This window comes from Prevotella marseillensis, from assembly GCF_900625065.1.
GTDB lineage: Bacteria > Bacteroidota > Bacteroidia > Bacteroidales > Bacteroidaceae > Prevotella > Prevotella rara.
Window position 1 is genome coordinate 2,107,744 of sequence record NZ_UYXY01000001.1, and the last position, 57,671, is coordinate 2,165,414.

The 57,671-nt window shown below is 46.5% G+C and carries 36 protein-coding genes and 1 tRNA gene (1 of these 37 running past the window's edge); 24 read left to right on the plus strand and 13 right to left on the minus strand.

Annotated elements, in window-relative coordinates; all coding sequences use genetic code 11:
- Positions 1 to 684 carry the 5' portion of a Ppx/GppA phosphatase family protein gene (locus EJL04_RS08560; protein ID WP_125104660.1) on the minus strand. Its footprint begins 258 nt before the window's first position, so 684 of the gene's 942 nt are visible here — the first part of the coding sequence; the start codon lies at positions 682 to 684; its stop codon lies beyond the left edge, outside the window.
- A 198-nt stretch (positions 685 to 882) separates the two neighbouring features.
- A complete protein-coding gene (locus EJL04_RS08565; RefSeq protein WP_125104661.1) occupies positions 883 to 2,964 on the minus strand; it encodes an RNA degradosome polyphosphate kinase in 2,082 nt (693 codons plus the stop codon).
- A 911-nt stretch (positions 2,965 to 3,875) separates the two neighbouring features.
- Here EJL04_RS08565 and EJL04_RS08570 point away from each other — a divergent pair.
- From EJL04_RS08570 to EJL04_RS08600, 7 genes are all read left to right on the plus strand, one after another.
- On the plus strand, positions 3,876 to 4,904 hold the full coding sequence (locus EJL04_RS08570; RefSeq protein ID WP_125104662.1) for a lysylphosphatidylglycerol synthase transmembrane domain-containing protein: 1,029 nt from the start codon (positions 3,876 to 3,878) through the stop codon (positions 4,902 to 4,904).
- 78 nt (positions 4,905 to 4,982) lie between these two features.
- Positions 4,983 to 6,440 (plus strand): aminoacyl-histidine dipeptidase, encoded by a 1,458-nt coding sequence (locus EJL04_RS08575; protein ID WP_053398978.1) that lies wholly within the window; start codon positions 4,983 to 4,985, stop codon positions 6,438 to 6,440.
- Positions 6,441 to 6,953: 513 nt separating this feature from the next.
- On the plus strand, positions 6,954 to 8,492 hold the full coding sequence (locus tag EJL04_RS08580) for a BACON domain-containing protein (protein ID WP_125104663.1): 1,539 nt from the start codon (positions 6,954 to 6,956) through the stop codon (positions 8,490 to 8,492).
- Positions 8,493 to 9,038: 546 nt separating this feature from the next.
- Complete coding sequence (locus tag EJL04_RS08585; RefSeq protein ID WP_021855035.1) at positions 9,039 to 9,965, plus strand: magnesium transporter CorA family protein; 927 nt, start codon at positions 9,039 to 9,041, stop codon at positions 9,963 to 9,965.
- A gap of 160 nt (positions 9,966 to 10,125) precedes the next feature.
- Complete coding sequence (locus EJL04_RS08590; protein ID WP_420899306.1) at positions 10,126 to 11,970, plus strand: DUF349 domain-containing protein; 1,845 nt, start codon at positions 10,126 to 10,128, stop codon at positions 11,968 to 11,970.
- Positions 11,971 to 12,012: 42 nt separating this feature from the next.
- Positions 12,013 to 12,687: a tetratricopeptide repeat protein gene (locus EJL04_RS08595; protein ID WP_125104665.1), complete on the plus strand. Its 675-nt coding sequence runs from the start codon at positions 12,013 to 12,015 to the stop codon at positions 12,685 to 12,687.
- Positions 12,688 to 12,705: 18 nt separating this feature from the next.
- Positions 12,706 to 13,785 carry a nucleotidyltransferase domain-containing protein gene (locus EJL04_RS08600; RefSeq protein ID WP_125104666.1) on the plus strand — a complete coding sequence of 360 codons (1,080 nt, stop codon included), beginning with the start codon at positions 12,706 to 12,708 and terminating at the stop codon, positions 13,783 to 13,785.
- A gap of 963 nt (positions 13,786 to 14,748) precedes the next feature.
- On the opposite strand, the gene EJL04_RS08605 is transcribed toward EJL04_RS08600, so the two are convergent.
- Positions 14,749 to 14,819 (minus strand) — tRNA-Gln (locus EJL04_RS08605).
- A gap of 249 nt (positions 14,820 to 15,068) precedes the next feature.
- Between EJL04_RS08605 and rsfS the strand changes: the two genes are divergently transcribed.
- The 3 genes from rsfS (at position 15,069) to EJL04_RS08620 (ending at position 18,434) form a co-directional block, all read left to right on the plus strand.
- On the plus strand, positions 15,069 to 15,428 hold the full coding sequence (rsfS, locus tag EJL04_RS08610; protein ID WP_021853618.1) for a ribosome silencing factor: 360 nt from the start codon (positions 15,069 to 15,071) through the stop codon (positions 15,426 to 15,428).
- 71 nt (positions 15,429 to 15,499) lie between these two features.
- Positions 15,500 to 17,563, plus strand: coding sequence for an ATP-dependent zinc metalloprotease FtsH (gene ftsH, locus EJL04_RS08615; RefSeq protein ID WP_241209968.1), 2,064 nt, complete (start codon positions 15,500 to 15,502; stop codon positions 17,561 to 17,563).
- A gap of 7 nt (positions 17,564 to 17,570) precedes the next feature.
- A complete protein-coding gene (locus EJL04_RS08620) occupies positions 17,571 to 18,434 on the plus strand; it encodes a phosphatidate cytidylyltransferase (RefSeq protein WP_021853620.1) in 864 nt (287 codons plus the stop codon).
- A gap of 365 nt (positions 18,435 to 18,799) precedes the next feature.
- On the opposite strand, the gene EJL04_RS08625 is transcribed toward EJL04_RS08620, so the two are convergent.
- The 7 genes from EJL04_RS08625 to EJL04_RS08650 all read right to left on the minus strand — a co-directional run bounded on the left by EJL04_RS08625 (position 18,800) and on the right by EJL04_RS08650 (position 30,191).
- Complete coding sequence (locus EJL04_RS08625; RefSeq protein ID WP_125104667.1) at positions 18,800 to 20,944, minus strand: outer membrane beta-barrel protein; 2,145 nt, start codon at positions 20,942 to 20,944, stop codon at positions 18,800 to 18,802.
- Between the two features lie 31 nt (positions 20,945 to 20,975).
- The gene (locus tag EJL04_RS16365; protein WP_164511739.1) at positions 20,976 to 21,140 is read right to left on the minus strand and encodes a hypothetical protein; all 165 of its coding nucleotides are present in this window, start codon (positions 21,138 to 21,140) and stop codon (positions 20,976 to 20,978) included.
- A 138-nt stretch (positions 21,141 to 21,278) separates the two neighbouring features.
- Positions 21,279 to 23,036: a tetratricopeptide repeat protein gene (locus tag EJL04_RS08630; RefSeq protein WP_125104668.1), complete on the minus strand. Its 1,758-nt coding sequence runs from the start codon at positions 23,034 to 23,036 to the stop codon at positions 21,279 to 21,281.
- A gap of 183 nt (positions 23,037 to 23,219) precedes the next feature.
- The gene (locus tag EJL04_RS08635; protein WP_164511740.1) at positions 23,220 to 25,772 is read right to left on the minus strand and encodes a carboxypeptidase-like regulatory domain-containing protein; all 2,553 of its coding nucleotides are present in this window, start codon (positions 25,770 to 25,772) and stop codon (positions 23,220 to 23,222) included.
- Positions 25,765 to 26,598, minus strand: coding sequence for a GLPGLI family protein (locus EJL04_RS08640; RefSeq protein WP_164511741.1), 834 nt, complete (start codon positions 26,596 to 26,598; stop codon positions 25,765 to 25,767). The genes EJL04_RS08635 and EJL04_RS08640 overlap by 8 nt, the downstream gene beginning before the upstream one ends.
- A 694-nt stretch (positions 26,599 to 27,292) precedes the next feature.
- A complete protein-coding gene (locus tag EJL04_RS08645) occupies positions 27,293 to 28,795 on the minus strand; it encodes a tetratricopeptide repeat protein (protein ID WP_164511742.1) in 1,503 nt (500 codons plus the stop codon).
- 139 nt (positions 28,796 to 28,934) lie between these two features.
- Positions 28,935 to 30,191 (minus strand): transposase, encoded by a 1,257-nt coding sequence (locus tag EJL04_RS08650; RefSeq protein ID WP_071149385.1) that lies wholly within the window; start codon positions 30,189 to 30,191, stop codon positions 28,935 to 28,937.
- A gap of 455 nt (positions 30,192 to 30,646) precedes the next feature.
- Here EJL04_RS08650 and EJL04_RS08655 point away from each other — a divergent pair, with 455 nt between their 5' ends.
- Positions 30,647 to 33,796 (plus strand): fibronectin type III domain-containing protein, encoded by a 3,150-nt coding sequence (locus EJL04_RS08655; protein ID WP_164511743.1) that lies wholly within the window; start codon positions 30,647 to 30,649, stop codon positions 33,794 to 33,796.
- Between the two features lie 79 nt (positions 33,797 to 33,875).
- Positions 33,876 to 35,537: a S8 family peptidase gene (locus tag EJL04_RS08660; RefSeq protein ID WP_164511744.1), complete on the plus strand. Its 1,662-nt coding sequence runs from the start codon at positions 33,876 to 33,878 to the stop codon at positions 35,535 to 35,537.
- Between the two features lie 298 nt (positions 35,538 to 35,835).
- Here EJL04_RS08660 and lpxB read toward each other — a convergent pair whose 3' ends face one another.
- Positions 35,836 to 36,990: a lipid-A-disaccharide synthase gene (lpxB, locus tag EJL04_RS08665; protein WP_125104674.1), complete on the minus strand. Its 1,155-nt coding sequence runs from the start codon at positions 36,988 to 36,990 to the stop codon at positions 35,836 to 35,838.
- Between the two features lie 83 nt (positions 36,991 to 37,073).
- On the minus strand, positions 37,074 to 37,850 hold the full coding sequence (gene surE, locus EJL04_RS08670; RefSeq protein ID WP_125104675.1) for a 5'/3'-nucleotidase SurE: 777 nt from the start codon (positions 37,848 to 37,850) through the stop codon (positions 37,074 to 37,076).
- Positions 37,851 to 38,004: 154 nt separating this feature from the next.
- Between surE and EJL04_RS08675 the strand changes: the two genes are divergently transcribed.
- The 10 genes from EJL04_RS08675 (at position 38,005) to EJL04_RS08720 (ending at position 53,125) form a co-directional block, all read left to right on the plus strand.
- Positions 38,005 to 38,769 carry a ParA family protein gene (locus EJL04_RS08675; RefSeq protein ID WP_021853630.1) on the plus strand — a complete coding sequence of 255 codons (765 nt, stop codon included), beginning with the start codon at positions 38,005 to 38,007 and terminating at the stop codon, positions 38,767 to 38,769.
- A 7-nt stretch (positions 38,770 to 38,776) separates the two neighbouring features.
- Positions 38,777 to 39,673, plus strand: a complete 897-nt coding sequence (locus tag EJL04_RS08680; RefSeq protein ID WP_021853631.1) for a ParB/RepB/Spo0J family partition protein — start codon at positions 38,777 to 38,779, stop codon at positions 39,671 to 39,673.
- A 78-nt stretch (positions 39,674 to 39,751) separates the two neighbouring features.
- The gene (locus EJL04_RS08685) at positions 39,752 to 40,459 is read left to right on the plus strand and encodes a DUF5683 domain-containing protein (RefSeq protein ID WP_053399006.1); all 708 of its coding nucleotides are present in this window, start codon (positions 39,752 to 39,754) and stop codon (positions 40,457 to 40,459) included.
- A 40-nt stretch (positions 40,460 to 40,499) separates the two neighbouring features.
- On the plus strand, positions 40,500 to 41,834 hold the full coding sequence (locus EJL04_RS08690; RefSeq protein WP_053398996.1) for a lytic transglycosylase domain-containing protein: 1,335 nt from the start codon (positions 40,500 to 40,502) through the stop codon (positions 41,832 to 41,834).
- Between the two features lie 50 nt (positions 41,835 to 41,884).
- Complete coding sequence (locus EJL04_RS08695) at positions 41,885 to 44,155, plus strand: RelA/SpoT family protein (RefSeq protein WP_021853634.1); 2,271 nt, start codon at positions 41,885 to 41,887, stop codon at positions 44,153 to 44,155.
- Between the two features lie 88 nt (positions 44,156 to 44,243).
- A complete protein-coding gene (locus EJL04_RS08700; protein ID WP_125104676.1) occupies positions 44,244 to 45,221 on the plus strand; it encodes a pectinesterase family protein in 978 nt (325 codons plus the stop codon).
- 1,132 nt (positions 45,222 to 46,353) lie between these two features.
- Positions 46,354 to 49,719, plus strand: coding sequence for a SusC/RagA family TonB-linked outer membrane protein (locus EJL04_RS08705; RefSeq protein ID WP_021853638.1), 3,366 nt, complete (start codon positions 46,354 to 46,356; stop codon positions 49,717 to 49,719).
- A gap of 18 nt (positions 49,720 to 49,737) precedes the next feature.
- Entirely contained in the window at positions 49,738 to 51,570 is a 1,833-nt protein-coding gene (locus EJL04_RS08710) for a RagB/SusD family nutrient uptake outer membrane protein (protein WP_125104677.1), read from the plus strand.
- A 34-nt stretch (positions 51,571 to 51,604) separates the two neighbouring features.
- Positions 51,605 to 52,078: a hypothetical protein gene (locus EJL04_RS08715; RefSeq protein ID WP_021853640.1), complete on the plus strand. Its 474-nt coding sequence runs from the start codon at positions 51,605 to 51,607 to the stop codon at positions 52,076 to 52,078.
- Between the two features lie 105 nt (positions 52,079 to 52,183).
- Entirely contained in the window at positions 52,184 to 53,125 is a 942-nt protein-coding gene (locus EJL04_RS08720; protein ID WP_021853641.1) for a hypothetical protein, read from the plus strand.
- A gap of 481 nt (positions 53,126 to 53,606) precedes the next feature.
- On the opposite strand, the gene EJL04_RS08725 is transcribed toward EJL04_RS08720, so the two are convergent.
- On the minus strand, positions 53,607 to 53,954 hold the full coding sequence (locus EJL04_RS08725; RefSeq protein WP_125104678.1) for a MerR family transcriptional regulator: 348 nt from the start codon (positions 53,952 to 53,954) through the stop codon (positions 53,607 to 53,609).
- A 284-nt stretch (positions 53,955 to 54,238) separates the two neighbouring features.
- Between EJL04_RS08725 and alaS the strand changes: the two genes are divergently transcribed.
- Positions 54,239 to 56,860 (plus strand): alanine--tRNA ligase, encoded by a 2,622-nt coding sequence (alaS, locus tag EJL04_RS08730; RefSeq protein WP_053398990.1) that lies wholly within the window; start codon positions 54,239 to 54,241, stop codon positions 56,858 to 56,860.
- Positions 56,861 to 57,206: 346 nt separating this feature from the next.
- Positions 57,207 to 57,446, plus strand: coding sequence for a helix-turn-helix domain-containing protein (locus EJL04_RS08735; RefSeq protein WP_053399048.1), 240 nt, complete (start codon positions 57,207 to 57,209; stop codon positions 57,444 to 57,446).
- The last annotated feature ends 225 nt before the right edge of the window (positions 57,447 to 57,671 follow it).

Genomic DNA, 57,671 nt, shown 5'->3' on the forward strand with positions numbered 1-57,671 from the left:
AAGGTCTTTTATCTCATCAACCGTAACATATCTGTTTTCGCGCTTTGCATGTGTAAGCTTGAACAGCTTGTTGATGTTTCCGCCCGAACCTATTATCCTTATGTCGGGCATGTCCTTGGCAAATCTTTTCAGGTCGGTCTTCATCTTCTCGACGGTCTCCTTTGACACCATGCCACCCAACATTCTCAGCGTACCGATGTTGTACGACTGGCTGTGAGTGAGCGCGCCGTCGTGAAGCAGAGAAATCTCGGTGCTGCCTCCGCCTACGTCGATATAGGCATAGTTGCCCTTTGCGCTGCCGATGTTCTCAACGATGTTGTTGCACAGCAGTCGCGCCTCTTCCCTGCCGTTGATAATCTCTATGTCTATGCCTGTTGACTTGCGGAGCTTGTTGAGCACCTTCTTGCCGTTCTCGGCGTCACGCATGGCCGATGTGGCGCATGCCCTGTAGTCGTCAACCTGGTTGAGTTTCATTATCTGCTTGAAAGCCTTGAGCATGTGCTTCATCATGAGCATACGCTCCTTAGAAATCTTGCCGAGCGTAAACACGTCTGAACCCAGGCGCAGGGGCACACGCATATACATCACGCGTGATATCTGCTGCGTGCCGTCTTCGGTTGTTCTGAAGTTCTTTATGAGCAGTCGCGCTCCGTTAGAACCTATATCAATAGCTGCTAATCTCATATCTGTTTTTAATTTTAAAACTGTTTATCAAATCATCATTTCACGCGGCAAGTCATGTATCGTGTAACACATTGATACACAAGTCGTTACAAACCACAATACAAAAGGCCATGTTTTAGGCTGCAAAAGGCCGTCTTTTACATGACGAAAGGGCACCTTTTACAGGCCAAAATGCCACCTTTTGGAAACTGACCGAAATCATTCGCCCTGACCGGCAGCCCTGGCTTCAGCCATATATGCGTTGTAAAGCTCCTCCTGCGAGCGGAACGGGCGGCCGTCTTCAACCTCCTGTATCACGTTGGCTCCGCTGCCGTCCACGATGCGTCCGTTGGTGGTGTCGCGCAGTCCGTAGTCAACCGTGCGCATAAGGTCTTTCTTCATGTCCTCGTCATAAACCGGAGCCATCACCTCGATGCGGTTGAGCAGGTTGCGCGGCATCCAGTCGGCACTGCCGATAAAGAACTTCGGATTGCCGGCATTACCGAATATCAGTATGCGCGAATGCTCCAGATAGCGGTCTATTATACCCACGGCATGTATGTTGCCGCAAAGTCCCTGACGGCTTGTTACGAGCGAGCAGTTGCCCCTGAGCACGATGTCTATCTTCACGCCGGCCTTCGAGGCGGCATAAAGTTTCTCTACAACGTCCGGCTCGGTTATATGGTTTATCTTCATCTTTATCCATGCCTCGCGGCCCGAGCGTGCATTCTTTATCTCCTTGTCGATAAGACTTATTATCCTTGTCTTCATCGAGTTTGGCGACACCATAAGCTCTCTGAACCTGAACTGCGAGAACGGACGGTCGATAAAGTCGAACACCTTCTTAACCTCAGCCACGATACTCTTGCGCGCCGTCATCATCAGATAGTCGGTGTACACCTTGGCGTTACCTTCATGGAAGTTGCCCGTACCGACACAGGCAATGCTGCCTTTGGTCGACTCTATATAGAGCAGCTTAGAGTGAACCTTAAGTCCCTCCACGCCATATATCACGTTTATGCCTTCCTCCTGCATGCGCTTGCTCCAGCGTATGTTGCTCTCCTCGTCGAAACGGGCAAGAAGCTCAACCACGGCCGTAACCTTCTTGCCGTTGCGTGCGGCGCATATCAGCGCCTTAACCACCTTTGAGTCTTTGGCCAGTCGGTACAATGTGGTCTTTATCGTCTTAACCTCCGGCTTCAGCGCAGCCTCACGCAGCAGGCGGATATACCCGTCGAACGAGTGATACGGCACATGGATGAAGAGGTCCTTGCGGCGTATCTGGTCAAGGATGCTCTCCTGAGCAAGGAATTCAGGCTTCATCACGTGAGCCCACTTCGGATATTTCAGTTCGTCGTGGCCGCAGTCGGGGAATCCCATCAAGTCCTTGTGGTTCTGATAACGGCTGCTGCCCAAAGACACATCGAGCTTGCTCACATTGAGTTTGCTCATCAGTTTCTTCTTCATCTCCTTGGGCATGCTCTTGTCGTAGATAAGTCTCACGGGCTCGCCGTGCCTGCGGCTGCTCACTCCCTTGGCAATTTTCTCAAGCACGCCGTAGTCGGAGTCGTTGTCCATCTCCATCTCGGCATCCTTTGTAAACTTAAACGAATATGACTCAAATACGGCCGGCTTGAAGCCGATGAATATCAGCGGAAGGCAGTATCTAACCACATCGTCGAGATACATTATATTGTCGAAGCCGTCCGACGACGGCAACTTGATAAAGCGTCCGTTCTCCCTGTCGGGCACCTTTATTATGGCCAGACTGCTCTTCGGGCGCGACGAACCGCTCGTTATGTCGGTCTTTCTGACAAGAAGATAAATACGGTTGTCCTCAAGCTGCCCTATCTCGCCTATCTCCGAATACCATATAGGGTTTGTGTAGCCGTTAAGGCGCTCGTGAAAGAAGTTTGTCAGAAATCTTTTCTGCTCATCGTTCAGCTGCGTTTCGTCAAGCATTCTTATGTTATGCTTCTCCAGGCAGTCGAACACATGGTCTATAGCCGAGGTGTACTCCTGGCTGTAGGCAGAGTTGAGCTTGTTTATCTTCGCCATGGTCTTGCGTATCGTGTCGTGCTGTCTGCGCACTTCCTTATTATCAGACTCAAGCAGACGGCTGAGCGAAGCCATGCGTACACGGAAAAACTCGTCGAGGTTGTTAGAATAAATACCCAAAAATGAGAGTCTTTCAAGCAATGGTATGTTTTCCTTCTGAGCCTCCTGAAGTATGCGATGGTTAAAATACATCCAGCTTACATCACGCTCAACATAACGTTTCTCCTTTTTGTTCTTGGCCATAACTCCTACTTCTTTGATTATTGTTTGTCCGTTTTCATGTCCCTGTTGCATGCATCATGGCCGGCACTGCGGCAAATACGGCATACGGCCGGCGCTGCAACAGCAATAACACTTATATTAATTTATTTTGCAAAAATATAACTATTATCCAACATTGCCGCTGTATTACATATTAAAATGATAATAAAATATCGTTACAAAGGCGTTTTCCTGCAACAATTTATCTGCATGTCTGCGATATGTCTGCCAAGTTTATGGCATGTACCGGGCAAAAGATATCATCACCAGACAAGACCAAACAAAACATAGAAACTTTCCGTCCATGCATTTTCCTCTTATCTTTACAAAAGGCATACATCTGCACACTCTCCACCATGAAGGCAATATGACAGCCACTGCAATACCGTTGCCACCGGGAACTGCACAAAATCATCAAGCAAAACAAACTCATGATACGGCAAGCTGCCATGCCGCTACAATAGCCTTAGCCGAATATGGATCTGCGCGGACAAGCATAACGACAGGACCATTGCGGCATATCTCAAGAAAAGATACGGAAACAGAAGGAGCCGGACGACAGACTTCGGCGACTGATTTGTGATGAACGACCATGTATTTCAACTGAACACCTGCACCCAAGACTAAGCCTCCGTTTCACATAAAAAAGTGTGCATCAGGGCAATAAACCATACACCTTACAGCAACAAGCGTACACACATACCGCACACAACGGCAAAAAAGCTCTAAAGAAAATATAATTCTTTAGTGTCAAGACGCGTATTTTGAAAAAAAAATTGTAAGTTTGCATAGACAATAATGCATGCGGCAGACCGAATGAGGCATGGGTCGACAGCAAGCCACAAGGCTTAAGCAAGGCTCTGCACGGTCTGGAAAGAAAACATTTGGCAAGCGTGAATACAAGAAAAACAGTAAACAACATACTCAAAATAGCATTTCCGCTGCTGTTCGGCGGGGCGATACTCTATTGGATGTACCGCGACTTCGACTTCAGAAGCATCGAGAACATACTCATCAACGAGATGAGCTGGACATGGATGCTGCTGTCGTTCCCGTTCGGCATACTTGCCCAGATGTTCCGCGGATGGAGATGGCGACAGACGCTTGAGCCTGTCGGCGAATATCCCAGAAGTTCAACGTCGGTCAACTCGATATTCCTTTCTTATGCAGCAAGCCTCGTAATACCCCGCATCGGAGAGTTCACGCGCTGCGGAGTGCTCAAGAGATACGACGGAGTGTCGTTTCCGAAAGCTCTCGGAACCGTTGTTACCGAAAGAGCCATCGACACGCTGCTCATGCTGTTTGTCACCATGCTGACACTGCTGATGCAGATGAGAGTGTTCACGACATTCTTCTCAAAGACCGGCACAAGCATGGATTCTATCATCAACCGGTTCTCAACCACAGGCTATATCGTAACCGCAGCATGCGCCATAGCCGCAATTTTCTTGATCCACATACTGCTAAAAAAGCTCTCAATATATAATAAGGTGAAAGCCACCATGGGCGGAATATGGCAGGGAGTGATATCGCTGAAAAGCGTAAAGAACGTTCCCCTGTTCATATTTTACACTCTTGGGATATGGGTAAGCTATTTTCTGCATTACTACCTGACGTTCTTCTGCTTCGACTTCACGTCGTCGCTGGGCATCCAGTGTGCCCTTGTAACGTTTGTGGTGGGCAGCATTGCAGTGATTGTCCCAACGCCTAACGGAGCCGGTCCGTGGCATTTTGCCGTGAAGACCATGCTCATCCTCTACGGCGTGAGCGACACTAACGCCCTCTACTTTGTGCTGATAGTACACACGGTGCAGACCATGCTGGTCATACTGCTCGGCATATACGGATGGGCAGCGCTGGCATTCACCAAGAAGAGACACGCCGCACATACGGCGGAAACACAGATTTCGGCAAACATATAACAATAAATATGGACATACCGAAGTGCCGGCATACGGCGCGGAGGGACTGACCTGATAACAATTTAATCTATAATGACTATGAGCGAAATTAAAAATCTCAAACCGGAGTGCATCTGGAGAAACTTTGATGCACTGACACAGGTTCCACGTCCGTCAGGACATCTGGAGAAAGTTCAGCAGTTCTTGCTCGACTTCGCAAAAAACACAGGCGTTGAAGCATTTAAAGACGAGGCTGGCAACATCGTTATGCGCAAGCCCGCCACACCCGGCATGGAAAACCGCAAGACGGTGATTCTGCAGGCACACATGGACATGGTTCCACAAAAAGAAAAGACAAGTACTCATAACTTTGAGACTGACCCGATACAAACTTACATCGACGGCGAATGGGTAAGGGCTAAAGGCACAACTCTCGGAGCCGACGACGGTCTGGGCGTGGCTGCCATCATGGCTGTCATGGAGGCTAAAGACCTGAAGCACGGACCTATCGAGGCACTGATAACAGCCGACGAGGAAACAGGCATGTACGGAGCAAACGGACTGCCCGGAGGCGAACTTGAGGGCGAGATTCTGCTCAACCTCGACACCGAACAGGAGGGCGAGCTCATCATAGGAAGCGCCGGCGGCGTTGACATTACAGCCACACTCGACTATCAGGAGGCTGAAAGCGACAAGACAGACGCAGCCGTTAAAATAACAATAAAGGGCCTGAAGGGAGGACACTCTGGTCTGGAAATATGCGAAGGCCGCGGCAATGCCAACAAGATGATGGTAAGAATCGTACGCGAGGCTATAGCAGAAGACGAGGCTTGCCTGGCAAGCTGGCACGGCGGAAACATGCGCAACGCCATTCCGCGCGAAGCTGAAGTAGTGCTCACTCTGCCGAAAGAGAACGTTGAAGACCTGAAGGCTATCGTTGCCGAATATAAGGAGACATTCAACAACGAATACAAAGGCATAGAGAGTGACATCGAGGTTGTAGCCGAGGACGTAGCACTGCCCGAAATGATCGTACCGCAGGAAATTCAGGACAACCTGGTTGACGCCATCTACGCAGCACACAACGGCGTATGGCGCTATATCCCCACAATGCCTGAAATTGTAGAGACATCATCTAACCTTGCAATAGTTGACATCGACGGCGGCAAGGCTGCCATCAAGATTCTTGCCCGCAGTTCAAGCGAGACAATGAAAGAGGATCTGTCAACATCGCTCGAGAGCTGCTTCAACATGGCCGGAATGAAGGTTGAGTTCAGCGGCGCTTACGGCGGATGGGACCCCAACACAGACAGCGAACTGATCAAGGTTATGCGCAACATCTACAAGAACCTGTTCAACGAGGAGCCGACAGTTCAGGTGGTTCATGCCGGACTGGAGTGCAGCATCATCCTGTCTAAATATCCGGGTCTCGACATCTGCTCGTTCGGTCCGACACTGCTGTCGCCCCACACTCCGACAGAGCGTGCTCACTGGCCGTCAACAACCAAGTTCTGGGATCTGCTCGTAAAGACTCTCGAAGAGATTCCAGCTAAATAATTTTAGCTGAAACGATAAAAATTACACAAACCTAATACATGCTGAAGGCGGAAGGCAAAGGGCAAAATGAGCCCCGAACCTTCCGCCTTTTCTGTTGCAGCACCTTGCATAAGAACGCCATAAACACGCCACACGACAAGAAGCTGAAAATCATGCCGGCACGACAAATTAATGACGATGCACACAGCCGATTTGCAAAAGGCCACAAAACGCACTGCAAAAGGGCAGCTTTCAGAGGCTAAAAGGTCGTCTTTCGGAATACAAAAGGGCATCTTTTGCAAGCGCAGCCATAACCGACTGATTTTCAAGACGATACACAACGTCTAAAATTTATACGGCATACATCAACCTGCAACAACGACAACACGCCATAAACTGATGCGCTACAAGATATAAAAAGAGCCACAACACCTATTGCACCTGTAAATAAAAAATCACGGAAAGCCGTGAAATGCAGAACACAAAGACTTTATATTTTCGCAACATGCAATCGTTAATAAAAAATATAAAGCAATGAAAAACTTTTATCAACTATCACTATGGTGCATCATGGCATGCACACTTCCACTGACATTATCATGCAGCAGCGACGAAGAACTGTCGCCCGGCCCTGACCCCGACCCAATTATTCCCGACAACAGCATTGTCAGCCTGTCGGCAGAAGGCCAACAGACCGACGTAACCATACCCACGGCACAGCCATGGGAGGCAGAATCGTCGGCCGACTGGCTGCAATTGTCGCAGATGGGAGGCAAAGGCGGCGAGAACGTAAAGATTATTGCTGCACGCAACATCACCCGACAAGAGCGCATAGGCTACATACGCCTGAGCAACGCGACCGAAACGCGCGCCGCGGCAGACTCAATGCAGATTGTGGTGAAACAGCCGGCAGCAGAGAGCGAGGCTACGGGAGTGGTGCTGACATCTGCCTGCTACCGCGACGGCAAAATGTATGTAAAGATATACAACGGACGCTCGTCTGAAAGCAGCATGCAGCAGCTGGGGATAGTGAGCGGCAGCAGCTTCAGCTTCACTGATCCCGACGCCACCTATCCCGAAAAGGAGCCTATCGTGTATATAAAGAAAGGTCAGGAATATGAGGCTTGCCCTTATGTCATCCTGAACGCCGACGGCGAGGCCAAAGGCAAGTTCTCTATTGCAGGCGAGGCCTCTGTAAACACGCTGCGCGTAAAGCAGAACATCGTCTACAAAGAACTTGGCGAGCTGGGCAACAGCGGCTCTGCCACCACTCACTTCACCGACGGCACCACTATATACATGGGCGGAGGCATAGTGGAAAAGACCAACCTGGGATATGAACAGACCGTGACGACCAACGAGCTGCGCTCATACGACATGGCGACAGGCGCCGAAAAAACATACGCCGACATGCCCGTCAGCGGTCAGGGCGCATGCTGGAACGGCATACCCGTAATCATAGGCGACGGCGGAATATATTATCTCGCATCAGGAAAATGGAACCTTGCCGCCACGCACAACGGAGAAGTAAAAGCCGCCAGCATTAACGACAACATTATCTATGCCGTAACCGACACTCACATCTGCGCGTACATACTTGACAAAGACAGCAACGGCAACATAACAGCAACGGCAGACGGCAAAACAGCACACGGCACGACATTCAGCGAAAGCACACGCGCCACATCTGACGGCAGGGGTAACACATGGCTGCTGGACGACAGCCGGCACACGGCATACATGATAGACGGCAACAAACTGACGGCGCAACGCTGTGCCCCAGCCGACTCGCTCGCCTCCGAATTTAGTTTCATTGGCGTTGCCGGCGGCTATATCTATGCCTTGAGCGACGGCTCAGTAGTACGCTACGAGGCAGGCAGCAGCAGCAACCCGCAACCGCTGAAGATGCTCGGCACATTCAGCTGGACAGGCGAAACAGAATGTGTAAACGGAGTGTTGTATAACTTTGGCGGACTGACCAACTTCCGCGGCACATACACCGCATCGAAGCTACTGAACCGCTTCTCGCCATCCGACTATGCGCCGATATCCGTCTCGATATTGCCCGAATAGACCGGCACTACACATACAGTCAACACAAAATGGCAGCTCAGCCCCAATTGGTCATCAGTATTCGGCAGAATCAATGTTATCTATTGAGCCTATTATAGTCTGAATTTTAGCTGAAATGACGGCCAAACAAACAAAACATCAGACGGCATGACGACAATATAAAAGAACAAGACAGAGAAAGCATCAGACTGCTAATAGGATTAAGACACATGCTGCGGAATGACCGATTGGGGCCTCAAGGCTCTATACGCCGACAAAAAGGCTATAGAGCCTTGCTTTAATTTACATAAGCACAACTAACACGACAAAAACCGAACAAAGAAACGCAACAAGCCATTGTAACACAATTTAAATACAAAATTAAAATTCATTTCATTCATTTTTATTTTGAGATTAGCCCAACTTGCAGTATCTTTGCACCGCAAAACAGAAATTTTAATTTATTCATGGACGATTATTACGCGGAAAATATGAACTTGTAGGCGCGGAGGTTTGCTCATTGATGCTGACCGCCGTGCAGTCATAACCGTTTCGGAGGATTAGCAAATGAGAACATATTGGAACACAACCAAAGGCCTTAGGCAGATTGGCGAGTGGGAGCCTAACTGCTGGATACAAGTGACATGCCCGACGGAAGAAGACCAGCGTCTTCTTGAAAATGAATTTAAGATTCCCGATTATTTCCTTTCTGACATCAGCGATAATGATGAGCGTGCCCGTTATGAATACGATGACGGCTGGATGCTCATAATCCTGCGTATACCTTTTGTAAAGGAAATAAGGTCGAGAACGCCCTACACCACCGTGCCGCTCGGCATAATACACAAGCGAGACGTAACCATCACGGTGTGCTTTCACGAAACAAACATGATGATAGACTTCGTGAGCTATCAGCAGAAGCGCGGCGAGGGCTTCACCGACTACGTCGACATGATTTTCCGCCTGTTCCTCTCTTCGGCCGTATGGTATCTGAAACGGCTGAAGCAGATAAACAGCCTGATTGAAAAATCAAAGCGCAACCTTGACAAGGAAGTGAACAACGAGTCGCTCATAGGCCTGTCAAGACTGCAAGACTCGCTGACCTACTTCATCACATCCATCCGCGGCAACGAGAACCTTCTGGCAAAGCTGAAGTTCAAGCTGCAGGTGGACGAACTCGACGCCGACCTGATTGAGGACGTAAACATCGAGATGAGCCAGGCGCGCGAAACCACAAACATATACTCTGACATTCTCGAATCTACCATGGACACATATTCGAGTATCATCAACAACAACATGAACACCGTGATACGTACGCTCACCTCTGTGTCGATTATCCTGATGTTCCCCACGCTCATAGCCAGCCTGCTCGGAATGAACCTCATAAACGGCATGGAACAATGGAAATACGGCTTCGTGATAGCCATAATAGTATCCGTGCTCATTTCAGGCATATCATGGTGGATTTTCCGCCACAAAAGGCTCATTTAACCCAAGAAAAACGTTTTTTTCCAAATTTATTAGGTATTTACAATATTTTTAATTAAGTTTGCACACCTAAGGTTTTACCTGAAAATCAATTCATGAACGAATAAAAAGTTATATGATGGACTCTCAAGAAAAGACACTCAGCCAAGAGAACACTGAGAAAATGAATGTTGAACTAACCGATAACAACATGCAAGAAAACTGCGCTGCCAATGAAAACAACGCAGAAGTGACAACCGACACCACCGAAACAGGAGAATTTGTCTCAGAAAGTTCTGAAGCTGCCGCACTGAAAAAAGTATATAAAAGCAAAAGCGAAATAATAGAAAGGGTGAAAGAAATCGCACACAGCGACGAGCATCCTCAGAAAGGCGAAATAGATTACCTCAAAACAATCTTTTACAAACTTCACTTTGCCGAAAGAGAAGCTGACATGAAAGCATATCTTGAGGGAGGCGGCGACCCGGCAAACTACAAAGTGCTTCCTGACGAAGACGAAGAGGTGTTTAAGGCTGAGATGGGCGTAATAAAGGAAAAACGCGCCAAACTGTTCCTTGAGCAGGAAAAAGAAAAGCAGGAAAACCTGAAGAAAAAGCTCGACATCATCGAGAAGATCAAAGCTATGGTTACTTCGCCCGAAGAAGCCAACAAATCATATCAGGACTTCAAGAAGCTGCAGCAGGAGTGGAAAGAGATCAAGCTCGTGCCGGCAGAAAAGGCGAACGAGCTGTGGCGCAACTATCAGCTCTACGTTGAGCAGTATTACGACCTGCTGAAACTAAACAGCGAGGCACGCGAATACGACTTCAAGAAAAATCTTGAAATAAAGACAAAGATATGCGAGGCTGCCGAAAAGCTCGGCACAGAGGAAGACGTGATAAGCGCATTCCACCAGCTGCAGAAGCTGCATCAGGAGTTCCGTGAGACAGGTCCTGTTGCAAAAGAACTGCGCGAGGAAGTGTGGGCACGCTTCAAGGCAGCATCTACTATAATTAACAAGCGCCATCAGCAGCACTTCGAATCGCTGCGCGCAAAAGAGGAAGACAACCTCACAAAGAAGACAGCGCTGTGCGAGAAAATTGAAGAAATAGCCAAGGAAGAAATAAAGACCGCAGGCGAATGGGAGAAGAAGACTAAGGACATCATTGCCATACAGGCTGAATGGAAGACCATAGGCTTCGCTCCGCAGAAGATGAACGTAAAGATCTTTGAGCGTTTCCGCGCTGCCTGCGACGACTTCTTCAGCAAGAAAGCTGAATTCTTCAAGAATATGAAGCAGCAGTTTGCTGAGAATGCCGACAAGAAGAGAGCACTCATCGAGCAGGCAAAGGCCCTGCAGGACAGCACCGAATGGAAGTCGACAAGCGACAAGCTGATAGCCCTGCAGAAGGAATGGAAGACCATAGGAATGGTGCCTAAGAAACTTGGCGACAAGCTGTGGAACGAGTTCCTCACTGCATGCAACCACTTCTTTGAGGCACGCAACAGCGCCAACGCCGGCACACGCAACGAGGAGCGCACCAACCTCGAGAAGAAACGCGGCATAATAGAACAGCTGAAAGCATTGGCTGAGAATGCCGAAGACAACATACAGGACAAAGTGCGCGAGCTTATCGACGAATACAACGCTGTAGGCCACGTTCCGTTTAAGGAAAAAGACAAGCTCTACAAAGAGTATCACGACATACTGGACAAGCTTTACAAAGAGCTTAACATATCAACAGCACGCCGCCGTCTCGACAAGTTCAAGAACAACCTGAAGAACGTTGCAGAGAAGGGCGCTGACGCTCTCGACAACGAACGCGCACGCCTGATGCGCCGCTATGAGGCAATCAAGCAGGAAGTTCAGACCTACGAGAACAACCTCGGATTCCTTAACGCTTCGAGCAAGAAGGGCAACAGCCTCATCGACGAAATGAACAGAAAGGTTCAGAAGCTTAAGGATGACATGAACCTTGTACGCGAAAAGATTAAGGCCATCGACGCCGAGAACAAAGACGAAGACTGATTTTCGGCAAGACGGTCAGAACAATAAACATAGATAAGTAAATTGAAAATTAAAATTATCTGCATACTCACGCTATTGCTTGGCGTCACCGCCCTAAAGGCGCAGACGCAAAAGCAATGGCGTGATTCTTTATCTGTAATAAACAGCCAGCTTTATCTTCATCCCGACTCTACGGAACTGTTGCTGCAGAAAGCTGCCGTCAACCTTCAGCTGCTTGAATGGGAAGACGCAGCCGAGACATGCAACGCTATTCTGAAAAAGGATACGGTGAACCTTTCGGCACTTTACTTCAGAGCTTACGCCAACAACAACATGCGCAGGCATGAACTGGCAAGAAACGACTATGAGGACTTTCTGAGAATGTCACCGCGCAACATGCAGGCACGACTCGGACTGGCATACACATACATACAGCTAAAGCGCAACGCACAGGCCATGGACGAGTTCAACAATCTTGTTGAAATGTTCCCTGACAGCAGCATCGTCTATGCGGCAAGAGCCGAACTCGAGAAAGAGATGCGCTCATACGAAACGGCACTGTATGACTACAACGAGGCGCTGAAACGCGAGCCCGACAACCAAGACTACATCATTTCAAAGGCAGAAGTGCTCATCAGTATGAACAGGAAGCGAGAGGCAAAAGCCCTGCTCGACCAGCTCGTAAGAAGCGGAGTTGCACGCGGAGCGCTGAAGGATCTGTACGCTAAATGCAAATAACCCGTTTATTGCAGCACAATGACATCAAAGTTTTTTCAGCTTCTGCGGTTTTCTATTGACGAATCACAGCCGGCTCCCGAAGGCATAACTGCCGCCGACTGGCCGATACTGTTCCGCATGGCCAAGGAACAAAACCTTCAGGGCGTAATCTTCCATGGCATTAACCGCCTGCCCAAAGAATGTCTGCCCGAAAAGGAGATGACCATGAGATGGTTTGCCCTAAGCCGCCAGATAGCCAAACTCAATACAAAGGTAAACGTCAACGCAGCTAAAGTTTCTGAAACATTCAGGCGCAAAGGACTCCGCACCTGCCTGCTTAAAGGACAGGGAAACGCCCTGCTCTACCCCGACCCGCACATGCGCACGCCGGGCGACATAGACATATGGGCAGAGGGAGGATACAGGAAGGTGATGAAGACCGTAGGCTATATGGCTCCTGGATGCAAGCGATGCTATCACCACACAGACTTTCCCGACTATGGCGGAACCACCGTTGAGCTGCACTACCGCCCTCAGTTTATGAACAATCTGATAAGCAACGCCAGACTGCAGGACTATTTCAGCAAGAACGCCGGCGAGCAGTTTGCAAACATTGTGCAGCTGCCCGACGGAGCCGGTAGCATAGCCGTGCCCACAGCAGCATTCAACCGCATATATCAGATGGCACACATCTCAAACCACTTTTTTCATGAGGGCATAGGTCTAAAGCAGCTCTTAGACTATTACTACGTGCTGCGCCAGGGATTCACGGCAGCCGAACAGCAGGCTGACACACGCACGCTGAAACGCTGCGGACTTTATAAGATGGCCACGGCGGTGATGTACGTGATGCAGAAGGTATTCTGTCTCGACGACAAATATCTCATAGTCAAGGCAGACGAGCGGCTCGGCAGATTTCTGCTCAACGAGATTATGCTCTCGGGCAACTTCGGCTTCTACGACAAGCGCATAGACAAATACCGCGGAAGTCAACTGAAAAAGAACATACAGAGACTTGTGCGCGACGCACGCTTCATGCTCATCTTCCCCGGCGAGAGCCTATGGGAGCCCGTCTTCAGGCTCTATCATTTCTTTTGGAGAATGGCTGCCAGATATTAGACAACGCCGCCACGGATATGCACCAACAGCTGCACGGCGTGCCAAGACGTTAAGAACAAATCTTCGAAGTAAATGTAACATGATGCAAAAGGCATCATTCTGCACGCCGAAAGGCCACATATTAAGATGCAAAAGACGGTCTTTTACGCTATAATATGCCGCCTTTTACAACACACACACAACTAAAAAATTTTTTACAGAAACTCATCACTCGTCACATCACGATGTAGAAAGCTGAATATCAGGCAATTACACTGTGACGAGTTGACTTTCCAACTCGTCACGCCCTCATGGTCTGTCCCCATACGTTATGAGTTCAGACTGCAACTCATCACGCGGTATTCTTCTGAAAATCAGCCACATACGCACGAATGTGATGAGTGATGAGTTTCTGTTATAACAATTTTACTGACACAAACCGCAAATAATTGGTTCTTCCGCAATTTAGTTGAAATAATCTCTTTGCGTTATATTATAAATGTTATCACCGATGACAATTTGAACAATGACAATTAGAAAGAATCAATTAGTCAAATACAATTAGTCTTGATATCAAGGCTGTACAAAATGCCGTATTATACGACATTTCTAATGGTATCCGTTGAAGAGTTCGTAAATAAGCTAAAAGTTGTAAAAATGATGATGTACGGGAAGGCCTCTCTAAACCTCCTAAGAAATAAGATGGCGTTTAGTGAACTTGGCTTCAACTAAATTGCGGAAGAACCAAATAATTTTGCATCTATATCCATATTGTTTAGCGAGTATGAACAGAAACTGAGACTGTAAATATTTAATGGGAATTTCAGGGTAAGGGATTATTTTACTGCCGGCAACTAATATAACTTTACAAATGTGACCCGAAAAAATTTTCAGTGCCAATATTATCCGGCCACAAACTCTCCTGACAAGACACCTTATAGTTGTTACATAAAAAAGATGCAACCCTTAGGCTGCATCTTTTTGTTGGGATACCCGGACTCGAACCAGGAATGACAGGACCAGAATCTGTAGTGTTACCATTACACCATATCCCAATTTTATGTCTGCAATCGTTTTGTTTCCTGATTGCGATTGCAAAGGTACGCATTTTTTTTTAACTGACAACATTTTTACCGACTTTTTTCTAAAAAATCTCAAAATAATACGTTTTTTTACCCGAATTACGATAAATCAGTGTACCTTTGCATAAAATAAAATACATTTTTAGGGGTAAAAACAGAATGAAAATTCTTTTTCCTCAGAGATAAAAAAATTCAGAAAATAAATAACACCTTATTTTATTAATGGAACAAACAAAAAATTTAGTTGAGACAATAACTAAAGGTATTCAAGAGAAGAAAGGGTCAAACATTAACATAATCGACCTGAGCGGCATTGAAGGCACAATTTGTCATTATTTTATAATATGTCAGGGCAATTCGCCTTCGCAGGTAGAGGCGATAACAGACTCTGTTGAAGAATTTGCCAGGGTTCACGCCGGAGAAAAGCCGGTTCACGTTGTAGGACTCAACAATGCACAGTGGGTGGCAATGGACTATACAGACGTAATGGTTCATATATTCCTGCCCGAAGTGCGCGAATATTACAATCTGGAAAATCTTTGGGAAGACGCAAAACAGACCCGGATACCTGATTTAGACTGATTGGATTTACCAAAGAAATTTTCAAAAAACATATTTAAGTTAGTTTAGACGAACAAATTAACAGAAACAACATGGAGCAAGATAAAAACAACAAGATGCCCAAATTCAGCATGAGCTGGATTTACATGCTTGTGATAATCGGCCTCATAAGCGTCTACCTCATGGGAGGCGACTCTATCGGCGGAAGCGCAAGCAAGAAGGTGTCTTACGATGAGTTCAGGGCATACGTCACAAAAGGCTATGCCTCGGAGATTGTGCTCAACAAGGACGAAAGCACCTTGAAGATGTATGTTAAGGCCGAGCACATACGCGACGTGTTTAAGGCAGGAACGAAAGAAGTGGGCAAGACTCCTTTTGTAACCAGCGAGTTCGGAAGCGCCGACAAGGTTGAAAGCTTTGTCGATGCGGAGCGTCAGGCCGGAAAGTTTAAGGGCAACCTTAACTACGAGAACAAGAAAGGGAGCGACCTGCTCACCATTCTTTTCAACATTGCACCTATTTTATTCTTTGTGTTCATCTGGCTGTTCTTCATGCGCCGCATGGGCGGAGGCGGAGGCAACGCCGGAGGCGTGTTCAACGTGGGCAAGAGCAAGGCAAAGATGTATGAAAAAGGAGCCGAGATTAACATCACATTTAAAGATGTTGCCGGACAGGCCGGTGCCAAGCAGGAGGTGCAGGAGATTGTTGAGTTTCTGAAGAATCCAAAGAAATATACCGACCTTGGAGGCAAGATTCCTAAGGGCGCACTGCTCGTAGGTCCTCCGGGAACCGGTAAGACTCTTTTGGCAAAGGCTGTTGCGGGCGAGGCCGGAGTTCCGTTCTTCTCTATGAGCGGTTCTGACTTCGTAGAAATGTTCGTGGGCGTCGGAGCAAGCCGCGTGCGCGACCTGTTCCGCCAGGCAAAGGAGAAATCGCCATGTATCATATTCATCGACGAAATTGATGCCGTGGGACGTGCAAGAAGCAAGAATCCGGCAATGGGAGGAAACGATGAGCGCGAGAACACGCTCAACGCCCTGCTGACAGAGATGGACGGATTCGGCACCAACAGCGGCGTAATCATCCTTGCAGCCACCAACCGGGCCGACATGCTCGACTCGGCACTGCTGCGTGCCGGACGTTTCGACCGTCAGATCAATGTAGACCTGCCTGACCTCAATGAGCGTAAGGAGATATTTAAGGTTCACCTAAGACCTGTAAAGACCGACCCGTCTGTAGAGATTGACATGCTTGCACGTCAAACTCCGGGATTCTCTGGTGCCGACATAGCCAACGTATGTAATGAGGCTGCGCTAATAGCAGCCCGCCACGACAAGAAGTTTGTCGGCAAGCAGGACTTCCTCGATGCCGTAGACCGTATTATCGGCGGTCTGGAGAAGAAGACCAAGGTTATGACCCAGGGCGAACGCCGCACCATCGCGCTGCACGAGGCTGGACATGCCACGATATCATGGTTCCTCGAGCACGCCAACCCGCTGGTAAAGGTATCTATCGTTCCGCGCGGAAGAGCACTCGGTGCAGCATGGTATATGCCTGAGGAAAGACAGATAACAACAAAGGAGGAGATGCTCGACGAGATGTGCGCCACACTGGGCGGACGTGCTGCCGAAGAGCTATTCACAGGACACATATCAACAGGAGCTATGAACGACCTTGAGCGCGTTACAAAGAGTGCTTACGGCATGATAGCTTACGCAGGTATGAGCGACAAGCTGCCCAACATCTGCTACTATAACAACAACGAGTATAACTTCCAGCGTCCTTACTCAGAGACAACCGCCAAGATAATGGACGACGAGGTGCTGAAGATGATCAACGAGCAATACGACCGCGCGAAGAAAATTCTTACAGAGCACAAGGATGGCCACAACAAGCTGGCCGAGATGCTGCTTGAACGCGAGGTGATATTTGCTGAAGACGTTGAGACAATATTCGGCAAGCGTCCGTGGGTTAGCCGTTCTGAAGAGATTATGGAGGAAGAGGGAAAAGACTCTAAGGCTGAAGGCGAAAGCGACAAGGCTCTGCCCGAAAGCAGCGAGACTGACAACAACGCCGTAAATCAGGAACCGGCATCTGAAAGCAATGCTGAAACCGGCATTTCTGACGGCAATGAAAATTCTCAAGAAACAAAATAGATGAGATATGAGTGACAAGATGAAGAACCTTATTGTAAGAAGCATCACGGGCGTGTTCTTTGTGGCAGCCATCGTGGTATGCTTCATGAGACCCATCGCCATGGAGTTTCTGTTTGCTCTCGTAACAGGACTGACGATATGGGAATACTGCGGACTGGTGAACGACGTAAAGGGCGTACAGGTAAACCGCTTTATAAGCACTGTTGCCGGTGTATATTTCTTTCTTGCCGTAGGAGGCTTCTGCAGCGGAATGATTCAGAGCGGTGCCGTGTTCATACCATATCTGCTTACAATAGTATATCTCTTCATCAGCGAGCTTTACATGAAGACGGAGAACGCGATAAACGATTGGGCCTACACCATGCTCGGACAGATGTACATCGCCCTGCCCTTCTCTACCATCAACGTGCTCGCATTCAATGCCACTCCCGACGGCAATGTTGCCTACAACTACATGATACCGCTCTGCGTGTTCATATTCCTCTGGGCCAACGACACCGGCGCCTACTGCAGCGGCTCACTCTTCGGCAAGCATAAGCTGTTTCCGCGCGTATCGCCCGGCAAGAGCTGGGAAGGCTCCATTGGTGGCGCCATCATCGTTCTGGCCGTGGCATGGCTGATAGGATATCTCGACGCACAGAACGGCAACACATCAGGACTTACCATACCGCAGTGGATGGGCCTTGGTCTTGTTGTAGTTGTATTCGGCACATGGGGCGACCTTGTTGAGTCGCTCTTCAAGCGCACCCTTGGCGTAAAGGACAGCGGAAACATTCTGCCCGGTCACGGCGGAATGCTCGACCGTTTCGACTCGTCGCTCATGGCCATGCCTGCTGCTGTTATATATCTTTACTCGCTGACGCTGTTCTGATTAGCTGACTAACCAGTTGCAATATAAACATAAACCGGCGTCATGCTTTCATCATTCCATATCAGATGAAAGCATGACGCCGGTTGCTGATTTGAAAGACACATGCACATCAAAGCGTGTCATAATATGAATTTGATTTCTATTGGCATCTTTTTGTTCGCCTTTTCTTTACATAGTCCGCTATGACTGCGAAAAATCTAACGAAAATTCGCTCAATAGAAAGCAAAAATACAGAACGAATCTCAATAAGCGATTCGGGTTTATTGAATTCCGTGATGCAGCCGCATTAGCCGGTTGTCATCAACGCCATCAGAGAGAGTCTTTTGTTACGGCACAGGCATTACGGTCAATAACCGTCCATTATATCAGAATCGGCTCTTTATGTCGCTGTTGCTGTAGGTCTTTCTCTTGCTGCGTATCTCCTTGCCGAAACTATACGAGAAGCCCAAGGTTACAGACAAAGGCGAATAGTCGTTGTAGAAATGCATGCTCATTCCGTTGTTTGAAATACTTACACCCTTAACATTTCCTGCAAACAAGTTGCTGACTCCCAACTTCATATTAAGGCGGCCCTTAAGGCACGAATAAGCAATACCGCAACTCATTGAGAATCTGCTATCAATAGTTTGAACCACATTTTTGTCTTTCCCCGAATAAGTGGCGGTAACATATCCTGTAAGATTACGGCGTCTGTCGAAAATAAACCTCAAGTCGCCCATGGCAAAAGCCTTGAGAACATGCTCGTTGCTCAAGCTATAACAGCTGTCGGCAGTGGTTTTACAATAAAACAACTCGCCAAAGATATAAGCCCTCAGCCATGACAGCTTTGTGAAATAGAGGCTAAGGTCCACTCCGCAGCCTTCCTTGTCGTAAGCATTCTGCCATTGCGTGTTCGAAGAGCCGTCGGCAGCATTCATCTGTGTAACCTGTCCTATACAGTCAAACTCCTTTGCAGCCCTCAGCTCCAGCCCGAGTTCAAGTCCGCTGCAAAGCACTATGTTGTTGGAAAGTCTTACTCCATACCAGTAGTTTGGCTTTATTGTAGGGTTGCCCTGGGCTGTTGAGTTGGCACTCAGATAAGCCGTAAACGGATTGACCACCTGTATGCCCGGACGTCTTATTCCGCTGAAAATGCTGACGCCAAAGGTTGACCCGTTGCCCGACCTGTACATCACATTCACAGTCGGAAACAGTCTGCCGTAGTTGTCTGTTGCCAATGTCCCGTTGCCGTTTTCCGACTTTGTATGCGTAAGTTCATATCTTCCGCCGAGCACCATGTCGAAGTGTCCCAATGACTTGTTGAGCGACAGATATCCGGCATAGATATCTTCCGAATATGTAAAGTCGTCATTTTGCACAGGAAGTGTGGAATAATCATATAGCGAGGAGTTTCTCGTCTCTGTGAGAGACGTCTTTATTCCTGCATAAAGCTTGATGCTCCAGGGCAACAGAGTTGAATAGTCGAGCGCAAAGCTCAGTCCCTTAAGATGCGCGCCCACCTGATTGCGAAGATAGTCAACGCTGTCCGTCTGCACGCTGTTTTCATAATAGTAAGAGTTGAAACTGTAGTCACGGTCGTTATCAAACTTAAAAAGGTCCATTATGAAAGATATCCTGTTGGTGCTGCTCCAGTTTCTGTCGATATAAAAGTTAAGGTTCATGTTTCGCCCGTCACGCAATTCAAGCGACGGCGAGCGACTCTCCTCTGTCATCACCCCGGCCATGTCGTATGTGTTCTCAAAGGTCGTGCTTGGATAATTTCTGTATGTATCTATATAATAAGCCTCAATGCCTACTGTTGAAAGCGAATCAATCATAAAGTCTAACGAGCCGGAAATGTTATAGTTGTTGTTTCGCCAGCCCATGTCCGTATGGCTCTTTCGCGTCATGTCTGTAAAATATTTCACATTGCTTTCAGTATATGCAACGCTGCCGTAATTCCAGCTTGCATTGAGCGATGCCGTAACGCGCTTTCTCTGATAGTTAAGGTTCATGCGGGCTGCGTTGCTCCATTTGTCGGCATAGGTTACATCGTCGCCTACTTCGCCGCCTATATAATCGGCACCTCTTTCAGTTATTATGTTTATGATGCCAAAATCGCTTCCTGCATCATACTTTGCGCCTGGCGATGTTATCACCTCTATCTTTGCCACATTTGACGCCCTGTGCGACTTCAGTATATTGATCAGCTCACCCTCAGGGATGGTTTTCATACGTCCGTTGAACATAACCCTTACGCCGTCACGTCCCGGTATTCTGATGTCGTTGTCCGTAACCAATATACCGGGCACATTGCTCAGCAGGTCAAGCAGGTCAGTTTTGCCCTTGCGCAGCCTTATTGCGTCTACTATAAATTTGTCGGCTTCGCGCTTTATCAATTTCTCGCTCACCACTACTTCCTGAAGGTCTATCTCGTCAGACACAAGTGAATCAGACTTATTTACGTTTTGAGCAAACGTATTTAAAGCAGAAAACATTGAAAAGACAAATATCAACTTTATATTTTTCATAGGCTAAGCATAGTTTTATTTCAAAATATATTCAGATATATTCCTTGGAGCCTTTACATGTCTTAAACCAATAGTAATCACAATGCTCCTCGCCGTATACCTTACAATGTATTGGTGTATCAGCTATTTTTACATCAATCAGATGTGCCTTAATTTCAGCATGCTCCATCTGGGCAACATTATTCTTAGCGCCCATATTCAGCTGCCATTTTCAAGGGCACGTCATTTCACAAATTTAATATATCATTATCATAATTTATGACATCGCAAAATAAAAAAGAAAAAATGAAACCAGCAAACTATTTCGCAAAATATTCTAAATTTATTCCTTTTTCTAAAGCGATTGTATAAATTCGTCCCACATCTTTGGCTCAGCATCCTTGCCGAAAGCCTTCTTATACAAACGTTTACGCGCTGATGACACCGAATTGCGTTCTTTGTTGGTCAGTATTGATATATCAGCCGGCCTTACTCCTATTTTCAGCAACAGACACAGACGATATTCATATTCGCTTATCTTGCATAATTCTGTCAAACGATCCTTAAAACCTGCATAATGTCTGTTGACTTCGGCATCTAACATCAGCCAATAGTCTTTAGGTATTTTTTTATCACACCTCTCGCAGGTGTTATCGTTCAATACAGCCCTTATCTTTCTAAATATGTCAGAATTAGTGAGTTTGCTTTGCGACAGCTCTCTGTTTGCAGTCTGCATATTGGCTATTCTGTTCTGATTCTCAAGCTGTTCCCTGCTGGCCTTCAGCTCGGCTGCAAGACTTTCGTTACAGTCTACGACTCTAGCAAGACGGACATTCAGACTTTCTATCTTACGCTTGTTTTCATCAACAAAAGCACTGCTTTGCTCATACTTTTCTTTCAGATACTTTGTCTCATTCTCATATTTTATCCGCTCAGACATACGCTTTTTCTTTAGATGAGATATAAAAGCAAAAAAGGCAAAAATCAACGAAATGCACATAAAAACAAATATATAAACAATATACCTATTTTCAGCCAATTCGTATTTTAACCTGATATTTTCTTTCTCCTTTTCTGTATAATTATAAACTGCATCAATTCTTGCAACATCTTTTGTCTTTATAATATTTTGGACAGAATCTGAATATGTTTCATATTTGTCAAAGAAATATGCCGCCTTAATCAAATCATTTTTTCGTAAATAATAATGTCCAAGCCATTTTGAAGCCCCATATTTGGCATAAACATTATCTAAATCATAAACCTTTTCATACAGATTCACAGCTTCATCTGTTCTGCCGACCTTATCATATATCTTCGCAACAATAACCAAAACAGCCCTAGCATTTATCCTGTTAACACGGCTCAACGCACGGTTAGCATACATCAACGCCTTACCATATTCACTTTGCTTATAATAATGCTTCGCTATCTGAGCAAGGATATCGGTTTCAAGCAAACTGTCATTTGCTTCCTTAGACAAGTTCAAGGCCTGTTCAAAACATTCTGCTGCCTGACTTTCATTTTTAACACGCTGATAACAATACGCCATACCGCACAATGAATATGCCTGACTTTTTTTGTTCTCTATTTTTTTATTATACAAATAAGAATGTCTGAACGCCTTCAATCCTTTATAATACAATCCTTGATAAAGAAAGATATATCCCATCTGCGAATAAGCCTTATATCTCAACGGACTAGCCGTGTCAGCCAATTCTATCGTTTTCTGAAAATATGGTAAGGCACGCGTGTCATCGTTCATGTCGTTATACACACGTCCTGCATAATAATATGCCATAGGCAGGAGCCGTTTGTCGCCCTCGTTTTCATAATAATCAAGGAGACGGAGCATCAACGTATCGGTTGTATGGGCAACATAAAGCTTGTCTTCTGTCTTAATGCGCAACAGGTCGTAATAGTTCCGGTCTGCCTTGTCGGCAGCATTTATCTTCGGAACTATGCTGTCGAGCATAGCCAAAGCACGGCGCGGTGACACATCGGCCACACTGTCTATTGCCGACAATGCCTTGCTGTGAGACGAACGCTCAACGTCACAGCCGGCAGATATAAGCACGCATAGCACTATTATTATACAGTTAAATATATTCATGAGTTTTAGATGATATCATTCATTACTTATAAAAACAAAAGATTCTGCCGATATTTCTTGCACTGATGCTTTTTGAGGAGAAGCCGCTCCCAAACCTATAGCCAAAGCTAAAATCAAAAATAATTTCTTCATTTTCTTTTGTTTTTTTATTAATTACTATTTAAAGTCCGGACTATTTCTTTTTTATAAACTAAATTCAACCCTCACCATACATTCACGCGGCCTCAACCTTGTAATGGTGTACATCTGCTGAGTGTCGGTTATCTGGCGGCGTTCATATTCATCCTTTCCCAAAATATTGCTGCATGTCAGGCTCACTTCATAACGTTTGGTGCGATAAGAGACTGACAAGTCGGCAAAATAGGTGAACGAAACGGCCTTATCGTTGCCGTGGTATATCTCGTTGCTTAACTCTATGTTAAAGCGTCCGGGCATGAAGTAGCACTTCAGACTGTGACTGAATGAACTTAGCGACGACGGCAACGAGGCGCCCGAACGGCACTCCTGTCTGACATAGCTGAACTGACTCTGCTCTTCGACAGAGAACCAGCTGCAAGGCTGGAGCGAGACTGTTGCCTTGGCTCTGGCCATCTGCGTCTGAAACGGCGTAAGCACATTCTGCAAGAGCATGTTATAATCACTCCACTGCCATCGCCCTGACAGCGTAGTAACCAGATGAGCCACGTTCCAGCTCTCGCTTACACGGAAGTTTAATCCGTGCATAACGCTGTTTGATGTAAGGTCTGTGGCCCGCGATTCATACACATTGCCGTCCACATTCATTGAGTAAAGTCGCTGATTGCGCATATTGGTAAAGACATACCCGACAGTGGCAAACAGGCCTTTTATAACATTCTTATATTCTATATTAGCGCTTGCCGTGTGCATCAATGTGTTGCTGAGTTTACCCTGTCCTTCTGTCATCGAGATATAGTCGGTAAACACAGGTATATCGAGCACTGACAAAAAGCCTTCGGGCTTCCACGAGCAGTTATACGTTGCCGTTATGCCGAAATCGGAAACTGGCATAGCTCTGAAAAACAGATTAGGCTCAAATGTAATGTTGTCTTTATGCTGTACGCCATACGTCCGGCTTGTCCAGTAAACAGGCGCCGATGCAATAAAATTAATAATGGCGGTCTTATACGACAGCGACGGTTTCATGAAAGTGCGCCATTCGGTGTACTTCCTTACGGCATCCAAATTCTGCCGGCTTACGCCTATATGCTGCGCCTTCAGGTCTGTGCCTATATTATAATTAAGATAAAACGCACCAAGCTTTTGTCCGAAATAGGCGTCACATCCGGCAAGGACGCTGCGCTGGCGAAGGCGCTGCATGGTTGAGTCGGCAAGCAGCAGACTGCCCGGCAGCCAGTTGAGTGAAAGGTAAGCGTTGACAGAAAACGAATAGCGACGGGTGATGTTGCGCACAAACGACAGTTTGTCCGTGATGTAGCCCTGACGCGGCTTAACCATCTCTCTTGTCTCAACGCCGTTCAATACCGACAAGCCGATGCTGCGGTCGAAATCGACATATCCCCTGACATCGTTTGTAAGATACTGTCTTTCGGTATTCTGCCTGTAAAGCACCTCAGCCGACAAGGCGTCGTGACGGCTCTCAGCCGATACGTCCTGCACAATGGCAGCACCGCCTGCCGCCGTATATACCGTGGTGGATGTCTGTCGCTGTTCAGTCATGTCGGTCATGCCGTCGAGCTGTATCCTCAAGTCATTGCCGCCATGCGTCTTCAGCAGCCAGTTAGTTGCAAACAGATGAGTATGATTAAATCTGCTGCGCGAGGCGTCAATGGCCGGTGCCGGCAGCGATATGTTGCCGAGCATACCATCGTCCACGGGTGCCGAGTCGTCGAGATATGCCGACATAGGCGTTACTTCCTGTCCGATGTTCTTACCGGTATTGTTGTTCTTATACATGCTTATGCTCTGCACCTTGCGCGAAAACAGCATTGAGACGATGCGATTGTCATAAAGCCAGTCGGGACTTTTGGTCAACGAAGCTCCCGTTGACAGGTCGAAGGTGTGACTCCACACATTTTTTGCGCTGTCGGTCAGCACGATGTTGAGTGCTGCCTGATCGCTGAACTTTGTATCCTTCAGCGCACGTATGGGCTGATGCCGTTCAAGCACCTGCACCTTTTTCACCTTTCCTGCATCAATGTTATCTGACGCCTGCGCATACTTACCGCCAAGCAGATCCATGCCTTCAATATAAAATTTGTTTATCTTCGTGCCCTGATATTCTATCGAGCCGTCATCATTTACGGTAAGTCCGGGCATTTTCTTGATAACGTCGGCTATGGTGCGGTCTTGCTTGCCGCGAAAGGCGCTCACAAGATAGTTGAGCGTGTCGCCCTCCTGTCTGATGCGCTGCGACTTTACGACCACTTCCTTAAGTTCTGTGGCATGCTCGCTGAGCACTATAACCTTGTCGCTGCTGTAATGCCTAAGAGCAATAGACAGTTTAGAGTAACCAATCTTGCGCACCTCCATCGTGTCGCACTGCCGGCCTTTACAGTCTACGGAAAACATGCCTTGCTTGTCGGTGAATCCATAAGCCACTACCGACTTGCCGTTTTTAATATATACAGAAGCCTTGTCGACAGGACTGTTGTCCGAGTTGACAACCCGTCCCGTTATAACCTGTCCGTAAGCCGTTGCTGCCAAAAGCCACGCAAACAGGACAAGCGCCATGCGTATGGTTCTGCCGTCACTCACAGTCATTATCTTCTATAAGTACCGGCGTAACCTTTCTTTGCTTTGTCCTGCCCTTACTGACAGACGGAGCAAGGCCCGTCAGCCTCGTCATCAGCCCTACAGGATCGGTAATCTCCATTTCTGTAATCTTTTGCAGCTCTTTCGACTCAACAGATTTATATTTTGTCTTTTCCATCGTAATGCTTTCTCCCCTGCCCTTTCTTACAGCCGTGCATACAAACGAGAAACAGCCGTTGTCTGTTTCAGCCTTCATTATAAGTCCCGGCAGTCCGCACAGTTTCCAAGGACCGTCGCTCACGGCGATTTCAGGCGCATACCACACAGTCCATGTCTGTCCGCGAAACTTTGTCCTTGCCTTGTTGCAGTGGTACTCGGCTATTATTGAGTCGCCGTCGGCCAATTGCCAGTCAAACGCAGGCATATTCTCCTCAGACTTAAGGGCAAAACCATGCAGATTAAGTGTATAAGTAAGTTTGCCGTCAGCCGGATAATTCTTCATCACCATATATTTCTGCCCAAGCGTTCCACTTCCTCTCATCCGTGTGCTTGCAGCCAAAGCCTGTTGCAGTTGTCCACCCGTGGCCTGCACCACGCTGTCAAGCACATGCTGCTGTCGTATGTTTGCCGAAGAATAAAACTTGCTCCACTTATTGCCAATAAGCAGTTCCATCTCGTCTTGCATTTCCGGTCTTTCAACACAAGTCTTAAACTTAGCGTCATAACTGATACGCATGACAGCTGTGTCCGACTGAGCCGCCGACAGCACATGACTGCACAAAGCAAGAAGAAATAAAGACAAATAATGTATAACACAAATTCTCTTCATAAGTTCAAACAGTTTAATTTTATTATTTTTATAAGCAAAATTACTCGATTTAGCACAATGCACAAAAATCTGCTGTTCGCAAAAATGTTCGCAAATCATTCCACATTAAGCCTAAGTCATTAGACCGTATATAATTTTGGTATGCTCATGCTTTCAGCCGTCTTTTTGTCTTTTATTGGCGACTTTTCCTCCGGCCTTTCTTGACATAGCCCGCTATGACTGCGAAAAATCAAACGATAATCCACTTAATATAAAGCAAAAATACAGGCTAAATCATAACGTCTAATCTGGGGTTAAGTCTGTAAATCCGTTTCATTTCGGTTGATGCTTTTCATCATTAGCCGATACAAAATTAGTAAAAATTTCAATACGTTCAACCGGCATGATAATTTTTAGGCGAAAAATCGTAAGCAAAACAGCATCTTTCAATAAACATATTCCAAAATAAGAGCCTACTAAAACATAAACTGCAAGCAAAATAATAAGGTTTGATTATAAATCAAAAGTGGCCGAGTTACGGGTCAAAACTCGGCCACTTTTGAGGCGTAAACCGGCCACTTTTTAATCAGAAACGGCCGTGTTTTTTAAGCAAAATCGTCATCAATCATGATATATAAAATAACGGACTGGCAGAAAGAAGACAATGCGAGATAAAAACTCATGGAAACATGAACGGCCAGACTGAACGTAAGAATCAAACACAGGCAGAATCACCTATATATTTTTTCCTTATTCTCGACTGCTGCACTCTTATTGTACCGATTGTAGTTCCTAATATTTTCTGCAACTCAGTCTCAGTCTTACCCATATCCTGCAATATAAGCAGAAACTTGTTGCCATGTGTCAACGACTTATATTCACGCTCAATCTGAACAACAAACGAAAGATTTACCAGTTTGTAATATTCAATAAAATCAATATAGTCGTCTTTCTTCCACGTTACAACAGAGCCATTATCCAATATCTGCCTGTAACACGCCCGTCCACGTGTAAACACATCTGTCTGCTCGCTGTATACAGAGGAGAGTTTTTTCTCCAACATCTTAATTTTTCTGGTGTTATCCTTTCCTGATTTTTTATATTCTTCAATCTGTTTGTTGTAAGAATCTATCAATATCTGGCTTTGCAGCAGCTTGGTCTTGTTCTGTTTCTGTTTATACTTCAACAACAAGATAAAGATTACTGAAAGCAAGAACACGGCTACCAAGACTATGGCTATACGGGTTACGATGACATCATACTTACGCTTCATCATATCGTTGTCGTATCTTAGCTGTATGTCCTGTATCTGCTGGGTATGCTGCTGTCTTCTGATACTGTCTTTCAGGAAGTCGAGCTGCTTATAACAGTTATACAATATCTTGTAATTATCCTCCTCTTTCAGGTTACTTATGATTGTCTCAAGAATCTCAACCTTACCCTTTCCGTCGCTCATAGCCAGGGCTTTGTTCCATAGCGAGTCGGCCTCATCAAACTTACCTTCGTTATATTTTATCAAGGCGTAACGATTAAGCACATCTGGAAGAACATATAAAGAACTCGACTTGTTGAGATATTTCTCATAAAGCTTCGTCTCTCCTTTCTGGCTATAATAATCAGCAATATTTGCATACATGATGGCCTTGCTCTTGTCTGACTTTATGCCATCGGCGAATTTTATGTTTTTCATGACATACACATATGCACTGTCGTTGTTGCCAAGTTTCTCAAATATGCATGCCAGCAGATTATATGTCAGGGCAATAAACGTTGGTTTTCCGGTTTTTTCGGCATACAGCAACGATTCTTTACCGTATTTAAGGGCCAGGCTGTAATTTTCCGACTTAAAGTTTATACGTGATATATATGCAAGAATCTTAAAATACAGTTCCTTGTCAGGCAAGCCAGACGACAGACTCTCGGCCTTTTTAAGGCAGATCATCGCATCATCGGCATTGTTTATTGCATAGTTTACAACGCCCTTATAATAATATGACTCGGCCAACATGGCATTATCCCTGCCCGTATAATATTTTATGGAGCAATCTATCAATGTGTCCACTTCTGACTCCATATCCATACCATACATTGCCTGAGTCATCAGCAGGCAATAAAGAGCCTTGTCTTCATCGTTAAGGTCATGACTGTTTATCTTATTAAGCACATGATACGCCGAGTCCGACTTGCCCACAGACAACATTCTGTCCGCCTCAGACAAGACATGCCTCTCTGAATGTTTGCCGCAACAGGCAAAAATCAGTGAAAAAACAACCATTAAAAAAATATTCGCTCTCTGTATCATGTATGTACTTTAGATGCACAAATATAATAACAATAGTTCGTTAAATTTTGGATAATCACGCAGCGTCCGAGACGCCATAATATAAGAGTTCTTTGAAATCGTTGGTATTTAATAGCCTGTGTGGGTGCTTTCCAGACATACGAATAAATCTCTGTATCATATCCGCATTATGAATCAGCGTCTTTACATTGGAGACAGAAAGATGCACGCCGCAACTCCGGGCAAAAGCCCTTGCCACGTTGACAGAGGAGAGCGACATGTTGAACGCAAAGTCCAGTGATTCCCTCTTCCGTGACTGGCAGTGGGCGAGTCCGGTAAACTGCTTTGCATCGCGGTAAAGGTACTCAATCTGGAATCGGGTTCGGTAGATGTCCATGATGTCTCTGGCAGACATCGAGGTGTCTGTAGAGAAGAACACCTTCCTCTCCTGAGTCTTCCTGCCTGGCTCGAGGCAGTCAACAATGACCACCTTGACCTTGCGCTTGAGACCTGCCGACCAGACAACCGCAGAATAGAGTGTTACCACCTTGTCATCCGAGGTGATGTCTTCACTCACAAACGCATTCATGTCGAGATTCCTGATGTCCACCCTGTCACCATAGACCTTAGGTCTTCCACGCTTGCCGGTCTTGGGACCATCATAAAGATAACGCAGTCTTACATCGCTCCTGAATCTGCTTATAAGGTTGAATCCCAAAGCAATGAGACCATCCACAAAAGGTTTCTTCGAGAAATAGGCATCAGCAACTACCGTCTTGCAGACTTTCCAAAGTGCATCTTTCTGAGAGGCAATGACCTTAAGATACCATGCCAGCAGTGAATTTGGATCATCCATTCCCGCAAGGTACTTGGGAGGACGGCCTCTGGACACGATGTCCACCGTCTGCACAGCCCTGAGATGTACGGCATCACGCTCATCGGCATCAACAAGCGCTATGCCCAGAATCTCAAGCCCCCATTTCGCGGCAGATGCGCATCCACTCCAGAAGTATCCCGTGCCGGGAGTGTGCTTTCCCGACTTGGGAATGTAGCTCGGGTCGATGGCGATGGCAATCCTGTGCTGGAGTTTCTCCCTGCAGTACGCAAGGTTATATCCCACCCAGTCAAACTTCTTCCGGAAGTTCTGTCTGAAACGGCTCTCGCAGCAGTCGCTGGACAGCGCCATTTGGGTGAAGTTCTTACGTTTCGTCATGCTTAGGAAAAGAATTGAAGTAATGACGAAGAAAGTTTTAAAACTTTTGCGTAACTTTGCAGTGCCATCAAGGGCATCATTGATGATCTTGGTGAGCTGGTCAAGTGGCTGAATTTCCATTAGCAAATTGGTTTGTCTGGCAACTGCTAATTTACTAATTTTTAGCGACTTGGCCAATTTTTTTAGACGCTTATTTTCAGTCTTTCAGGCTATTATTCCCATCTATTTTAAGATTCGTTGTTTATGGTTGTCTGACAGGTGTACAAGTTCCTGTCAGAGGTGCTGTATATATGACGTAATATATTATAAATGAGTCTCTAAACTAAAAATTAACTAAGTATTGTAATAAAAATATTTAAGAATAACAGACATTTCATGATCAAAAACATTACATTTTCGCTTTATTTTGCGCCCGCATTAAAACGCAAATCACTGATTTTCAGTTATTTACCACCATTACAAATGTAATCACGGCTAGAAAAAAGCCTTGATTATTTTTGGTGCTTAAAGTTTAACAAAATAAATTTGTGAACAGTTAATTCTTTAAAACATAAACCTAAAGTAATAAAATGCGTATGAAAAATTCATTCTTATTATTCATGTTAATTTTCAATGCATGCTACTGTGGGGCACAAACAGTATTAATTGAAAGTTTTGAAAACTGGCTTCCCCCAGGATGGTCTGTCACGCCTGCCGAAAACGGCTGGACACAGTCAGCTGAAGGCTGCGAAGGGACATTCGGACCCGGTGCCGCCTATGACGGAAAGTTTGCCGCATCTATCGACTTGTCGCTGACTGCCCTCAATGAAGGCTATGACCTCGTGTCACAAGAGTTCGACATTTCAGACTTAAAGAATCCGGAAGTGTCTTTTGCCTATTTCTACAAGCGCACAAGCACAGCCGACCCCTTCAAGATAGAAGTGCTGGCAGGATACAGGCGCAACGGAAACGTAGAATTTGAGTCATTGGCCTATATTGAGCCGGAAAACGGCATGTCGGAATGGAAAACATTCAGTCGTGTTATAAACCGCAACGCCATACAGATAAAAATACGCGCATCAAAAAGCGTAGGCGCTACATTCAGACCTTTATACATAGACAACTTTTGCCTGAGCGAAGGCCCGTCTGTAGCCGCTCCTGTAGAACTTAAATATTCTTACCACACCGGAGAAGACGGAAAATTATCAATATCATGGAAAGCGATAAATGATGAGAATAAATGGAATCTTAAACTGTCAGATAAAGAAATTAACCCTGAAACCGACAAAGCCGACATAGAGGCCGTGATAGACAACACACCATCATACACGGCAACAGGCCTGGTGCCGGGGACTACTTACTATGTTTATGTACAAACCGTGTCGGGAACTGAAACGAGCGAATGGGCAGACATGTCGTTCAAGCTTGACTACGCCCCTGTGGAAATACCGCTGGCTATCGATTTTGAAGATAACGACGGACACTTTATGTATGCACAGGAAAACCAGCCCAACGCATGGGCATGGGGCGAAGCTGCAGGAGGCGACGGAAAATCGATGTATATATCAAAAGACGGAGGCGCCACAAACGAATATATACAGGAAACGTCAATGAGCTATATATACAAGAACATCGTATTTCCAGAGAAAATGGATAACGGAGCTCTGCTTACATTTGACTTCAGGGGCGTAGGTTCTTCACCCAATCATGTAACTGAGGTATGGCTTATAGACGACCTTGACATTTATCCTGAAGCAGGCGTATTCATGAAGACATCGCTCGGAAGTGTAAGTAAGATAGGAACATATATATGCGGAATGGAGGAATGGGGCAAAGTGAAAATAGAGATACCTGCATCTTATGCCGGCAAGACCGAACGCCTGGTCATTGGCTGGAGGAACAACAACTATGAAGCCATCAGCAATCCTCCTGCAGCAATAGACAACATCAGCATAACGGCTTCAGAATTTCTTACGCCACAAGACTTTGCCATTGAAAACGTTACAGAAAATTCGGTAACGCTAAACTGGACAGAAACAGGAACGGCAACAGAATGGGAAATAGAATACAGAAAATACGGACAGTCTGAAGAAGAAAGCACAATAATAAAGGCCGAACAGGCTCCGCCATTCACCGTTACAGGTCTTGACGACTGCACACAATACGTTTTCAAGGTACGCTCATGCAGCGGAGACAGCCACGGAGACTATAGCGAGGAAGCAACCGTATCGACCAAGTCAAAAGACAAGACGGCTCCATACACTTACAACTTTGACGACATAAACGAGGACATGTTCCCGACCGGATGGTCGTATATATCAAACAGAAACGACAAACCATATATTCTGAGCGATCATCCTGTATATTATCACTCATCGCCAAACTGCGTAGGCCTCATAAACGTCGACGGACAAAATCAGATGATGCTTATTTCGCCTCCGTTCTCCGACTTAGGCGACAAGGACAAGCGCATAACATTCTATGCCAACATATCCATGATGCAGAGCCTCACGGTAGGCGTGATGAGCGACCCTGAAGATCCCAACACCTTCGTTGCGATAGAGAAGCTGGCAGGTGCTGACTACGGAGAGATGATTTATCGCCATATAATCTATCTAAACTCTGAAGCCATCACAGCCGAACATAAATATATTGCCTTCAAGATCGGAACGGTATTCCAGAAGCCGGCATTCATCGACGACTTCGTTTATGAACAGATACCTGAACTTATTGAGCCTGACGGACTGCACGTTCTCGACATTGACGCCACAAACGTAAGGCTGACATGGACAGCACAGGGCAAGGAGAACAAGTGGGAGACAATAATTGGAGACGACAAGTTCATACCGGAAGACGACGTAGAATGCAAGCAGACGGACATGCCTATGGCTGTATATGAAGACCTTACGCCAAATACGGCATACAGGGCTTATGTGCGCGCAGTAAATGAAAACGGAGAAAAGAGTCCATGGTCGGAATCATATTACTTCAGGACCTCAGACGACAGCAATAACGTTCTGCCGTTTATGGAAAACTTTGATTCGCAGCTCATTTACGGAATGGTGCCGCCAGAATGGAGAGTTGTTGACTACAACACATTATGGGAACTGGCACAGGACAGCGACGCAAACTCGGCACCCAACTGCCTGGTTTATGACACAGCAGGAGAAAAAGCCATTGACGACTGGCTGTTTACACCTAAATTCATGCTCGATAAAGACCACCAATATATGTTCGTATGCCGTGTAAAGACTGACGCTGAAAGCAACTGCTCGCTTTCGCTGCACTATGGAGAAAGCCCTGCGGCTGAAAGTATGGGAGAAGCTATATACCCAGCAGAAACAATACCGACTGAATATAAATTGATGAAAGTAAGATTCGTACCGCGTGAAACCGGCTACTACCACATCGGAATTAACACCAAAGGCATATTGAACAGCAAGATGTGGCTGGACGACGCCCTGCTGCAGGACGACGGCACAAGCGGAATTAACGGTGTTGAAAATGCAGAAAGCATCTCGGTTTATCCGCACATGGTAAAAGATGTCTTCTACGTGGAACTTCCTGAAACATTGGCAGACGCAAGAATTACCGTATATAACATGGCTGGCGTAAAGGTTAAAGACGAGACTCTGACTAATGCTGTAACAAGAATCTCTGCCGACAATCTTGCATCAGGAACATACATCGTGAAAATTAACGCCGGAAATGTCTCAAGCACTCATAAAATAACTATAAGCAAATAAGCACAAGCAAGAGGCAACGTCAGGAAAAAGGGCTTGCCTCTTGCACTCATTTATGTCAGTTTCAAAAATTATCAGAATTATGAACAGGAAAAAAAACATACTTGGAATATTGCTCTGCTGGTGCTGTTTCGTATCAGGCTACGGTCAAAGCCAATATGGAACGTTCTATGTTAAATTTGCCGGTGACAGCAAATCGTATTCAGCGCTGCGGGATACAAAAGACAACAACATCAATCCCCGAATAATTGAAAGCCAAAGACTATTCCAGAATCTTACACAAAAGCAGATAAAGGGAACAAGACTTAACCGAAAAGCACTGAGCCTGCATGTAGGCGGAGCACTTCAAAGCTGCTATCAGGTTAATTTTGACGGAATAGACAACGAGCAAGAAAATGACTCTATCTTTGCCATGCTGAGCAGCATGCCTGGTGTGGAGCGAGTTGAAAAAGCAACAACCGTGGAGATAATGAGCATGGATGGAAATATGCCAAACGACCCTTTGCTGCATCTGAACCAGATAACGGGCGGATGGCATCTCAATCAAATAGGATTCGACAAGATTTACGGAAAATATCATGGCTCGCCCGACGTGCGCGTAGCTATAATCGACAACGCCGTATGGGGAGACCATCCAGACCTGCAGATAAAACCCGAAAACCAATATTTTGCGTATATTGAAGAAACAGGCAACAGTGCACCGCCGTCAAACATTCCACAAGACTATGAATGCGGCACAATGGACGGATGCGAATCGTCAGAATGGTCACACGGCACACACTGCGCCGGACTCGTCGGAGCAATAACTGACAATAATGAGGGCATTGCTTCCTTTGCATCAGGAGTAACGCTGCTTTCGGCACGTGCTTCAGACGTTCAGCCTCGCACAATGAACCGACAGATGGAATGTCTGCTATGGGCTGTCGACAACGGCGCCGACATACTGAGCCTGTCATGGGGTTCTTCAGGAATGAGTGACACGGAAGTCGAGATTATCGAGAATATACTTAAACAGGGCGTCATTGTTATTGCTGCAGCCGGCAACAACGGAAATAACGTAAAGATGTATCCGGCTGCCATAGACGGAGTAATATCCGTTGCTTCGGTCGATTCAGACAATAAGATTTCTCCGTTCTCAACATACGGCAACTGGGTGGACATTGCCGCTCCTGGAGGATATCTGAAAGATGAAGAAGGAAATATTACTCCCACATCCGATCTTATCCTGTCAACCACCTATTCTGTAAGCCAGCAATACCGCCTTGACGGGCTGAACGAAATTGACGGAATGTTTTATGACGGCAAGGTCGGCACGTCCATGGCAACCCCATTGGTGTCATCTGTCGTGGCTTTAATGCTTTCAGTAAATCCTGACTTAACATCTGAAGACGTTATAAACATTCTCACGTCTACTGCCACAAAAGTAGACGGACTGCCAATCTCGCCCGACGGCGGTGTCATCAATGCAGCTGCAGCCGTTGAAAAAGCGGCAGAAACATCAGGAATCGAGGCAAACATCATGAACGCCAAAGCAGATATTTATCCTGAGATAAACGGCGGACTGCTGACCGTACACGGAGCTGAAGAAGCATTAAGAGTGAACATCGTAAATGCATCGGGCAGCATCATCTACAATAACAAATATACAGAGCATATAGACATTTCTGCTCTTCCTAAAGGAGTTTATCTGCTTAATGCCATCTTTGCGGAACACACGGCAACAGCTAAGTTTGTAAAACGATAAACGTCTACGCAAATGACATAATGCTTCTATACAATAAAAATATCAGGAAATGAAATCACATGAAAGTTGGCAGTGCCGATGTGTCACATAGCTGACCGGATTGTGATTTTGACAAGACTTATCAAAACAAATTAACGGGCAACAGAGCTGGTGTTTCCGGCTGCTTGCCCGTTAATTTATTGTTTTACACATTAATTATTCATATCGGTATCCAAACCAAACGTTTTGTTTCCAACTCACTGCATGGTTCTCCATGCCGCTTTAAATTCATTTTTGTTCCTTACGCACACTGCAGACACTATTCGTCGACCTCTTTCTTCAGCAGCCGAACCATGATCTCAGCCGCGTTGTCGGGAGCTATTTTGTCGCCGAGCCTCCTGCGCACTTCGGCATATCCATCAATCATGCTGCTGCGACAAGCTCCGTCGGGCAGCAGACGCGACAATTCAGCGGCAATGTTATCCACAGAAAATGTGTCGGCAACAAGCTCCCTGACCACCTCACGGTCGGCAATGAGATTGACAAGCGAAACGTATTTCACCTTCAACAGATGTTTACGGAGAAAGGCGATGACCTTTGGTATAGGAGTTTCGTAGCACACCACCTGCGGCACGTTGAACAGAGCCGTCTCAAGAGTGGCCGTTCCGCTGGTTACAACAGCCGCACGCGAATGGGCGAGCAGTTCGTAAGTCTGCCCGTAGACTATTTTTACGGGCTGTCCGGATATGAACCCGGCATAATAGTCTGCACTTATCGACGGCGCTCCCGCCACCACGAGCTGATACTTGTCGGCAAAGCGCGAGGCAGCCTCTATCATGGCCGGCAGATTGTCCTTTATCTCCTGCTTGCGGCTTCCGGCCAGCAAAGCAATGACAGGACGGCGTGAGTCGAGCCCGTTTTTAGAGCAGAACTCGTCGTAAGAATCGGTGTAGATCTTCAAAAATCCGCTCACCTCGTCGGCCGTAGGATTGCCCACATAGTGTATCTTGTAGCCGTGCTTGCCTTCAAAGAAGGGCACCTCGAAAGGCAGAATGGAGAACAGCTCGCTGACATCACGCTTTATGTTCTTTATGCGGTACTCCTTCCATGCCCAAATCTTTGGCGAGATGTAATAATACGCAGGTATTGAAGTCTTGGCATGCAGAAACTTGGCTATGTCGAGATTAAAACCTGGATAATCAACCAATATCACCACATCAGGGTGCCACTCGATTATGTCGCGCTTACAGAAAGCCATGTTTCTGAATATGGTTCTGAGATGCAGCAGGACAGGCACAAAGCCCATATATGCCAAGTCGCGATAGTGGCGCACACGCATGCCTCCGGCAGCCGACATAAGGTCGCCTCCGAAGAAACGGAACTCAGCCTCGCCATCGACTCTTCTGAGCGACTGCATAAGCCGCGACGCATGAAGGTCGCCACTTGCCTCACCGGCAATAAGATAATATTTCATCTGTAAACAAATATGATGTTTCTAAATCCACAGCAGGGCACACGACAGATGCCGAAAACCGACAAGACCGCAGCCCCGGCACATCAGCAAAACTTGTCGGCACAATCCTTCAGACGTTCGAACATGGCATAGTCGGTAACGTCGATTGTGGTGGGCGTTATAGCCACATAACCATGGTTGAGAGCCCAGTTGTCGGTGTCGGTTGCCTCAGGTTCGTCATTGGTATATTCGCCCACAAGCCAATAATAGTCGTAACCCCTGGGATGACGGGCGCGAACAACCTCATTTCCCCATGTACCCTTAGCCATTCGGCACACCTTTACGCCCTTAAATTCGGCAGCCTTCGGAAAGTTTACGTTAAGGCACGTTCCCTTTGGCAGACCTTCGGCCAGCACCTTGGCCGTAATCTTTCTGACGATGCTGCGCAGAGGCTCAAAGTCGGCGTCGTCTCTATAGTCGCAGAGAGAGAAGGCAACTGAAGGAATATACTTCATGCAACCCTCGCGCGTAACGCCCATAGTGCCCGAATAATGAGAATTGACAGAGCCGTTGTCGCCGTGGTTGATGCCGCCGATGACCATATCAGGACGGCGCGGGCAGAGCTGGCTCAGCGCCAGTTTGACACAGTCGACGGGCGTGCCGTTGCACGACCACACCTCAACGCCCTCACGCTTGCGGCGCAGCTTGAGCCTCAAGGGAGTGGTTGCAGAGAAGGCTGTGGCAAATCCTGAACGTGCCGACTCGGGCGCGCAGACAAGGATATCGCCTAAATCAGAGAGCATGTCTATCAGCGAGTTAAGTCCCTTGGCATGGTAGCCGTCGTCGTTAGAAATAAGTATTAATGGTTTCATAATTTTCATAAAAATCATTTTCTTTCGGCTACAAAAGTACGAAAAAAGGTTTAAAACAACTATTTCTCACATAAAATATGTATTTTTGCAAAATATTTTTGGAAGGAGCAATTCTAAAACGAGCAAATAAAGACATTAGATTTAGGACACCAATATAAGACAAATGGGAAAAATTATCGCATTAGCAAACCAAAAAGGAGGCGTGGGAAAGACAACCACGACAATTAACTTGGCTGCATCCCTCGCCACACTGGAAAAAAAGGTTCTGGTAATCGATGCCGACCCGCAGGCCAACGCTTCGAGCGGCCTCGGAGTCAACACGAAAGACGTGGACTGCTCGCTGTACGAATGTATCATCGACCATGCAGACGTACATGACGCCGTCTATACCACAGACATTGACGGACTTGACATTATGCCGAGCCACATTGACCTTGTGGGAGCAGAAATAGAGATGCTAAACCTTGAACACAGAGAGCAGGTGATAAAAAACCTGCTGCAGCCGATAAGGGGCGACTACGACTATATTCTGATTGACTGCTCGCCGTCGCTCGGTCTGATAACGGTGAATGCCCTCACTGCCGCCGACTCTGTAATAATACCTGTTCAATGCGAATACTTTGCCCTTGAGGGAATAAGCAAGCTGCTGAACACGATAAAGATAATAAAGAGCAAGCTGAACCCGAAACTCGAGATTGAGGGATTCTTGCTGACTATGTATGACAGCCGCCTGCGCCTGGCCAACCAGATTTATGACGAGGTGAAGCGCCACTTCCAGGAGCTTGTGTTCAAGACCGTCATACAGCGTAACGTGAAACTGAGCGAGTCGCCAAGCCACGGACTTCCGGTTATTCTTTACGATGCCGACTCAACAGGAAGCAAGAACCATCTGGCACTGGCAAAGGAGATTATAAACAGGAACAAGTAAGAAGATTATGGCCATTAAGAAAAGATACAGCAATCCGCTCGGACGCGGACTCGACGCTCTGATATCTACCGAAGCCGTGCGCCCGCAGGGCAGCTCGACCATCAGCGAGATATCTATTGAGCAGATAGAAGCCAACCCTAACCAGCCGCGACGCGAATTTGACGAGGAAGCTCTCAACGAGCTTGCCAACAGCATACGCGAGATAGGCATCATTCAGCCGATAACGCTGCGACAGGTTGACGACAACAGATTTCAGATTATTGCCGGCGAACGCCGCTGGAGAGCATCGCAGATAGCCGGACTAAGGGCTATACCGGCATACATACGCACCATCAAGGACGAAAACGTGATGGAGATGGCTCTTGTTGAGAACATCCAGCGCGAAGACCTCAACGCGATAGAAATAGCCCTGGCATACGAACACCTGCTGACAAACACAGGAATGACGCAGGAGAAGGTGTCGGAAAGAGTGGGCAAAAGCCGCACGGCAATATCAAACTATCTCCGCCTGCTGAAGCTGCCTGCACAGGTGCAGATGGCGCTGCAGAACAAGGAGATTGACATGGGACACGCACGCGCGCTGCTGGCGATAGACAGCCCGTCGCTGCAGGTGAAGCTGTTCAAGGAGATACAGAAGAACGGCTACTCTGTACGCAAGGTGGAGGAAATGGTGCAGAAGCTGAAAAACGGCGAAGACATAGTCAGCGGCAAGAAGAAGATAGCATCTAACCAGCAGATGCCCGAAGAATTCTCTACACTGAAACAGCATCTGTCTGACTTCTTCAAGACTAAAGTTCAGATGACCTGCTCGGCCAACGGCAAGGGCAAGATTAGCATTCCGTTTGCCAACGAAGAAGAGCTTGTGCGTATAATGAGCATGTTTGACAAACTGAAAGAACAGTAAGATAAAGCTGTGGATACAAGCAGACATCTAACATATTACCTGTCAAGACTGGCAGCGGCCATATGCATGCTTGCCGTGATGATGCCGTGCAGCGCGCTCGGAACGGGCGACAAGGACACCATCTTGGTCAACGACACGATCATGACGGTTGCGGCAGAAAACGACAAACAGATAAGCGACACGATAAACAAGGTTGTGTCTGCGGCCGACTCTGTCAGCATGAGGATGCTGTCGGCAAACGACTCTGTAAAGAAGAAAAAAGAGAAACGCGACTGGAGCACATGGAGACCAAACGCCAAAAGAGCCATGTGGCTTGCCATCGTGATACCGGGAGCAGGACAAATATATAACCGCAAATACTGGAAGCTGCCTATTGTGTATGGCGGCTTCATCGGATGTCTTTACGCCATAAGATGGAACAACCAGATGTACAAGGACTACTCGCAGGCCTACATGGACATCATGGACAACGACCCAAGCACAGAGAGCTATAACCAGTTTCTGCATCTGGGCAACACCATAACGGAAGAGAACAAGGAACAATACCAAAATCTGTTCAAAAAGCGTAAGGACTTCTACCGCAGATACCGCGACCTGAGTGTATTCTGCCTCATCGGCGTTTACGCCCTGTCGGTAATAGACGCGTATGTCGACGCGTCACTGTCAGAATTTGACATTTCAAAAGACCTGAGCATGAAGCTTGAGCCTACGATAATAAACAACAGGTCGTCACTGAATCCGCTTAAATCATCGTCATTGGGACTTCAGTGCTCTATAACCTTCTGAAAAAAGATTTAAATTATAAGATTCTGTATATAAACATTTTATGAGAAAGAAAGTTTTTATAATCATTGCCACGATGCTTTTCGGAGGTAACTGCGTGATGCAGGCTCAGAACGAAAAGGATGAAATAATTGTGACTGACAATGACGGAAAAGAAGAAACAATTGACTTGCCTGAGGCTATGAACTATGAAGTTGACAGCCTCCTGAACTTATACTATTCAAAAACTTACTTACAGCAGGACGAAGACTGCAACTACCGTGACGAGAACAGAGATTACCCGAAAGAGGTGTACATCGAGCGCCTCAGCAGGCTGCCGAACGTCATGGAAATGCCATACAACGAAATTGTACAGAAATTCATCGACAGATACACCGGCAGACTGCGCCATTCGGTAAGCTACATGCTGGGAGCATCAAACTTCTACATACCTATATTTGAAGAGGCTCTCGAGGCCTACGGACTGCCGCTTGAACTAAAATATCTGCCAGTAATCGAGTCGGCATTAAACCCTAAAGCCACATCTCATGCAGGCGCTGCCGGACTGTGGCAGTTTATGGTGGCAACGGGCAAGCAGTACGGACTGGAAATCAACTCGCTTATCGACGAGCGCAGAGATCCCATTAAATCGTCTTATGCAGCTGCCCACTATCTTAAAGACCTTTATAATATCTTCGGCGACTGGAGCCTGGTGATTGCTGCATACAACTGCGGACCGGAGAACATAAACAAGGCCATACACCGCGCCGACGGACAGGCCGACTACTGGAAGATTTATCCTTACCTTCCACGCGAGACCAGAGGATATGTGCCGGCGTTCATTGCCGCAAACTACGTGATGAACTACTACTGCGAGCACAACATCTGCCCAATGCGCACCACACTGCCGGCCAAGACCGACACCGTGGTTGTGTCAAAAGATGTTCATCTTAAGCAGATTGCCGACGTGTGCGGCATTGACATTGAAGAGCTGCGCACGCTAAATCCGCAGTATCGCCGTGATATCGTCAACGGCAACAACAAGCCGTCGGTGATACGTCTGCCGGCCAACGCCACAAACACATTTATCGCAAACGAAGACTCTATCTACAGATACGAGACTGATGCGCTGCTCACCAGACGTTCGCTGGTGGAAGTTGAAAGCAGCAAGTACACAACAAGCACAAGCAGCTCACGCAAGAGCTACAGCAAGAGCAAAAGCAGAAAGAGAAAATCGTCAAGACGCTCAAGAACAAGAAAGAAGAGCGTAACCGTAAGAAGCGGAGACACATTGTCTGAGATAGCAGAAAGGCACCACACTACCGTAAAGAAGCTGCGCCAGCTTAACGGTATAAAAGGAAACAACATACGTGCCGGAAAGAAAATCAGGGTGAAATAAAAAGGCGCTTCACCTGTATACCTTATTAATAATATCTGGAGAAACCAATTATGGACGAGCGTAACAACATTGACAAAGAGAGAGAAATTGCTGAGGAAAAGTTGGTCGGTGATGCTTTTCAGCGTCTGCTGAACGACTATTTGTCCACACGCCACAGAAAGAAAGTTGACATAATAACTAAAGCATTCAACTTTGCCAAACAGGCACATAAGGGCGTTAGACGCTTGTCTGGCGAACCATATATAATGCACCCCATAGCCGTGGCCCAGATCGCATGCAGCGAGATGGGGCTCGGCTCTACCAGTATAAGTGCGGCACTTCTGCACGACGTGGTTGAAGACACCGACTACACGGTTGAGGACATAGAGAACATCTTCGGCCCTAAGATTGCGCAGATTGTAGACGGACTGACAAAGATTTCAGGCGGAATATTCGGCGACCAGGCGTCGGCACAGGCAGAAAACTTCAAGAAACTGCTTCTGACCATGAGCGACGACATACGCGTTATCCTAATTAAGATATGCGACCGTCTGCACAACATGCGCACGCTTGACAGCCAGCCGGCAAACAAGCAATACAAGATTGCCGGAGAAACGCTATACATCTACGCACCGCTTGCCAACCGCCTCGGACTGAACAAGATAAAGACCGAGCTTGAGAACCTGAGTTTCAAGTTTGAACATCCCGAAGAGTATAAATCAATAGAATCTAAACTGGCAGACACAAAGGCATCTCTCGACAGTCTGTTTGACGACTTTACAGGTCCAATAAAGCAGGCTCTCGACAGGATGGGACTTGAATATGAAATAAAAGCCAGGGTGAAAAGCCCCTACTCCATCTGGAACAAAATGCAGAACAAGCACGTAAGCTTCGACCAGGTTTACGACATTCTGGCTGTAAGAATAATCTTCAAGCCAAAGAAACGGGAAGAGGAAGTCAACGAATGCTTCAACATATATGTGGCGATAAGCCAGATCTACAAGTCGCACCCCGACCGTCTGCGCGACTGGGTCAACCATCCCAAGGCCAACGGATATCAGGCTCTGCACGTAACTCTGATGAGCAAGCAGGGCCGATGGATTGAGGTACAGATACGCTCTGAAAGAATGGACGAAGTGGCAGAACAGGGCTTTGCCGCACACTGGAAATATAAAGAAGGCGACGAAATTACTGAAGACGAAGGCGAACTTAACAACTGGCTGCGCACCATCAAAGAGATTCTTGACGACCCGCAGCCCGATGCAATGGACTTCCTCGACGCTATAAAGCTCAACCTTTTTGCATCAGAGATATTTGTATTTACCCCCAAAGGCGAGATAAAAACCATGCCGGCAGGCTGTACGGCCCTCGACTTTGCATTCCAGATACACACATTCCTCGGCAGCCACTGCATAGGCGCAAAGGTAAACCACAAGCTCGTACCGCTGAGCCACAAGCTGCAAAGCGGCGACCAGGTGGAAATTCTCACCTCAAACTCGCAGCACGTGCAGCCATCATGGATAAACTTTGCATCAACGGCAAAGGCAAAGGCTAAGATACAGGCAATATTACGTCGCGAAGCCCGCGAGATACAGAAGCAAGGCGAAGAGATTCTGTCTGAATTCCTTAGCAAGCACTCACTGGAAATCAACTCGTCTGTAATCGACAAGCTGTGCGAATTCCACGAGGTGCAGAAGCCGGACGAGCTGTTCAAGGCAATAGGAAAGAAGAATATCATACTCAGCGATAAAGACATCGACGAAATAAACGGTAAGAGAAAGCAGAACTCGGCCGTAACATGGCGAAAGTTTGTGCCGTTCCTGGGCAAGGAAAAGAAGAAAGGCAACGAGAACAAGAAGCCAAACTACTTCATCGTAAAAGAAGGCTTCAACCGCAAAAAGCCTATATATATCACAGACGACAACATAAACCAGTTTATCTTCCCTGACTGCTGTCACCCCATACCCGGCGACGACGCGCTAGGATTCATCGACGGCAAGAACCGCATTGAGATACACAAAAGGTCGTGCCCCGTTGCAGCAAAGCTAAAATCTGGATACGGCAACCGCATACTCGATGCTAAATGGGACATGCACAAGAAACTGCTCTTCGATGCAGTAATAGAGATAAAAGGAATAGACAGAATCGGCATGCTCAACGAAGTTACCCAGGTTATATCCGACGAGCTTAACGTAAACATACACAGAGTGACGCTGTCGTGCGAAGAAGGAATATTTGACGGAACACTCGAACTGAGGATACACGACCGCGACGACGTCAGGACTATAATGGGAAAACTGAAGAAAGTAGAAGGACTACAAGAAATAAAACAAATATTATAAACAACTTCAGGCTGACCATGCACAGCCGGCGTAACAGCCGGCTGAGGCAGTCGTGCCCGTATGGCACAGCCTGTCAAAAAGCACAACTATGAAAAAACTATTCATCACTATCATTGCGGCACTGGCCGCATTTACGGCAAACGCAGCCAACCCTTATGACAATCCCGACACACTGGTGGTTTCGAGAGACGGCACCGGCCAGTTCAGAACCATCAACGAGGCCGTTGAAGTGTGCCGCGCATTCATGGAATATCACAAAGTAATATACGTAAAGAAAGGCGTATATAAGGAGAAAGTGATAATACCGTCGTGGCTCACCAACATCGAAGTGTGCGGCGAAGATGCAGAAAACACCATAATAACCTACGACGACCATGCCAACATAAGGCTTGAAGACACCAACAAGCCCATGGGAACATTCCGCACATACACCGTCAAAGTGGAAGGCAACTATATCACATTTAAGAATATCACGATAGAAAACAATGCCGCAAAGCTTGGACAGGCCGTGGCACTTCACACAGAAGGCGACCATCTCGTGTTTGTAAACTGCCGCCTGCTGGGCAACCAGGACACAGTATATACAGGTCTGGCCAACACCAGACTATACTTTAAGAACTGCTACATCGAGGGAACAACCGACTTTATCTTCGGTCCGTCTACGGCATGGTTTGAAGGCTGCACCATACACAGCAAGCAAAACTCTTACGTCACAGCAGCCTCAACGCCTGCAGACGTGGCTTTCGGCTACGTGTTCAACCGCTGCAAGCTTACAGCAGCCGAAGGCGTTACAAAGGTATATCTCGGACGTCCGTGGCGCCCTTACGCCTTCACCCTGTTCATGAACTGCGAGCTTGGCAGTCACATTCTGCCTGCTGGATGGCACAACTGGGGCAAGGCTTCGAACGAAAAGACAGCACGCTACATGGAATACAACAACAGCGGTGCCGGAGCAACAACGAAAGAAAGGGCACCGTGGAGCAAACAACTGACAAAAAAAAAGGCTGCCAAGATAACAGTTGACAACGTCTTCAAGATGGACAACAGCTGGATACCTGAAATATAATCAAACAAACAGATACAGCGGCAAAGATCAAGACAATCTGCCGCGAAACTTATATCACACAACATAATAAAAGCCAGACAGCAACAACAATCCGTTGCGATGTCTGGCTTTTATTTTTATGCAATCAATACCACCTAACAAAACAGCCTGACACAAAAGTCTCCGGCAGAAAAACCTTTACAAAATTTATGTTCAGAGTTTTCTGCAAAATAGAAAACATAATTATAATAATTGTTAAGCTAATAAATATAGCGCACCAATTTCTATAACATTTATTTGCATATCAGACACTTTCTTGCCCTCAAAACAGCAATTTAAGACGCCAAAACTATTGCTTCAGGCATGAAAAATGTACTACCTGCGGTGCATAAACCTATGGTTTTTGATGATCAAACGGCCCAGTTAGCTTTTTTAACAATCGAGAAGTATCTGTGATAACGGCATAAACCACTAGGAATCAACACTTTAGCAAAACAAACGAATTTACGGCCTTTTTCATAAAATAATCCTATTCCGTTAGAAAAAAGCCAGTCTGAAAGCGTCAAAATCAAAAAGTTTTCTGTTTTATATCCTCCTTAAAGGGCGCAACATCAGAACCATGACATGGCGACAAGCCAGAAACAAATCCGGCACTACGTTTTACTTTGCCGATCAACAGCAACAACAGTTTCCTATTCTGAATCAACTCAACATCCGTAGCCCATACCCCATATTTGTTACATAAGCAGCAGCCCACACGTTAACTTTTATTATGAATCAGACAAAGTCTTAACCGGCCCATCCTGACACCAAGCCCACCTACCATATATATAATACAACATAAAGAATTGCCAAAATACAACATTATTTAAGCAAAAAACTAAACACAAAAGCATTAAAAAATAAGCCAATAAATCAAATATTAAGGTTATATAACAAAATAAATTATCCGACAAACATCAAAAAAAAGTGTTTTTATTTGTCTTGAATTTAAAATTATTGTATATTTGCACATAACAAATCTACTTTAACCGGCAGAAATCTACTTGGCCTACAGATAAAAATACCATGAAAACGGCCATGAAAAAATAGAGCAAACATATAATCATATATAGAGAAACACTAACTACTAACAATTAAAAATAAAACATTTATGCATTTACTAACAAGAAGAATCCTATTGGCATCAATGCTGCCTGTAATATGCCTTTCTGCATTTGCGCAAAAGGTAATTACCGGTACGGTGAGAGACGCTAACGGGGAACCAATGATCGGCGTTACAGTCCTTGTCGACGGAAAAGCAGGTGCTATAACTGACATCAACGGTAATTTTAAGATTCCTAATGCAACAGAGTCGACCAACCTTAAAATTACCTACATCGGCTATAAAGACCTGAATGTAAAAGTAGGCAACAGTTCCACACTAAACCTTGTCATGCAAGAAGACAACCAGGCACTTGACGAGCTTGTTGTTGTAGGATACGGAACCATGAAAAAAAGCGACCTCACAGGATCAGTGAGTTCACTAAGCACGGAAGACGTAACAGCCAAAGGAGCCGCAACTGTCATGGAAGGTCTTCAGGGTACCGTTCCTGGTGTCAACATTACAAAGAACTCAAGCCGTGCCGGCGGAGACTTTGACATTGAGATTCGCGGAAAATCATCTACAAACTCTGACACTAAACCTATTTATGTTGTTGACGGAATAATCTGCGACGACATCAACTTCCTTAACCAGCAAGACATTGAGCGCATCGACGTTCTGAAAGACGCATCGTCAACCGCGATATACGGTTCACGCGCCACAGCCGGTGTGATTATGGTTACAACCAAAGGAAGCCTTAACATCGGCAAAAAAATGAGCAAGCCGACCATCTCATACGACGGCTATTACGGCGTATCAAAAGTTGCACGTATGCCTGAATTCCAGACCGGACAGCAATTCTACAATTACCGCTTCCTGAAGTTCCTTTCTTATGGACAAGGACAGACCAACCTGGCCAACCCGATGTACATCATGGGCAATTTTGATCAAATGGCACTGGTTGACGGAGACGGAAATTCTATCCTAAAACAGATTATTGCAGGAGGACAGACCACTGACTGGGCAGATCTGGCAACACGCAACGGAACACAGCAAAACCATTACGTGGCCATAAGCGGAGCGTCTGAAAGAGTAAACTATCATGTCGGACTCGGCTACAACCAGGAAAAAGGTATCTATGTAGGCGACAGCAGAGACCAGTTCAGCTTCAAGGGCAGTCTTGACGCACAGATCAACAAGATTATCAGCGGCGGATTCACCGTAAACATGGCTTATATCAGAAACGAATATGCAAACGATGACGCCATAGAGCTTGCCTACAGGCTCAATCCTTTCTGCCAGCCATATTCAACACAGCCGGACGAAAGAAACGGATATATCTATGATGCCAACGGAAACATTCCGGAGGAAGGATACACCGGCTACTATTACAACCAATACGGACAAATATATAAAAACTACTATCCAGGCAACTCTGTAGCCATGGGTACGGCCTCGTCAACAGGCCACCAGTTCTCAGGACAGTATAACCCGCTCTACCTGATGGACGTATACACACACAAGCGTCAGACATGGCGCATGCTCGGCAATGTATATCTGCAAATCAAGCCGATAAAAGAACTCACGTTCAAGACAACATTCTCGCCAAACTTCACTTATTACCGTGACGGTGTTTTCACCGACTATGTGCTCGACTATGCAGGAGCAACAGTAGTAGGTACAACCGACACCAACGGAAACCCTGTAAACACGGCAAGTCTTGCAACGTCACGCAACATACAATGGACATGGGACAACATCCTTACATTCGACAAAGTGTTTGCAAAGAAACACGCCGTTAACCTCATGGGACTGTTCTCTATGATGGCAAGCGACACCGAAGCCACCAATCAGGCAGCACAGGGTGTGCTCGACGGCTCACTTTGGTACAATCTGTCATCAGGAACCATTGACCTTACCAATACGAACAACTCTTTCAGTGAAAACAGTATGATTTCATACGCTCTTCGCGCCAACTATACCTTCGACGAGAGATATATGCTTACCGCAACTGTACGTTGGGACGGCTCTTCAAAATTTGAACCAGACCAGCGCTGGGGATGCTTCCCGTCTGTTGCCGTTGCATGGCGCGCGTCACAAGAGAAGTTCCTTCAGAACGTAAAATGGCTCTCTAACTTAAAGGTAAGACTTTCATACGGTGTAACAGGTAACAACACCGGCGTAGGAAACTATGCTACAAGAACAACAGTAGCCGGTCCGGTTTACTATCCCTTCGGAAGCACTTACGTAAACGCTTTCTATCCGAGCAGCATCGTAGACAGATTCCTGACATGGGAAGAGTCTAAGGAAATCAACTTCGGTATCGACTTCGGCTTCCTCAAGAACCGCATCTTCGGTAGCGTGGATCTGTATCAGAAAACCTCAGACGACCTTCTCTACTCTGTAGAGCTTCCGCTCGAAGCCGGAACAGACAGCGACGGCAACCCAATGAAGCTTAACACAAACGTAGGAAGCGTGCAGAACAGAGGTATCGAATTTGCTGTAACCGCAATTCCTGTCATCACAAAAGACTGGCGCTGGGACATCTCTTTAAACTATGCACGCAACATCAACAAGGTGAAAGAAATCAACGGTTCAGGTGCAAACCTGCCTAACGACAACCTTTTCATCGGATGCTCTATCAACAACGTATACGGATATCACTGGGCCGGCATCGTAACCGACCGCGACATGATTGTGCCTAACACAGAAATCGCCGTGGCAAAAGGCCTTACACCAGGCTCAACAATGAAAGAATATGACTATTACAACATTTGCTACGGACTGCAGGAAGGCAACCCGATTATAGAAGATGTCAACGGCGACGGAACTATCGACGACAAAGACAAGAAGGTTTACAGGTCAGACCCGTCATGGACAGGAAGCCTCACAACATCTCTGTCATACAAGAATTGGGACTTGTCTGCATCACTTTACACCAAGCAGAACTATAAGGTGTACTCTGACTTCTATGCACAATATCTCGACTATAAAGACCGTGGATGGATGCACCTGAATGTTGACTATTATATCCCGGCAGGAACACTTATCGACTGCGACGGTATTAATCCCGACGGAACATACATCAACCCAGTATACCAGCAGACCACCCACTATGGTGCATATCCTTTCCCGAACGACGGAAACACTGCAGGTCTTAACGGAACACATGCCTTCAACCGTGACGGCTCACAATGCCAGGCCATCACAGACGCGTCTTTCGTAAAAGTCAAGAACATTACTCTCGGATATACGTTCCCGAAGAAATGGATCAACAAGATCGGCATCAGCCATCTGCGCCTTTATTGCACAGTAACCAACCCGTTCGTATGGACCGACTACAAAGGATTTGATCCGGAATGGGCCGGAGGCGGTGCAGAAAACGATGGTCCTAGCACTGTTACATGGGAATTTGGTGCAAGTCTTAAATTCTAACTTCAATAATCAAGAAAAATGAAAAAAATATCATATATCATAACAATGGCTCTTCTGGCACTGATGTCGGCCACAAGCTGCTCGGACTTCCTTGAAGCAGAAAACAAGACAGCCGGAGGAGACAAAATGGATCCTGAAACATATTTCAGGACAAAAGAAGGATTGGAGTCTTTCAGGGCATATGCCTTCCTTTCTTTAAAGAATCTGGCTACGGCATTAAACATCAACGATGACGGCACAGACCTCTATATGCCTTGCCGTGGTCAGGGTGCATCAGTATTCCAGGATTATTCGCTGACCGCCGAGACAGACGAAGTAAAAGACTACTACGTTGCATGTACAGGACTTATAAATAATGCCAACGGTCTTATCAACTACAACGGAGAAGAATACAAGAGATATCGTGCAGAAGGCCTATTCCTTAGAGCTTACGGATATTATCTCATGACACAGCAGTTTGGAGCTGTGCCCTACTCTGACACCTACATTCAGAGCGCAAGCCGCGACTATCCGCGCACAGACCTCGAAACTATTTACACCAACTGTGAAAACGACCTTCAGGAAGTTATCAACTCAAGCGAAATTCCTGAAATAACACATGACGGCTCTGTAAATAAAAAAGCTGCACAAGCCCTGCTCGCAAAAATATATCTTGCACACGGCTGGGACTGCAACACTACTCTCACTGACGAAAATGCCGGCACATACACCATAACATCAAAAGAAAACTTCGAGAAGGCTGCACAGGCTGCCGAGGCTGCCATCAGCGGCATACCGCTCACACAATCGTTCGAAGACAAATGGCTGCCGTCAAATGAGGACACCAATCCCGAGACATTCTTCGCAGTTCAGTATGACAAGGCAGGATGGCCCGGAGACATAAGCGACGGCGGACATGAACTCGACATCTACTACAGCCACTATTACGGCGACGTAGCTCAGGGACAGAAGTATTCAACCTCTAACAAGGCTCTCAACACACGCTCTCTGGCACTGTGGGAGAAAGGAGACACACGCTGGGACGCTACATTCATGACAACAATGTATCAGTATGACAACAGCGTGGCCGACTGGACTAAATATGGATACTTTGCATACTACAACACAAGTGTTGACAAAAACACATTGCCAATATTTGCATACTATGCTCCCACTTATGTTTCTCAAGCCGAATTTGAGGCATATCTAACAGCGCACAAATCGCAGTTTGTACGCGACCCGAATAAGCATCCGAAGGAGCCTCATGCCAACCTGCTCCACGACGGACAGATATTTGTCTACAAGTTTGACGCAGAAGGCAACTTCCTTACACCGACAATAACCAATCAGAACCTCAATGACAACAACAGAGGAACATCTTTGGAAACAACGCCGTGCGTTAAGAAATGGGACGACCCGACCGCATCTATGGGCGGAAAGACCATCAGCTACCGCGACATCGTAGTCCTCCATGCATCTGAAACATATCTTACTGCTGCCGAGGCCTATTATATGGCAGGAAACGAAACTGCAGCCCTTGAGAAAATCAACGCAGTGCGCGACCGCGCCGGAGCACCTCATCTTAACAGCCTTGCTGACTATGAAGTAAGCGTCATGCTTTCAAACTTCACTCTGCTTGACTTGATTCTGGACGAGCGTGCACGTGAATGTTACGCAGAACAGACCCGCTGGGTTGACCTTCGCCGTACACGTCAGCTGGTTCGCTACAACGTGGCATACAACTATTTCGTTACAAGTGCCGAGGATATGAAAAACATTAAAGGAGAGACAAAATGGTATCGTCCTATCCCGACATCTGAAATTTCAGGTAACGACAGCATGACTGAAGAAGACCAGAATCCCGGCTATTAATAGATTGACTTTAATAACATAAAAAATGAAAGCAATGAAAAAGAAAACATATTTATTCTTAACACTGATAATGGCCTTGATGACTTTCAGCGCATGCAGCGATGACGACGATGAAGCTGTAGGGACACAAAACCCGGAACAGGAAGTTGCAGGAACATATATCGGCACATGGAACCAGAAGCTCACAAACTCATCTGGCGAGCTGCAAGATGAAAACGAAGCTACAGGAACAATAGAATTGTCTGCCAATAGGCAGTGGGTTGCCAATGTAACACTGAAACAGGCCGATCCTGTTGTCAAAGAAGAAATATCAGATGTAGCAAACTGTTCGGGAAACAGCACTTCGGGATATATCCTGACAAATAACAAAAGTGCAAACCTCGGCAATTTCAGCGCCAAGGTAACTAACGGCGAAATTACATTTATATATGTAACGACCATAACCGAAGGCAGAAAGACCTACACTTCGACAAATACGTTTACAGGAACGCTCACTACTGCAGAATAACCAAAAGAAAATGTATGCTGCAAATTCAAGGTTTGCAGCATACATATAACAAATATTTAAAAGAAAACTTTATAATAACTTTATTAATCACTAAAATTAAAACTTATGAAAAAAATTTTATCTTTATCACTTGCCCTTATGGCAGGAATTTGCGCCAGCGCGCAGAACGTTTGTACAATTGACGCCAAAGCATGGCTGACTGAAAAGGGCGCAGCTGACCCTACAGCACTGACAGCCATCGATGCAAACTCTGTTATAGTTGACAACGAAGACGTTACAGTTTCAACAGGCGCTGCTGATCAGTACAAAGCTGTGGATATCGCATTCAACGGTTACAACAAAGTACGCTTTGGTGCAGACAAAGACGTTGACTGCTCTGACTTAGGTCTTCAGGGAAACAGCAACCCTAAAGGAGCCGGCGGTGAGGATCCTGCAAAGAACTTCGTACAGCCGGGAACAGGCGCTTACTATGTAGTAAAGGCTAAGAAGGACGGTTATTTCTATGCTGTTTTAAAGGCTTCTTCAAACAAGGCATACACTGTATTTGAAGAAGGCAAATGCCTTTCTTACACTCTTGCTATGAACATTGCTGATGACGCTGACAAGAACGCAGACCCTATAACAAACGGCGTGCTTACATACACTCTGCCAGCTGACGAGGAAGGTTTCTATGACCAGAGCAACGGTACAATCCTTTGGCCTATTCAGATTTATCACAACAACAATGCTGAAGCTACATCTGCCGGCAATGGTCTTGGCGTAATCATGTTCAAGGTTTATGCAGACTGCAACTATGTATTCAACGCAGTTGGTTCAAAAGCTTCTTTCAAAGGCTTCTGCTACAGCGAGAATCCTGTTGACGTAAGCATCGTTGCAGAAGACGGTTCTACTCTTAAGTTGCTCTCTGGCGGCAGCACTGACATCACAGAGATTAACACCGACAAGAATGACGTTGATGCTCCTGCATACAACATCGCCGGACAGCGTGTTAACAAAAATGCAAAGGGTATCGTTATAATCAATGGCAAAAAATACGTTAATAAATAAAGAGCCAGACTAAAATTCAAAGTTAATAATTTGATTTTATGTATTGAAAGGATGCCAGGACACTGTGAAGTCTCCTGGCATCTGCTTTTATCCCAAATTGCTTTCATTAAGATCCGGCAGGATTATTGTCTTAAATTGAGCGTATAGTCATTTGCTTTTTCAGAGGCATAGCGGTCTATTTCCACAAAAAGCAGACGACAGGACAATAACAGGAAACAACATGACGTATGAAGGCATCAATATTTTGTAGATTTAAATCATGTACGGAATAATGATTTAATGGGATTTCTTAATAAAGAATTTATTTTTCGGTACACTACTCCATGTCGGATAACAGCCTGTATCCACTACAAACACAGCAAATCTCAACGCATACCCTCAAGATGTACGATTAGGTGTATATCAAGATATACAGGCAACTGAAGACATATGCAGAAAGCAAGGCCGGAAAGTTATCTTGCGAGGTATTGCAAAAACAATACTACTCAAGATAATCAAGCTGTTTCTTGAGCAACTTCAGTTCGTCGCGCACCTTTATCAGACTCTCCATAACACGCGCATTGCCGTCAACAGCCTGTTTGTTTTCGCGCAACATCTTACGCGCAGCCGACAGTTTAAAGCCCCTGACCTTGACAAGATTATACACGGCCTTTACATTCTCAATGTCGGTCTGCGTATACTGGCGCACATTGTTACCGGTTGTTTTCGGCCGCAACATCGGTATCTCCTTTTCCCAAAACCTCAGCATGCTCTCGGGCACGTTGAGCATGGCTGCCACTTCCTTTATCGAGTAATAAAGCTTAAGATTCTTTTCTGTGTTCAATGCCATAATTCGTGGAAATTAAAATATGTAACGTCTGATGTTGCAAATTTATCATTTTTTTTTCATTTTCATGCTGTCAACCGAAAAAATAATACATTTCTTCAAGTTGCAGATAAAGACGCTGCCGACAGGCTCATGCCGTCCTGCGACACAATAATTTGCCGCACAGACAACAGAATTGTATGTTTTACACAATTATTTAATGATTTATGGGATTTATTTTATAATTTTGCTCCCAAATAGGCATTTTGCCTTTATCGTGAAAAGAACAAAAACAAAATATAAAGAAAATGATGACAGCTAACGAAATCCGTGAATCGTTCAAAAAGTTTTTTGAATCGAAAGGACATCAGATTGTTCCGTCGGCACCGATGGTGATTAAAGACGACCCGACACTGATGTTTACTAACGCAGGCATGAACCAATGGAAGGACATCATACTGGGAACACGCGACCCCGAACCAAGACGCAGGGCCGACTCGCAGAAGTGTCTCCGCGTGAGCGGAAAGCACAACGACCTTGAGGAAGTGGGCCACGACACATACCACCACACCATGTTCGAGATGCTCGGCAACTGGAGCTTCGGCGACTACTTTAAAGAAGGCGCCATAGACATGGCATGGGAATATCTCGTTGACGTACTTCACCTCGACCCGGCCGACCTCTACGTAACCGTGTTCGAAGGCTCTCCCGAAGAGAACCTCAGCCGCGACGACGAGGCTGCTGCCTTCTGGGCAAAGCATGTTCCGGCTGACCACATAATCAACGGAAACAAGCACGACAACTTCTGGGAAATGGGCGACACAGGTCCCTGCGGACCTTGCTCAGAGATTCACCTCGACTCTCGTACTCCCGAAGAAAAAGCAAAGACACCGGGCCGCGAACTTGTAAACAAAGACGACCCACAGGTTATCGAGATATGGAACCTCGTGTTCATGCAGTTCAACCGTAAGGCCGACGGCTCTCTCGAAAAGCTGTCAATGAACGTAATAGACACCGGCATGGGCTTCGAGCGCCTTGTGCGTGCCCTGCAAGGCAAGCATTCTAACTACGACACCGACATCTTCCAGCCTATCATCAAGGAGATTTCACGCCTTTCAGGCATGGAATACGGCAAGGAAGAGAAAACCGACGTGGCAATGCGCGTGGTTGCCGACCACCTGCGTGCCGTAGCCTTCTCTATAGCCGACGGCCAGCTGCCGGGCAACGCAAAGGCAGGCTACGTTATACGCCGCATACTGCGCCGCGCCGTAAGATACGCATACACCTTCCTCAACCAGAAAGAGGCATTCATGTTTAAGCTCATGCCTACGCTGATACACGAGATGGGCGAGGCTTATCCCGAACTTACCGCACAGCGCGAACTGATAACCAAGGTGATAAAGGAAGAGGAAGAATCGTTCCTGCGCACACTGTCCAACGGCATCAACATGCTGTCTGACGCCATGCAGGAGGTTAAGGCCGAAGGCAAGACCGTGCTCGACGGCACAAAGGCATTCCGCCTGTTCGACACCTACGGATTCCCGCTCGACCTCACTGAACTCATCTGCCGCGAAAACGGACTCAGCGTTGACGAGAAACAGTTTGACGAGGAGATGCAGAAGCAGAAGGCAAGAGCGCGCAACGCCGCTGCCGTTGAAAACAGCGACTGGACCGAGCTGAGCCAGGGCGAGCAAAACTTCGTAGGCTACGACTACACTGAATACGAATGCCACATACTGCGCTACCGCAAGGTAACACAGAAGAAGAACACCTTCTATGAACTCGTGCTCGACAACACACCATTCTACGGCGAGATGGGTGGTCAGGTTGGCGACTGCGGAGTGCTGGTAAGCGAGAACGAAACAGTGAACATCATAGACACCAAGCGCGAGAACGGACAGTCGATACACATCGTTAAGGAGCTGCCAAAGAATCCTGAGGCCGACTTCATGGCATGCGTAGACACCGACAAGCGCGAGGCAAGCGCCGCCAACCACACGGCCACCCACCTGCTCGACTATGCCCTGAAGCAGGTATTGGGCGACCACGTTGAGCAGAAGGGTTCATTCGTATCACACGACACGCTGCGCTTCGACTTCTCTCACTTCCAGAAGATGACCGACGAGGAGATACGCAAGGTTGAGATGCTTGTCAACGACATGATACGTCAGGACATACCGCTCGACGAACACCGCGACATGCCGCTCGACGAAGCCAAGAAGATGGGCGCCATAGCCCTGTTCGGCGAGAAATACGGCGACAAGGTGCGCGTGGTTAAGTTTGGCCCGAGCATTGAGTTCTGCGGCGGTATCCACGCCCACTCTACAGGCCGCATCGGCATGTTCAAGATAATATCAGAGAGCAGCGTTGCCGCCGGAGTTCGCCGTATAGAGGCCAAGACCGGAAAAGAGTGCGAAATGCTGATGTACGACCTTGAGGACGGAATGAAGGCAATAAAGGCTCTGTTCAACAACACCAAAGACCTGCTCGGCGTGATAGAGAAATATATCGAGGAGCACGACTCAATGAAGAAGAGCATTGAGCAGTTCCAGGCCGAGAGAGTTGAGAGAGTTAAGGAGAAGCTCATATCTCAGGCCCGCATCGTAAACGGAGTGAAGGTCATCGCTTCCACACTGATAATGAAGCAGGACGCAGCCAAAGACCTCGTGTTCAAGATACGTGCAGCCGAACCTGAGCGCATGCTCTGCGTTGTGGGAAGCACCTTTGACGGACGCCCCACCCTCAGCGTCATGATAAGCGAAGACCTCGTGAAGGAACACGGACTCAACGCCGGACAGATGGTGCGCGAAGCTGCCAAGCTGATAAAGGGCGGCGGCGGCGGACAGCCTCACTTCGCAACTGCAGGCGGAAAAGACATCGACGGACTGTCTGCTGCAGTAGACAAAGTGATAGAACTGGCTAATCTTTAACAAGACCACAAGCCTGCTTTGCAATAAATTCATCCGGCAAAGCCCCAGGGCACAGCTGAAAATAGCTGCTGCAATGCAGGCTAAACCATAAAACGACATATGCCCCGACAGCAAAACATGCTGCCGGGGCATTTTCTTTTTACCGGATAATCACAAAAAATCACCTGATAATCACTCCTGTGTCAGCCTCACTCCAACACCGGCAAAACCGCACTTGCACAATATGATTCTTTGGCGTAACTTTGTATACGTTAAAAAAACAGGCCGGCAGCTTACGGACATGAATGTGCCGGCAGAGAGATAAGTAAGAAAAAGGGAACCACACCACCATTACACATAAAAGGAAATGCAAGATACCAAAAAGACAAACACAGATAAGACAACAATAGGCCTGCTGATAAAGGCCAAGCTAAGAGAAAGAAAACAGTCTGTGGTGTGGCTGGCCGGCCAGTTGGGATGCAGCCGGACCAATGTTTATAAAATATTTGGAAAAAAGTCGATTGACACTGATGAGCTTATGAAAATATCAAGAATACTGAACTTTGACTTCTTTAAACTATATAGCGACAAGCTCAAAAACGGATAAAAAAAGACTTCTTAAACTTTCAGATAAATAAAACCGACACGAGGTGGGCGCTTCTGCTTGATGCAGGGGCGCCCATTGCTTTATTTCAAATCGGTCATTCGGTCTGAATATTTGCTCTATATTAAACTGATTTTCGTTAGATTTTTTGCAGGAATAGCGCGCTATGCCAAGAATAGCGAACAAAAAGACGCAAACATGAACAATAATGACAGGCTGAAGCATGAA

What these genes read in the sequence shown, in the direction of transcription:
- EJL04_RS08650 (WP_071149385.1), bottom strand. Translation starts at nt 30,191, where the DNA reads ATGGAAATTCAGCCACTTGACCAGCTCACCAAGATCATCAATGATGCC.
- EJL04_RS08690 (WP_053398996.1), top strand. Translation starts at nt 40,500, where the DNA reads ATGAGAAAGAAAGTTTTTATAATCATTGCCACGATGCTTTTCGGAGGT.
- EJL04_RS08680 (WP_021853631.1), top strand. Translation starts at nt 38,777, where the DNA reads ATGGCCATTAAGAAAAGATACAGCAATCCGCTCGGACGCGGACTCGAC.
- lpxB (WP_125104674.1), bottom strand. Translation starts at nt 36,990, where the DNA reads ATGAAATATTATCTTATTGCCGGTGAGGCAAGTGGCGACCTTCATGCG.
- EJL04_RS08675 (WP_021853630.1), top strand. Translation starts at nt 38,005, where the DNA reads ATGGGAAAAATTATCGCATTAGCAAACCAAAAAGGAGGCGTGGGAAAG.
- EJL04_RS08695 (WP_021853634.1), top strand. Translation starts at nt 41,885, where the DNA reads ATGGACGAGCGTAACAACATTGACAAAGAGAGAGAAATTGCTGAGGAA.
- EJL04_RS08620 (WP_021853620.1), top strand. Translation starts at nt 17,571, where the DNA reads ATGAGTGACAAGATGAAGAACCTTATTGTAAGAAGCATCACGGGCGTG.
- EJL04_RS08580 (WP_125104663.1), top strand. Translation starts at nt 6,954, where the DNA reads ATGAAAAACTTTTATCAACTATCACTATGGTGCATCATGGCATGCACA.
- EJL04_RS08575 (WP_053398978.1), top strand. Translation starts at nt 4,983, where the DNA reads ATGAGCGAAATTAAAAATCTCAAACCGGAGTGCATCTGGAGAAACTTT.
- EJL04_RS08725 (WP_125104678.1), bottom strand. Translation starts at nt 53,954, where the DNA reads ATGGCATTGAACACAGAAAAGAATCTTAAGCTTTATTACTCGATAAAG.
- rsfS (WP_021853618.1), top strand. Translation starts at nt 15,069, where the DNA reads ATGGAACAAACAAAAAATTTAGTTGAGACAATAACTAAAGGTATTCAA.
- alaS (WP_053398990.1), top strand. Translation starts at nt 54,239, where the DNA reads ATGATGACAGCTAACGAAATCCGTGAATCGTTCAAAAAGTTTTTTGAA.
- EJL04_RS08720 (WP_021853641.1), top strand. Translation starts at nt 52,184, where the DNA reads ATGAAAAAAATTTTATCTTTATCACTTGCCCTTATGGCAGGAATTTGC.
- EJL04_RS08715 (WP_021853640.1), top strand. Translation starts at nt 51,605, where the DNA reads ATGAAAAAGAAAACATATTTATTCTTAACACTGATAATGGCCTTGATG.
- EJL04_RS08735 (WP_053399048.1), top strand. Translation starts at nt 57,207, where the DNA reads ATGCAAGATACCAAAAAGACAAACACAGATAAGACAACAATAGGCCTG.
- EJL04_RS08710 (WP_125104677.1), top strand. Translation starts at nt 49,738, where the DNA reads ATGAAAAAAATATCATATATCATAACAATGGCTCTTCTGGCACTGATG.
- EJL04_RS08625 (WP_125104667.1), bottom strand. Translation starts at nt 20,944, where the DNA reads ATGAAAAATATAAAGTTGATATTTGTCTTTTCAATGTTTTCTGCTTTA.
- EJL04_RS08700 (WP_125104676.1), top strand. Translation starts at nt 44,244, where the DNA reads ATGAAAAAACTATTCATCACTATCATTGCGGCACTGGCCGCATTTACG.
- EJL04_RS08705 (WP_021853638.1), top strand. Translation starts at nt 46,354, where the DNA reads ATGCATTTACTAACAAGAAGAATCCTATTGGCATCAATGCTGCCTGTA.
- EJL04_RS08685 (WP_053399006.1), top strand. Translation starts at nt 39,752, where the DNA reads ATGATGCCGTGCAGCGCGCTCGGAACGGGCGACAAGGACACCATCTTG.
- EJL04_RS08640 (WP_164511741.1), bottom strand. Translation starts at nt 26,598, where the DNA reads ATGAAGAGAATTTGTGTTATACATTATTTGTCTTTATTTCTTCTTGCT.
- EJL04_RS08565 (WP_125104661.1), bottom strand. Translation starts at nt 2,964, where the DNA reads ATGGCCAAGAACAAAAAGGAGAAACGTTATGTTGAGCGTGATGTAAGC.
- surE (WP_125104675.1), bottom strand. Translation starts at nt 37,850, where the DNA reads ATGAAAATTATGAAACCATTAATACTTATTTCTAACGACGACGGCTAC.
- EJL04_RS08585 (WP_021855035.1), top strand. Translation starts at nt 9,039, where the DNA reads ATGAGAACATATTGGAACACAACCAAAGGCCTTAGGCAGATTGGCGAG.
- EJL04_RS08655 (WP_164511743.1), top strand. Translation starts at nt 30,647, where the DNA reads ATGAAAAATTCATTCTTATTATTCATGTTAATTTTCAATGCATGCTAC.
- EJL04_RS08630 (WP_125104668.1), bottom strand. Translation starts at nt 23,036, where the DNA reads ATGAATATATTTAACTGTATAATAATAGTGCTATGCGTGCTTATATCT.
- EJL04_RS08660 (WP_164511744.1), top strand. Translation starts at nt 33,876, where the DNA reads ATGAACAGGAAAAAAAACATACTTGGAATATTGCTCTGCTGGTGCTGT.
- EJL04_RS08590 (WP_420899306.1), top strand. Translation starts at nt 10,126, where the DNA reads ATGAATGTTGAACTAACCGATAACAACATGCAAGAAAACTGCGCTGCC.
- EJL04_RS16365 (WP_164511739.1), bottom strand. Translation starts at nt 21,140, where the DNA reads ATGGGCGCTAAGAATAATGTTGCCCAGATGGAGCATGCTGAAATTAAG.
- EJL04_RS08600 (WP_125104666.1), top strand. Translation starts at nt 12,706, where the DNA reads ATGACATCAAAGTTTTTTCAGCTTCTGCGGTTTTCTATTGACGAATCA.
- ftsH (WP_241209968.1), top strand. Translation starts at nt 15,500, where the DNA reads ATGGAGCAAGATAAAAACAACAAGATGCCCAAATTCAGCATGAGCTGG.